The sequence below is a fragment of the Rahnella bruchi genome (genome assembly GCF_003614975.1).
Taxonomy (GTDB): Bacteria; Pseudomonadota; Gammaproteobacteria; order Enterobacterales; family Enterobacteriaceae; genus Rahnella; species Rahnella bruchi.
This window is the reverse complement of sequence record NZ_QZWI01000001.1, coordinates 1,093,086-1,134,684: the sequence shown is the minus strand read 5'-3', so window position 1 is coordinate 1,134,684 and position 41,599 is coordinate 1,093,086. Positions and strand designations below refer to the sequence as shown.

Below are 41,599 nucleotides of genomic sequence, written 5' to 3'. Positions count from 1 at the left end.
CGCCGGGTGTTGCTGGCTGACAGCAGTAAATACGGCGCGTACTCGCTGTTTTGTGTCACGCCGCTGGCGGAGATGACCGATATTATTACCGACAAAGGCCTGCACTCTGAGATTCAGCAGGCGCTCGGCGAACAGCCGTTCATGCTGACGCTGGCCTGATCTGTTTCTCCCTAAAACCAAAAAGGCCGGACATTTAAACCTGTCCGGCCTTTTCTTATTTCTTCAACGCAGATCAGACCGACGGCAGATTGCGGCCGTAATAGATTTCCTGCATTTCCTTGTACAGCAAATCGGTGATTTCTTTACGCTCCTGCGCGCTCAGTTCATCTGGTTTGGCATTAAACAGGTAATGCTTCAGGTCGAATTCTTTCAGTAACATCTTAGTATGGAAGATGTTTTCCTGATACACGTTGACGTCCATCATGTCGTACAGCGCTTTCATATCCTGCGATAAGAAGTTCTGAATCGAGTTAATGGAATGGTCGATGTAGTGTTTCACGCCGTTCACGTCGCGGGTAAAACCGCGAACACGGTAATCGATAGTGACGATATCGGATTCGAGCTGGTGGATCAGATAGTTCAGCGCTTTCAGCGGTGAAATCACGCCACAGGTCGAAACTTCAATGTCAGCGCGGAAGGTGCATAAACCGCCTTCGGGATGGCTTTCCGGATAGGTGTGAACGCAGATATGGCTTTTATCCAGATGGGCGACCACGGAATTTGGCAACGGGCCGGGATGCTCGGTGTTATCGACATCGCGCGGATCCATCGGTTCTTCGCTGACCAGAATCGTGACGCTGGCACCCTGTGGTTCGTAATCCTGTCGCGCCACGTTGAGGATATTGGCACCGATGATCGAGCAGGTTTCGGTGAGGATCTCCGTTAACCGGTTGGCGTTGTATTCTTTGTCAATGTAGGCAATGTAGCCATCACGATCGTCTGCGGTTTTGGCGTAGCAGATATCGTAGATACAAAAACTCAGGCTTTTGGTCAGGTTATTGAAGCCATGCAGTTTCAGCTTTTGCAATTTAGTTCACCCCCTTATGGATGCAGTATCAGCGCGCGGCTGACAGGGCATTCAGTAAATATTGCGGCAGGGCAAAGCTGCCGTGATGAATAGCCGGATTGTAATAGCGGCAGGTGATGTCTGCGGCGTCAAAGCGCGCCTGTAAGGTTTGGCCGTCAATCTGGCGATATTCCGGACTGTTGGTCGCCCAGGCAAAGGTCATGATGCCGCCGTAATAGGTCGGGATCGCGGCCTGATAGAAACTGACATCGCTGAAGTAGTGGCTCAGTTTGGTGTGGCTGTTGACCGCTTCATCCTGCTGGAGGAAACAGACGCCATTTTGAGCCACGAAAATGCCGCCCGGTTTGAGACAACGGGCACAGCCTTCGTAGAACGCTGACGTAAACAGGCTTTCTCCGGGACCGATCGGATCGGTGCAGTCGGAGATGATCACATCAAAGGTTTCAGCGGTCTGATTAACGAAATTTACGCCATCGTCGATCACCAGTTTGAAACGCGGATCGTCATAGGCTCCGGCATTATGGTTGGGCAGATACTGGCGGCAAAATTCCACCACGCCAGCATCAATTTCCACCATCGTCACCGATTCCACGCCTTTGTGACGGCATACTTCGCGCAGCATTCCGCCGTCGCCGCCGCCAATGATCAGCACCTTTTTGGCGTTACCGTGGGCGAACAATGGCACGTGGGTCAGCATTTCGTGGTAGATGAATTCATCACGTTCGGTGGTTTGCACCACGCCGTCAAGCGCCATCACGCGACCCAGCGCAGCGTTCTCGAAAATCACCAGATCCTGATGCTCGGTTTTGTCACGGTATAACTCTTTATCGACGCTGAAGTACTGGCCAAAATGGGCGTGCAGCGTCTCATACCATATTTCTTTGGATGACGAGCTCTGGGACATGTTGTTGTTTCTCCTGATCAATCGCAGCCATAAAAATGGGCGCACATGATAGCTAACTCTGCCGGTCCATGCACGGTTGAATTTCAGACAAATCAATTTAGATTAAGTGTAGCCGAGGCAGGCGGGACGCGGATAACAGAGAGGAAGGGAAGCAGCTCCGGCAACAAAATGACGGAGCACAGAGCCTGTAGACAGGCTGAGATGTTTAGTTGGTGTAGGCCAGCAGACTCAGGGAATCACGCGCCAGAGATTTGCATTTGGTCGGTTTAGGCACCGCGATACCGCTCAGATCGCGGTAACTGTCTTCGCCCATCGACTGCATATTGAAGCTGTTGTAGTTGCTCAGATCCCAGCGGTTTTGCTGGGCGAAAAATACGATAGCCCGTTTGATTTGGGTATTCGGCAGCTGTTCGTAGCCGCAGTTATTTTTCAGATAAACAAAGACCGCGGTCAGATCCGCCAGATCTTCCGCTTCTGATTCACTCAGCGCCTGACTGGCGGAGGAAAAGCCAAGCAGCGACAGTAATAGCAAACACAATGTTGTTTTTTTCATCGGCGTGTTCTTGTTCTTTTAGATAGAAAGTCAGAAAGACTTGGCTCACAAACAGTTAAAAGGACGTTACCATATTTGCACTGAGCGGCACCAAATTTCTTTTCCCGCTGAGCCACTTGACCTTCCCCTTAGGGGAAGGGGTAGGCTGTCGTACTATTATGGCACGCGTACGCCATCCGTCAGGCAATTGCCCCCTCATAAGGACTGAAAAATGAACCGTCGTGATTTCGTGAAGTGGACGACCCTGATGGGCGTCGCCACTACGCTGCCCGGCTGGAGCCGCCTCGCGCTCGCCGCTGACCGCCCGGCATTGCCCATTCCTGCGCTGCTTGAGCCGGATATCCGCAATGCCATTATGCTGACGTTACAGCGCGGACAGAGCCAGTTTTTGCCCGGAATGAACACCGATACCTGGGGCGTGAACGGTAATCTTCTCGGCCCGGCGCTGCGCATCCGCCGTGGTAAGCCGGTCGATGTCACCGTCAACAACCGACTGGATGTCGCCAGCACCGTTCACTGGCACGGGCTCGAGATCCCCGGTGAAGTGGATGGGGGGCCTCAGGCACTGATCGCACCCGGTGAGAAACGCAAAGTCAGTTTCACGCTGGATCAGCCCGCATCAACCTGCTGGTTCCATCCGCATCCGCACCAGACCAGCGGTTATCAGGTGGCGATGGGGCTGGCTGGCATGGTGCTGATTGAAGATGAAGCCAGCGATATGTTGCAGATCCCCAAACGCTGGGGCGTGGATGATATTCCGGTCATTTTGCAGGATAAACGCCTGAACGACGCCGGGCAGATTGATTACCAGATGGACGTCATGACCGCCGCCGTCGGCTGGTTCGGACAGCATATGCTGACCAACGGCGCGGTTTATCCGCAGCACGGCATTTCCCGCGGCTGGGTGCGTTTTCGTTTGCTCAACGGCTGTAATGCGCGCTCGCTGCACATTGCCACCAGTGACCAGCGGCCGATGTATGTCATTGCCAGCGACGGCGGTTTTCTGCCTGAGCCGGTGAAAGTCAGCGATTTACCTTTGCTGATGGGCGAGCGTTTTGAAGTGCTGATCGATTGCAGCGACGGCAAAGCGTTTGATCTGGTGACGTTGCCGGTGAAGCAAATGGGCATGACGCTGGCACCTTTCGACAAACCGTTACCGGTGCTGCGCATTCAGCCGACGCTGACCCAAAGCGGCAGTTCGCTGCCGGATACGCTGGTGCCGCTTCCGGCGCTGGTGTCCGTCGATAATCTGCCGACCCGCTGGCTGCAACTGATGATGGATCCGCAACTGGATCAGCAGGGTATGGCCGCGTTGATGAAACGTTATGGTCACAATGCGATGGCCGGAATGAGTATGGATCATGGCGGAAGTGATATGGCGGGAATGTCCGGTTCAGAACATGATAGTCACGGCGGTATGGCGGGCATGGATATGAGCAAATCTTCCGGCGGCTACGACTTCATGCAGGGCAACAAAATCAACGGTAAAGCCTATGACATGAATGTGCCTGCGTTCGATGTGAAACAGGGCCAGTATGAAAAATGGACCATTTCAGGCGAAGGCGACATGATGCTGCACCCGTTCCATATCCACGGCACGCAGTTCCGTATTCTTTCTGAAAATGGTCAGCCGGTTCCACCACATCGTCAGGGCTGGAAGGACATTGTGCGCGTTGAAGGTGCTCGCAGCGAAGTGCTTGTGCGCTTCAATCATCTGGCGGATAAGCAACATGCCTACATGGCGCACTGCCATCTGCTGGAACACGAAGACACCGGCATGATGCTCGGGTTTACGGTATCCGCGTGATAATCCTGCCTGTAAAAGCCCCGGCGCGTGACCCGTTGCCGGGTTCTTTGATATAATCCTTTCCACTATATGGTCGCCATTTTGTTTAAAAGTGGCGATAAATATTCTTAAATCAGGTGGTTAGTCTTTATATGAAACATCGCGTTGACGTCATGATTTCCGAACAGGAAGTCAAAACCCGAATTGCCGAGTTGGGTCGTGAAATCACCGAACACTACCGTGACAGCGGCAGTGAGATGGTGCTGGTTGGGCTGCTGCGCGGTTCCTTCATGTTTATGGCTGATCTGTGCCGCGCCGTAGATGTGCCGCACGAAGTCGACTTCATGACCGCCTCCAGCTACGGCAATGGCATGTCCACCACCCGCGACGTCAAGATCCTCAAAGACCTCGACGAAGACATTCGTGGTAAAGACGTTCTCATCGTTGAAGACATCATCGACTCCGGCAACACGCTGAGCAAAGTCCGCGAACTCCTGCAACTGCGCGGCCCGAAATCTCTTGCCATCTGCACCCTGCTGGATAAACCAGAACGCCGCGAAGTCGACGTAAAAGTCGAATACGTCGGTTTCCCGATCCCCGACGAATTCGTTGTCGGCTACGGCATCGACTACGCCCAGCGCTATCGGCATCTGCCCTATGTCGGCAAGGTCGTAATGCTGGAGGAGTAATATTGTTTGCTCCCTCCCCTGCGAAGGGGAGGATCGAAGTAATCCACAGAAAAAAGGCACTAAAAAAGGCACATTTTTGTGCCTTTGGAAACGATGTTAACTATATGAATTAAATGGATTTATTCATTTCAGTGTCCACGCATTGACCACATCGACAAAAGAAGCCCCGTTTATTCGGGGCTTTTTCTTTAGTGCATCTGTAGGGATTGCTGGCTGTGTTTGTCTGGATGCAACTGCACAGCATGCACAGTTCCTGGCTCAACAATGATGTCAGCGATCGACTCATGAGTTTTAAATGTGCAGCTGCAATTGATATTCTGACACTGGTGATAACGCTCTTTGGTATTGATGCTGAGGTAACGGCTTGAACGGGCGTGGGCGGCGTGCTGGCATTTCGGGCAGTGCATCATGACAATCACCATGTAATCATTTTTAATCAGATGTAGTCATTGTATATTATGGAGAGAAACATACATGTGGAATTACAGTGTTTTACATTGCAACAAAATAATAACAATCCTATAAATAATAACTCTGCTTATTGAACTGGATGTTTTATGACTGTTCTGATTAAAAAATTACTTCCCTCTGAGTGGGAAAGCGCCTTCCCGATCATTGCTCAACTCAGAAACATCACCAAAGACGAATTTTTAAAAAGCGTAAGAGTTCAGACTCTGAATGGGTATGAGCTTGTTGCTGCTGTTCTCGAAGAAAGAATTATCGGTGTGATGGGTATCAGGCCAGTACACACACTGGCACGAGGTTCTCATCTACATATTGATGATCTGGTCGTTGACGAGAATGAGCGCAATTCGGGAACGGGTAGGTTACTTCTCGATTTCGCTGTCAGTGAGGCTAAAAGCAGGGAGATGAATTTTGTTTTTCTTGATGCAAGAAAAGAGGCAATCCCCTTCTATGAAAGGAATGCTTTTATTTTCCACACTTCCCCTTCAATGAAAAAGATCCTTTAATTTTCCCTATCCGCAGGCATGTTCACTTTCATAGTCGTCCAATAAAAATGAACATGCCTTATTGCTGTATTCCCAAAGTTGTTTAGGAGCCATCATCCTCCGTCGCCTGATAACTCACATCCAACAACAATACCTCCAGATTCAACGTGGTCACAAATCCACTGCTGCCGAGGCTGTGTGTCACCTTGCTGATAATCCACGGCTGCGCGTCGATCACGGATTTAAAACCAGATAACGTTGTTAAAAGGGCAGCTATCATCCATGACTTTTATGTCTGCTGATGAAATCGAGAAGTTGCTGTCTGTTTTGGAAGGGGACAATAAGAGGATTGCGATCCTGAGTCTGAGTACAGGAGGCCGATGGGGAGAAATAAGCAGTTTGAAGGCTGAGAATGTCATTAATAACCGAGTGACTTTTCTCAATACCAAAAACGGCAAACCCAGAACAGTCCCGATCTCAGACGAGGTATGTAAGGCAGTCAAAAATCAGAAGTCTGGATTACTTTTTCCTGATGCCGATTATTTGACCTTCCGGCTGCTATTGAAATCGGTGAAGCCAGACTTACCGAAGGGGCAATCATTGCATGTGCTGCGACATACGTTTGCTACACATTTCATGATGAACGGCGGGAACATAATCACCCTACAAAGAATTCTCGGACACGCGAATATCAACCAGACAATGGTCTATGCTCACTTCGCTCCGGACTTCCTGCAGGACGCAATTTCCTTCAATCCATTGAGGGGGAAAGCGGGGCTGGAGTGTCCACATAGTGTCCACACCTAAGCATCTTTATAGGGCTTACTGCTGCTTACAGCATTTATAACTCATTGATTTATAGTGATCGCGTTGTAAGTGCAGGAAAAATAAATGGTAAAAAAGGCACATTTTTGTGCCTTTTGTTTTTTTAAATTCTGTAAAGTAGGGCGGCTTGTTACTGCGGGTCACCGTTTAGCAGGGCGGAAACACCCTGACGGTAGCGCTGTTCCAGCGTTTCACGGCTGGTGGCGTCAACTTCGAGGTTACGCAGACGACCATCCTGAATGCCGTAAACCCAGCCGTGCAGCGTGACTTTCTGGCCGCGTTTCCAGGCCGATTGCATCACGGTGGAATGGCCAAGGTTGTAGACTTGTTCAACCACATTCAGTTCGCACAATTTATCGAGACGTTTTTCTGGCGACAGTTCACCTAAGAGGGAGCTGTGTTTGTACCAGATGTCACGGATATGCAACAACCAGTTATTAATCAAACCCAGTTCAGGATTTTCAACCGCCGCCTGCACACCGCCACAGCCGTAGTGACCGCAGATAATCACGTGTTCGACTTCCAGCACGTCGATAGCATATTGCACAACGGACAGGCAGTTAAGGTCGGTGTGGATCACCTGATTGGCGACGTTACGGTGAACGAAAAGCTCGCCCGGCTCCAGGCCTGTCAGGCGCTCGGCAGGGACACGGCTATCGGAACAGCCAATCCACAGGAAACGGGGTTTTTGAGATTCGGAGAGGCGCTCAAAGAAACCAGGATCTTCGTCAATCATGGTTTTAGACCAGGCTGCATTGTTACTGATGAGTCTTTCTATGTCATTCATGGAGGTTAATAGCCTGTAACGAGCTGACTGCGATGGGGTAATATAGGGCAATGTCCCGACTTTTCAAACTGATTCGGCATCTCCACTTACTCATTCCTACAACAGGGTTTTCACAAGAAGGTACGCTCCCTTTATGAATTATGCATTGGAACTGGAAAAGTTAACCAAAACTTACGCCGGTGGTGTACAGGCTTTGCGTGGAATCGATCTGCGCGTCGAAGCTGGCGATTTTTATGCCCTGCTTGGGCCAAACGGTGCGGGTAAATCCACCACCATTGGTATCATCAGTTCACTGGTCAACAAAACTGCCGGCAAGGTGCGGGTGTTCGGTTACGACATCGATAAAGATATCGTTAACGCTAAACGCCAGTTAGGTCTGGTGCCGCAGGAATTCAACTTCAACCCGTTTGAAACCGTCATGCAGGTAGTGGTGAATCAGGCCGGTTATTACGGCGTGCCGCGTCCGCTGGCGCTGCAACGTGCGGAAAAATATCTGACGCAGCTGGACTTGTGGGGCAAACGCAACGAGCGTTCCCGCATGCTGTCCGGCGGGATGAAGCGCCGTCTGATGATCGCCCGTGCGTTGATGCATGAGCCAAAACTGCTGATCCTTGATGAGCCAACCGCAGGCGTGGATATTGAATTACGCCGCTCTATGTGGGGCTTCCTGAAAGAGCTGAACGCGCAGGGCACCACTATTATTCTGACCACGCACTATCTGGAAGAAGCGGAAATGCTGTGCCGTAACATCGGCATTATTCAGGGCGGCCAGCTGGTGGAAAACACCAGCATGAAAGAGCTGCTGTCGAAGCTGAAATCCGAAACCTTCATTCTGGATTTAGGTGCTAAAAGCCCGCTGCCGGTGCTGGAAGGCTACCGCAGTCATCTGACTGATACTTCAACGCTGGAAGTAGAAGTGATGCGTGAGCAGGGGCTGAATTCCCTGTTCAGTCAGTTGAGCAAGCAGGGTGTGCAGGTATTGAGTATGCGTAACAAAGCGAACCGTCTGGAAGAGCTGTTTGTCACGCTGGTGAACGGCAGTGAGGAAAAGAAATAATGTCGCAATTGTACTGGGTGGCACTCAAAAGTATCTGGCTGAAAGAGATCAACCGTTTTGGCCGGATCTGGATCCAAACGCTGGTTCCGCCGGTCATCACCATGACCTTGTATTTCATCATTTTCGGTAACCTCATCGGTTCGCAAATCGGCAGCATGCATGGCTTTACTTACATGCAGTTTATCGTGCCGGGCCTGATCATGATGGCGGTGATCACGAACTCCTACGCCAACGTGGCGTCGTCGTTCTTCAGCGCTAAATTCCAGCGCAACATCGAAGAACTGCTGGTCGCGCCGGTGCCAACGCATGTAGTGATCGCCGGTTATGTCGGCGGCGGCGTGGCACGCGGGATCTGCGTGGGGATCCTGGTCACGGCGATCTCACTGTTCTTCGTGCCGCTGGTGATCCATTCGTGGCTGATCATTGCGCTGACCTTGTTGCTGACGGCGATCCTGTTCTCGCTGGGCGGCCTGCTGAATGCGGTGTTTGCCACAACCTTCGATGACATCAGCCTGATCCCGACCTTCGTTCTGACTCCGCTGACCTATCTCGGCGGCGTGTTCTACTCGCTGTCGCTGCTGCCGCCAATCTGGCAGGCTGTCTCCAAGCTGAACCCGATCGTCTACATGATCAGCGGTTTCCGCTACGGCTTCCTGGGGATTTCTGACGTGCCGTTGGTGTTTACGATGAGCGTGCTGGTGGCATTTATTGCGGTGTTTTACTTGCTGGCGTGGTACTTAATTGAACGCGGTCGCGGCCTGAGAAGTTGATTTTTCTGTGCTCCCTCCCCTGCGAAGGGGAGGGTTGGGGTGGGGTATGAGTGACCGCATCTGAATCTGAAGTTATCTGCTAAACTCCCTCCCAGCCTCCCCCTTTTCGGGGGAGGCTTTTATCAGGCCACCTGAACCGGCACGGCTTTCGCGGTGCGTTTCAGCTGGTTTTCACCTTCGAAATAGGCCACTTTCGGTTTATGCTGGCGGGCCTGTTCATCTGACATCTGCACGTAAGAACAGATGATCAGCAGATCGCCGACACAGGCACAGCGCGCAGCCGCACCGTTGACCGAAATAATCCGCGAACCGCGTTCTGCCGCGATGGCGTAAGTCGAGAAACGCTGACCGTTATCAACGTTATAAATATCAATCGCTTCGTATTCAAGAATACCTGAGGCATCGAGAAAATCCTGATCGATGGCGCAGGAACCTTCGTAGTGCAAATCTGCCTGAGTGACGTGAACCCGGTGCAGTTTGCCTTGCAGCATTGTACGTACCATTGCGTGTGACCCTTCGTGCGTAAAAAGTCTGGGGGCTCGCCGGTCGGAATGACTAAAAATCCTGGATTTCCGGCGGCCAACATAGTTGCCCATTTGACCTGCGCTGTCTACTGCGTCAGATCAACCTCCTGATTATCAATCAGTCGCGCTTTACCCAGCCATGCCGCCATCAGGATCACCGCTGACGTGCTGTCGACGGACAATTCCTGCAAGGTTTTTGCATCGCGAATAAACAGTTCGTCCGGTGTGAATCCCGCTTCGCGAAGCTGCTGCGCGGTTTCCTGTAACATCTCATCGGTATGGCGCTCGCCCTGACTCAGACGCTCCGCCAGCGCGTTCATGATTTTGTTCAGCTGAGGCGCAAGTTTACGTTCATCAGCAGTCAGATATCCGTTTCGGGAACTGAGCGCCAGACCGTCTTTGGCACGCACAATCGGCACGCCGACAATCTCAATGTCATACCCCATGTCTTCCACCATCGTGCGCAGCAGCGCCAGTTGCTGGAAGTCTTTTTGCCCGAAACACGCAACCTGTGGCTGAACCAGATTGAACAGTTTGCTGACGATGGTGGAGACGCCACGAAAATGCCCAGGACGGCTCGCGCCTTCCAGAATGGTGGAAATCACCGGCACATCGACCTGCGTCTGCGTCGCCAAACCTTTCGGATATACTTCAGCCGGTGACGGAGCGAAGACCAGATCCACGCCCCGTTTGTTCAGCTTTTCGCAGTCTTCCTGCAACGTGCGCGGGTAACGCTCGAGGTCATCCGAACGCTCAAACTGCATCGGGTTGACGAAAATACTCACCACGACCACATCGCCACGCGCTTTGGCTTCTTCCACCAGCGTCATATGGCCTTCGTGCAGGTTGCCCATAGTAGGTACCAGCGCGATACGTTGGTTATTCTTGCGAAAATCACGGATTTCGCGACGCAGCAGCGCCACGCTGTCAATTATCAACACCAGCCTTCTCCCGCTTATTTAAAGGAATGTTCTTCGCCCGGATACACGCCTTGCGCGACCTGATCGACATACAAACGCACTGCGGCACGAATATCACCCGCTTCGCTGAGGAAGTCTTTGGCGAATTTTGGTGTATGGCCGCCGGTGATGCCGAAGGCGTCGTGCATCACCAGAATCTGACCGTCGGTGACATTTCCTGCGCCAATGCCGATAACCGGAATGCTCAGTTCTTCTGTCACGCGGCGGGCGAGATCGACCGGCACACATTCCAGCACCAGCAGTTGCGCACCGGCTTCTTCGAGCATCATCGCATCTTTGATCAGCTGATTGGCAGCGACTTCATCGCGGCCCTGAACTTTATAACCGCCGAAAATATTCACCGACTGCGGCGTCAGCCCCAGATGGCCGCAAACCGGCACGGCGCGCTCGGTCAGCATTCTGACCGTATCACACAGCCAGCTTCCGCCTTCGAGTTTGACCATGTTGCCGCCTGCACGCATCAGCACGGCGGCGCTTTCAAACGCTTGCTCAGGCGTGGCGTAACTCATAAACGGCAGGTCAGCCAGCAATAACGCGTGAGGCGCGCCACGGCGAACGCAGCGGGTGTGGTAAGCAATCTCGTCGACCGTCACCGGCAGCGTGGAATCCTGGCCCTGAACGACCATGCCCAGTGAGTCGCCGATCAGCATCACGCTGATACCCTGCTCAGCAAACAGCTGCGCGAAACTGGCGTCATACGCGGTAATGGTCGCAAATTTATGTTTTTCCTGCTTCCATTGGCGAAGCTGGCTCAGCGTTGTTGGTTTCATGAACACGTTCCTTTGAATAATTCATCGGATGAATATGATGCCGGTATTCTACTGTATGAGTGGAAAGTCAGACAGCACGATCAATCTCAGAGACGTTGATCCCGCTCTTAAGAAGTGATTAAGAAGCGTCGGCTATAATGGCAAAAACGGAGGGAACCATGCGAATTCTATTAGTTGAAGACGACAAGATGATTGGCGACGGCATCAAAGCCGGGCTGACAAAATTAGGCTTTACGCTCGACTGGTTTACCGACGGCGTGACCGGCAAAGCGGCGCTCGACAGCGCGCCTTATGATGCGGTGATCCTCGACTTGAGCCTGCCGGGCATGGACGGGATGGATCTGTTGCGCGAATGGCGCAAGGCCGGACGCGACACGCCGGTGTTGATCCTCACCGCCCGTGATGCGCTCGAGCAGCGGGTCGGCGGGCTTCAGGCCGGCGCCGATGATTATCTGTGTAAGCCTTTTGCGCTGGTGGAAGTCGCAGCGCGTTTGCAGGCGCTGATCCGCCGCCGTCATGGCGTGGTAACGCCCAAAGTGATGCATGGTGCGGTCGAGTTTGATCCCGCAGCCCGCAGCGTCACTCTCAACGGGGAAGCGGTAACGCTCACCCCGCGTGAAGTGGCGGTGCTGGAGTTACTCCTCAACAACAAAGGCCGTGTACTGGCGAGAACGCTTATTCAGGAAAAACTCTACAGCTGGGACGACGACGTCAGCAGCAATGCAGTGGAAGTGCATATTCACCATCTGCGCAGCAAACTCGGCAAAGGTTTTATCCGAACGGTGCATGGCGTGGGATATACGCTGGGGGACGCACCTTCAGGAGAGCCAGGGTGAAGAAACTGAAAAACCTCAGTCTGCGCCTGCGCCTGATCCTGCTTTTCTCGGTACTGGCGCTGCTGACCTGGCTGATTGCCAGCGGCGTGGCGTGGCATCAGACCCGCAAACATATCAATGAAGTTTTCGATACCCAGCAAATGCTTTTCGCTAAGCGCCTTGCCGCGACAGGGTTGGGCGATCGCCTGAATCTCTCAAAGGATGCCGAGCTGCCGGACACCAAAAAAATGGTGCGCAAAGGGTCGCGTGGTCATACCGATGACGATGCGCTGACGTTTGCCATTTTTAATGTTCACGGGCAGATGCTGCTTAATGATGGCGAGAACGGCAAGCGCATCCGCTTTGATGGTGACACGCAGGGCTTTAACGACGTGGAGCTGAAAGGGGACAGTGATACCTGGCGGATGGTCTGGCTGACGTCGCCGGACGGACAATATCGCGTAGCGGTCGGGCAGGAATATGATTACCGCAATGACATGGCGTGGAGTCTGGTCAGCGGACAGCTGACGCCGTGGCTGGCCTCGCTGCCGGTGTTATTGCTGGCGCTGATTGTGATGGTCACGCTGGAACTGCGCCCACTGCGGCGCGTAGCACAAGGGCTGCGTCAGCGTTCGCCGGAAGATGCTACGCCGATTGTGACGGACTCGCTGCCCGGCGAAGTGCTGCCGCTGGCCAATGCGCTCAATTCCCTGTTTGCCCGTACCGGTGAGATGCTGATACGCGAACGCCGGTTTACCTCTGACGCGGCACATGAACTGCGCAGTCCGCTGGCGGCGCTGCGGGTGCAAACCGAAGTGGTGCAGCTTTCCGGCGATGACAGCGAGATGCGTGAACATGCGCTGGAAAATCTGACCACCAGTATCGATCGCGCCACGCGCCTGGTAGATCAGTTACTGACGCTTTCGAGGCTGGAGAGCTTTTCCGCGCCGGAAGAGCTGGAACGCATCGACTGGACTTCGCTGGTCGCTCAATGTCTGGCTGAACAGGATTATCGCGCACACGGTAAAGGTATCGAATTACGTTTCGAGGCGCAGGGCAAGCCGCCTGAAATGCGCGGTCAGTCGCTGTTGCTTTCACTGATGGTGCGAAATCTGCTCGATAATGCCATCCGCTATTCACCCGCCGGAACCTGCGTGACGGTGCGACTGGAACCATGGGGTATTACGGTTGAAGATCAGGGGCCGGGGATCAGCGATGAACATCTGACAAGGCTCGGCGAGCGCTTTTACCGGCCACCGGGACAGGAGCAAACCGGCAGCGGTCTGGGGATTTCGATCGTGCAGAGGATCGCGCAGTTACATCAGCTGAGAGTGGTTTACAGGAACAGAGCAGAGGGTGGGCTGGAAGTGCGGGTAAGTCGCTGAGCGGCTTACCATTTCGTCAGGCCGTTAAGCGGAACGCGTGCGAGCAGGCTTTGCAGCGTTTCGCCATCCGGGAACACCAGATCCGGCGCCAGATCGGCCAGCGGATACAGCATAAACTCACGGTTTTTCATGTCGTAGTGCGGCACGGTCAGACGCTCGGTGTTGATCACCTGATCGCCATAAATCAGCATATCGAGATCTAACGTCCGCGGTCCCCAGCGTTCGGCTTTGCGAACGCGTCCCTGATTCTGCTCGATCCCTTGGGTGCAATCGAGCAACTCTTCCGGCGGCAGCAGCGTGTCTAACGCCACCACAGCATTCAGATAATCAGGTTGATCCTGCGGCCCCAGCGGTTTACTGCGGTAAAACGGGGATGCGGCCACAAAGCGGGTGCGCGGCAGATGTGCCAGCGCCTCCAGCGCGCAATTTACCTGGTCAAGAGGACGGGCAAGATTACTGCCCAGAGCCAGGTAAACGCGGATCATTGACCGCCATCCTTACGCGGAGCCCGTTTACGCGGACGGCGCGGACGCGCGCGGCGTGCCGGTGTGGCATCATCCCCCAGCGTACCCAGCATGGTTTTCTGCGAAGCCGGTGTGGCTTCCTGGAACTCACCCCACCACTGCGCCAGACTCTGCAGTTCACGGTGTTGCTCGACTTCAGCACGCAGTACCAGCAAATCGTAAGCAGCACGGAACTTAGGATGCTCCATCAGCTTGTGCGCGCGTTTACCCTGACGGCGTGACAGACGCAGTTGCAGCGCCCAGATATCACGAACCAGCGTAGTAATACGTTTCGGAATGGCCAGGGTGCGGCATTGTTCATCAAGCACGTCGTTCATGGCCAGCGCAAAGGCGTCGTAATACGTCAGACCGCCTTCCTGGGCCAGTTTCTGAGCATGCTCAATCACCGGATACCACAACATTGCTGCAAACAGGAACGCCGGATTGACACGCTGATCGTTATGCAGACGGTGATCGGTGTTTTTCAGCACCTGCACCAGAATGTGTTCCATCGGGCTGTCACCTTGCTCAGTAAACTGGCGGGCAATCAGCGGGAACAACGGCTGGAACAGCTGGTATTCGCAAAGCTTTTTGTAAGTTTCGTAGCCGTAACCGGCCTGCAAAAGCTTCAGGGATTCTTCGAACAGACGCGCTGGCGGAATTTCCTGCAACAGCGTGGCCAGACGTGGGATCGGCTCGGCAGTTTCCGGGCTGATCTTCATGTCCAGTTTGGCCGCGAAACGTACGGCGCGCAGCATACGGACAGGGTCTTCGCGGTAACGGGTTTCCGGATCACCAATCAGACGAATGATGCCGTTTTCCAGATCACGCAGACCGCCGGCGTAGTCGCGAACGGTAAAGTCAGCGACCCCGTAATACAGGCTGTTGATGGTGAAGTCGCGGCGCTGGGCGTCGTCTTCAATAGTGCCGAAGATATTGTCGCGCAGCAGCATGCCATTCACGGCCTGCTGGGAAACGTTTTTATCTTCAGTTTCTTCGTGCTGTTCGTGGTGACCACGGAAGGTGGCGACTTCGATGATTTCCGGGCCAAACATAACGTGCGCCAGACGGAAACGGCGACCGACCAGACGGCAGTTGCGGAACAGTTTACGAACCTGTTCAGGCGTGGCGTTGGTGGTGATATCGAAATCTTTCGGTTTTTTATCCAGCAGCAAATCGCGCACGCCGCCGCCGACCAGGAAGGCTTCAAAGCCAGACTTGTTCAGACGGTAAAGCACTTTGAGGGCATTTTCGCTGATATCACGACGAGAAATATTGTGCTCATCGCGTGGAATAATGGTTATCGCACGGGTTTCACCGGCGTAATCAAATGACGGACGCGGTTTCTGTACGTGTTCAACAGAAGGGCGCGGAGCGCGCTGCTCATTGCGGTCGCTGCGCTGATCGTTATTACGATCGCCACGCGAATCGCTGCGTTCGCCACGAGGGGGATAAGGGGAAGAGGAGCGGCGGTTGTTATTATTGCGGCGGTCGCCCCGGTTCGCGTTGTCATCCCGACGGCCGCGGTTATCGCGGCGTTGCTCGTAGTCACGACGTTCAGGATTTTTTGCCTTCACATTGCCTTCGGCCACAGGAGACGGATCACGACGGGAATTTTCCTCGCGATTAGGTTCTCCTTGAAGCGCGGCTTCGTCATGAACAGCCTTTTCTTCACGAACGACTTTATCTTCACGAACTAGCACCTTACGGCAAAAATTGGCTACTCGGGTAAAAATGGTACACCTCGATAGTGACTGAAAAAATTGGCGTGACGCAAAAACAGCGGCTAATCATAGCTCACAGTAGCCGCTTTGAGAATGCCGATGTCACATCTGCGCAGCATTAGCGCCCTGATGCGGGATATCAGCCGTCGTCCAATGTGTTGTCGCCCAGCGTAATAATAAAGGCAAAGTGTAATCCTGCCAGTTTTCCGGCAGCCTTTGGCCTAAAAATTTTAGTGCGCTAATGATAACCGGACGGGGATCGCCTTCCGGCAGCGCGGGCGCGTGATTTTGCTTGGAAAGCTTATCGCCATTTTCATTGAGCGCCAGCGGTAAATGCAGATATCCGGGCTGCGCGTAACCCAAATGCCGGTAAAGGGAAATCTGCCGCACGGTCGGTTCAATCAGATCCGCGCCACGCACGATGTGATTTACTCCCTGAAAATGGTCATCCACCACCACCGCCAGATTATAGGCAAACAGGCCATCACGGCGGCGGATAATAAAATCCTCTTCGGCCAGTTTCGCGCTGGCCTGCAAATGCCCCTGAAAATCGTCATCAAAACCGTACACCGGTAATGTCTGGCGCAGGCGGATAGCGGCGTTTTCTGCACCTAAATTTAAATCACGGCAGTGGCCGTCATAGGTGCCGCCAGTTTGCGAAATCCGCTGGCGGGTACAGGTGCAGTAATAACTTTTTTGTTGCTGATACAACCAGTCCAGCGCGGCGCGATAGGCTTCGTGACGTTTCGACTGCCAGACCACCTCATCATCCCATTCCAGCCCGTAACGCTCGAGCGTGGCTAAAATGCGATCAGCGGAACCGGGGATTTCACGCGGCGGGTCGATATCGTCGATGCGGACTAACCATTGTCCGTTTTGCGAACGGGCATGCAAATAGCTGCCAAGCGCGGCAATCAGCGAACCAAAATGAAGGTCACCGGAAGGTGAGGGGGCGAAACGGCCTGTGTAGTGTTGTTCTTGCGGCATAAAAATGGGGTACTGCGCTTAAAGGGAACGCGGTGCATGACGCACCGCGTGGGACCCGAAACTTAGCCAGCCATCTGCTTTTCGCGGATTTCTGCCAGAGTCTTACAGTCGATACACAAATCAGCGGTAGGACGTGCTTCAAGACGGCGGATGCCAATCTCAACGCCACAGGAATCGCAGTATCCGAAATCCTCGTCTTCCACTTTTTTCAGTGTTTTTTCAATCTTTTTGATCAGCTTACGTTCACGGTCACGGTTACGCAGTTCGAGGCTGAACTCTTCTTCCTGAGCGGCACGGTCTACCGGATCAGGGAAGTTTGCAGCTTCATCTTGCATGTGTGTCACGGTACGATCTACTTCATCCCTGAGCTGATTGCGCCATGCTTCAAGAATCTTTTTGAAGTGAGCCAGCTGAGCGTCGTTCATGTACTCTTCGCCCGGCTTCTCTTGATACGGCTGCACCCCAGCGATAGCGAGAATGCTCAAGGACGACGTCTTACGGGTTTGGCCTTCTTGCATGATGCTTCTCCTACATAACACGCACTATGTTCATCCGCTTTTTGCGTCACAGCAAAACTGCAACGTGCCGGCTTCGAACATTTCGATCCCCAACGGGGGAAAAATCAGGCCGCTATAAATAACAGAAGGCAACGAAGTTGGCAATTATTCCTCGCAGGTGCTTGACAAGGCTGTGAGGAAAAGCGTATTCGCGACCTGTTTTTTATGCCGCCGAGGGCTAATAACAGGGTTATCCGAACTGGGTTTATCCGTTTAGTGATTTCGTAACCAGCGGTAATCGTTCTGTGAGGCGGATACCCTCAGCAGAAAGTGCGGCACCGTAGCACATCACTTCTACACCGTTTTTCTGAACCTGCGTTAGCAATTGGGTGTAACGGGGATCAATATGGTGTGCAGCGGACACGCTTTCAATGCCTGAATGTAAAACAGCGAAGAAAAGTACGGCTCGCTGCCCCTGTTCTGCCATCCACTGTAACTCGCGCAAATGTTTTTGCCCGCGCAGTGTAACTGCATCAGGGAAGTATCCCTGTCCTTCTTGCAACAGCGTGACAGATTTCACTTCAATATAGCAGTCAGGTTGATTTTCTGCCTGTAACATCAAGTCTATACGGCTATTTTCGGTGCCGTATTTTACTTCTGAAGTGAGTTTACTGTAACCGGATAATTCCGGTATTCGCTGTTGTGTAATGGCTTCGCGTACCAGCTGATTGGCTCGCAACGTATTGACGCAAATCCAGTGGTTTTGCCGCGTTTCGGTCAGTTCCCAGCTGTTGGCGTACTTGCGCTTGAGATTGTCCGACGTGGAATACCAGACGGTATCGCCCGGCGTGGCGCAGCCTGTCATTGCGCCGGTATTGGCACAATGCAGAGTCAGTTCCGTGCCTTGCGGCGTAATCACGTCCGCGAGAAAACGTTTGTAACGTTTGATCAAAGTGGCGGGTTGAAGCGCAGGCTCGAAGTGCATGACAGTTTCCGTGTGATGTAGAGTTTTATGTGAGCAGTAAAGTTAAGTTGCCGGTGCGTCAGCCAGTGGCCAGGTTTGCAGACAGCGATAACGGGTGCGCCCTTTTTCATACAAGGATTCGTACAAACTGAATTCTGTGGCTTCCAGCATCCATTCCGGGGTGGCGGGCGGGATCGCCACAGGGCGCGTGGCGCTGCGGTAGAGTGAAACGTGCGGATGAAATGGCAGCGTGCTCTGATGGCAGCCATTGCGTGCGGCGTGGGAGCGCAATACTGAAGCCAGTTGCAACAGCGCATTCGGTGCGCGCTTTGTGCCAATCCACACCACACCCGAGCCCGGCCAGTGACCGATATCATCCAGTGTCAGGCTGAACTTTTTGGCCTGAATACGCCCGGCCACAAGGGTTAGCGCCTCTGCCTTGAGCTCGCTGATTTCCCCGAGAAACGCCAAAGTGATATGCAGATTTGCCGCAGCAACGGGACGGCCTGTTTCGGCCAGAAAATTGTCCGCACGCCACTTAATCACCTGCTTCTGCAATTTTGCAGGCAGGGTTAAGGCGAAAAACAGGCGGCGTTCGGCAGACATAGTGATTCCTGAGCAGACAAATCACGGCAACATGCCGGATGTGGGGCTAAATGCTACAATGCCCGCCGTTTAAAGTTAACTCTCATGGTGAATTCATTGCCTTCTTTGCCGGTCAGCGCCGTACTTGAACCGCTTTTAGCCGCACTGCAACAGGCTCCGCAGGTGCTTTTGCTCGCCCCGACCGGTGCGGGTAAATCGACCTGGCTGCCGTTGCAGCTGCTCAAACAGGCTAATTTCCCGGGCAAAATTCTGCTGCTGGAACCGCGTCGTCTGGCCGCAAAAAATGTGGCTTTCCGTCTGGCGCAACAGCTGGGTGAGACGCCGGGGCAGACCGTGGGTTACCGCATGCGCGCCGAAAGTAAAACAAGCGCAGCGACCCGTCTCGAAGTGGTTACCGAAGGCATTCTGACCCGCATGGTGCAGGCTGATCCTGAACTGACCGGTGTGTCGATGGTCATTCTTGATGAATTCCATGAACGTAGTTTGCAGGCCGATCTCGCGCTGGCGCTGTTGCTTGATGTGCAGAATGCGCTGCGCGATGACTTAAAAATCCTGATTATGTCGGCCACACTCGACAATCTGCGTCTGTCCACTTTATTGCCGGATGCGCCGGTCATTGAATCCGCAGGCCGCAGTTTCCCTGTCGACAGGCAGTATCTTTCCCTCGCCACCCACGAAAGGCTGGATGAAGGCGTGGCACGTGTTGTCAGCCGTCTGATGAGCGAAAATCACGGCTCGTTACTGCTGTTTTTGCCGGGCGTTTCTGAAATTACCCGTGTGCAAAATCTGCTGACCGGCAGGGTAGCGGCCGATGTCGATCTCTGCCCGCTATACGGCGCGTTATCGCTTGAACAACAGCAAAAAGCCATACAGCCTTCGCCCGCCGGACGCCGCAAAGTCGTGCTGGCGACCAATATTGCCGAGACCAGTCTGACCATCGAAGGGATCCGTCTGGTGGTGGACAGCGGTCTGGAGCGCAGCGCGCAGTTTGATCCGCGCAGTGGTCTGACGCGGCTGATAACGCAGCGCATCAGTCAGGCCTCGATGACCCAGCGCGCAGGGCGTGCGGGACGTCTGGAGCCGGGTTTATGCTGGCATCTGTTCAGCAAAGAGCAGGCCGAACGCGCCAGTGCGCAGGCAGAAGCGGAAATTCTGCAAAGCGATCTGAGCAGTTTCTGGCTGGAACTGTTGCAGTGGGGTTGTCAGGACCCGTCGCAACTTCAGTGGCTGGATACGCCGCCTGCTGCCGCATTATCTGCCGCTAAACACCTGTTACAACAGCTCGGTGCCACCGATGCGCTGGGCAAACTCACCGCCGCCGGGCAGCGTATGGCCCGGCTGGGCTGCGAGCCCCGGCTGGCGGCGATGCTGATTACTGCTGCTGCACAAAGTCCGGATGCGCTGGCGACGGCGACATTGCTGGCCGCGATGCTTGAAGAGCCACCTCGCGGCGGATTGCCCGATATCGATTACTGGTTCAGCCGCCCGCAGGGCAACTGGCAGCGGCGGGCAAAACAGCTGGCGCAGCGGGCAGGGGCGAAAAACGGTGAGCCGGATGCTTCCCTTGCACCGTGGCTGCTGGCCCGCGCCTTCAGCGACCGTATTGCGCAGCGTCGTGGCGAAGATGGCCGCTATCTGCTGGCGAACGGGCTTGGCGCGTCTTTGCCGCAGGACGATGGTTTAACCCGTGCGCCATGGCTGGTCGCACCGCAGTTATTGCAGGGCAACAACAGCCCGGACGCCCGCATTTTGCTGGCTGTCTCGCTGGACATTACGCAACTGCCTGCGCGTCTGCCCGACGTAGTAAAAGAACAAACCGCCGTGGAGTGGGATGAAGAAAAAGGCACGCTGCGCGCGTGGCGACGCTGGCAGATTGGCCGGCTGGTGCTCAAAGCCAATCCGCTGGCTAAGCCAGACGATGAAGAGCTGCAACAGGCGCTGATCGACTGGATCCGCATGCAGGGTTTGCAGGCGCTGAACTGGTCGGTGGCGGCAGAACAACTGCGCACGCGGCTTCTCTGTGCGGCTAAATGGCTGCCGGAAGCCGACTGGCCTGCGGTGGATGACCAGGCATTACTCGACGGTCTGGAGCGCTGGTTGCAACCCTCTTTACAGGGTGTCCGCTCGTTAAAATCACTGCAACAGGTTGATTTGCATGACGCCTTATTAAGGCTGCTGGACTGGCAACAACGTCAGCGCCTTGACAGTGCCTTACCGACACATTACACCGTGCCGACTGGCAGTCGTCTGCCAATCCGTTATCATGCAGACCAGCCACCGGCACTTTCGGTGCGGATGCAGGAGATGTTTGGCGAGCAGCGCAGCCCGCAACTGGCGGAAGGCCGCGTTGGCGTGGTGCTGGAATTACTTTCACCGGCACAGCGTCCGTTGCAGATAACCGCCGATCTGGCGGCTTTCTGGCAGGGATCGTACCGCGAAGTGCAGAAAGAAATGAAAGGGCGATACCCCAAACATCCGTGGCCGGACAATCCGGCAGAGGCGCTGCCTACGCGACGGACGAAAAAACACGCGCCGTGATGCCTGTCTGAGCCTTTAAAAATTGTGCATGAAAGGGCCGATTTTTCAGACATTTCCTGTGGGCGAAAACTTAAGCGAGGCACAGAGTAAGCGCCTTGCGGCCTGTACTTCAGGCCATTGACGGTATCTTTTTGAAATACAGTGTTTTTTGAAATCAAAAATGAAAATGACTCAGCTAAGCAGAATCATTATGACGAACACAGCAGCACGTTGGGAGATTGACTGATGTCTGGCGATGATCGCGAGCCGATTGGCCGTAAAGGTAAACCTGCCGGGCGTAAGCCTGCGCGGGCTCGTCCCGTTCGCCGTAGCCGCCGGGACGACGACTACGATGATTACGAAGAAGAAATCGATGACGAGTATGAGGATGACGATGAGTACGAAGAAGAACAGGGATCTCGCATGAGCCGTAAAGCACCGCCGCGTAAAGCCAAAAAAGGCGGGAAAAAGAGCCTGAAGCGCCGTATTTTCTGGCTGTTAGTCAAACTGTTCATCGTTTTTCTTATTCTGCTCGGAATTTATGCGTTTTACCTTAACAGGCAAATCCATGACCGCATTGACGGCGGTAAAGTCTGGCAGTTGCCTGCGGCGGTGTATGGTCGTCAGGTGAATCTTGAGCCGGACATGCAGTTTAGCAAAGCTGAAATGGTCGGATTGCTGGAAGGCACGCAATATCGTGAAGTGACACGTATCACCCGTCCGGGCGAGTTTACGGTGCATGCGAATTACATCGATTTGCTGCGCCGTCCGTTTGATTTCCCGGAAGGTAAAGAAGGGCAGGTGAACGCCCGTCTGATGTTTGACGGCAGCAGCCTGACAGAAATTAAGAATCTGGATAATCAGCATGACTTCGGGCTGTTCCGCCTCGATCCGCGTCTGATCACGATGTTGCAGGCGTCTAACGCCAACGGTGAACAGCGTCTGTTCGTGCCGCGTGCCGGTTTCCCGGATTTGCTGGTCGATACCTTGCTGGCGACAGAAGACCGCCATTTCTATGAGCACGACGGTATCAACTTCTATTCCATTGGTCGTGCGGTGCTGGCTAACCTGACTGCCGGTCATGCGGTGCAGGGCGGTTCAACGCTGACTCAGCAGCTGGTGAAAAACCTGTTCCTGACCAACGAGCGCTCCCTGAGCCGTAAAGCGCGTGAAGCGGTGATGGCTATCCTGCTCGACGCGGATTACAGCAAAGACCGCATTCTTGAGCTTTATCTGAACGAAGTGTATCTCGGCCAGAGCGGTTCAGATCAGATCCGCGGTTTCCCGCTGGCGAGCCTGTATTACTTTGGCCGTCCGGTAAATGAACTGAGTCTGGATCAGCAGGCATTGCTGGTCGGCATGGTGAAAGGCGCGTCGCTGTATAACCCGTGGCGCAACCCGCAAATGGCGTTGCAGCGTCGTAATCTGGTGCTGCGTTTACTGGTTGATCAGAAAGTTATCGATCAGGAACTGTATGACATGCTCAGCGCGCGTCCGCTTGGCGTGCAGCCGAAAGGCGGTGTGATTTCGCCTCAGCCTGCATTTATGCAGATGGTGCGTCAGGAGCTCCAGGCGAAACTGGGCGATAAAGTTCAGGACATGTCCGGGGTGAAAATCTTCACCACGCTGGATCCGATTTCTCAGGATGCGGCGGAAAAAGCAGTCGAAGAAGGCATTCCGTTACTGCGCAAGAAAAGCGGCCTGAATGACATCGAAACCGCGATGGTCATTGTTGACCGTTATACCGGCGAAGTGCGGGCGATGGTCGGCGGCGCGGAAACGCAGTTCGCAGGCTTTAACCGTGCGATGCAGGCACGCCGTCAGGTGGGGTCTCTGGCTAAACCGGCTACCTATCTGACTGCGCTTTCACAGCCGGATAAATACCGCCTGAACACCATTCTGGCCGACCAGCCGCTGACGCTGAAACTGGCGAACGGACAGACATGGTCGCCTAAGAACGATGACCATCAGTTCCGTGGCCAGGTTCTGCTGGTGGATGCGCTGGCGCGTTCTATGAACGTTCCGACAGTGAATCTGGGTATGGCGGTGGGGCTGGATAACATCACCAGTACGCTGATAAACCTGGGGATCCCGAAAGAATCTCTGAACCAGACGCCGTCGATGCTGCTCGGTGCGATTGCACTGACGCCGATGGAAGTGGCGCAGGAATATCAGACTATTGCCAGCGGCGGTAACAAAGCGCCACTGTCAGCGGTACGTTCGGTGATTGCGGAAGACGGCACGGTGCTTTATCAGAGCTTCCCGCAGGCGGTTCGTGTGATCCCTTCACAGGCGGCATATCTGACGCTGTATGCGATGCAACAGGTTGTGCAGGAAGGGACATCACGCGCACTGGCGAACAAGTTCCCGAAACTGCATCTGGCAGCGAAAACCGGTACATCGAACGAGCTGCGTGACAGCTGGTTTGCAGGTATCGACGGCAATCAGGTGGCGATTACCTGGGTTGGCCGCGATAACAATGGCCCGTCTAAACTGTGGGGTTCAACCGGTGCGCTGGTACTGTACGGACGCTATCTGGAGAACGGCACGCCACAGCCGCTGGATCTGCAAATGCCGGAAGGCATCAGTACGATGAATATTGATGGCAGCGGTAACTTTGTCTGCGGCAACAACAGCGGCGGGATGCTTGGCGGCGGTGGCGCAACGCGTTCCATCCCTGTCTGGACTGATTCACCGGATGCGATGTGTCAGGCTTCTGTGACGGCAGTTCAGCAACAGCAGCAACAGATTCAGCAGCAGCAACAACAGCAGCAGCAATCCGGGCAACAGCAACAGCCACAATCTCAGAATGAGAAGAAAGACAGCAACGGCGTTGCGGGCTGGATTAAGGATATGTTCGGCTCAGGCAATTAAATATCCGTCATCCTTCAAACTGGTTCGTGAAGACGGCCTTGAGCCGACTTGAATGATTTAGGATATTGCATCGACAGTAAAAAAGGGCGCGATGAAAATCGTGCCCTTTTTATTTGTTATTCTTAACTCAAATTAACCCGTGCTGGTTCACATTCTCCGCAAGCCTGTCACATTCGTCGCCGTTTAATTTATAGGCGTTTTTACCCATATTTAACATAGGGGTATTTTTTATTCATTCAGCCAATCTATGTGTTAATTAGTGTTGCAGACGGGCAAGCATTGCGCATAATATGCGACGGTCATAATAATAATTATCGTTTACATTCCCATTACCACTCCAGAGATAATGCAATGGCTTCTCAACGCTCGCTTTCAATTTCTGTCCCAAAAGGCGCATTTAAGCGTCGGACGTTAGCTTTAACCATTACCGCAGCACTGGGTTCTGCCGCATTTTATGCCGGTGCCGCAACTACCGCGCCTGCGACAGAAGACACGATTAATGTAACTGCTTCATCTGCAAGTGATGCACCACAGGAATCTGCGTGGGGCCCGGCGGCGACTATCGCGGCAAAGCATAGCGCAACCGGTACGAAAACCGACACGCCACTCGTGAAGACACCACAATCTGTTTCTGTGGTTACCCGCGAAGAAATGGACATGAAGCAGCCTGTGACCGTGAAAGAAGCTCTGGGTTATACTCCGGGTGTCTTCGCCAGCCGTGGCAGCTCTAACACTATCGACGCCATGGCAATCCGTGGTTTCACTTCTGTTAACACCAACCAGTATCTGGACGGCATCAAACTTCAGGGCGACAACTATTCTGAAGTGTCGATGGATCCGTACATGCTTGAGCGCGTTGAAGTGCTGCGCGGGCCGTCATCCGTTCTGTACGGTAAGAGCAACCCCGGCGGCGTGGTCAGCATGGTCAGCAAGCGCCCGACCACTGAACCGCTGAAAGAAGTACAGTTCAAAATGGGTACAGACAATCTGTATCAGACCGGTTTTGATTTCAGCGATGCTATCGACGATGCAGGCGTGTATTCCTACCGTCTGACCGGCGTGGCACGCAGTCAGGATGCGCAGCAGGAAATGGCGAAAGAGAAACGCTATTCGATTGCGCCGTCATTCTCATGGCGTCCTGATGATAAAACAGACTTTACCTTCCTGAGCAATTTCCAGAACGATCCGGACGCAGGTTACTACGGCTGGTTACCTCGTGAAGGTACCGTGGTGCCGTATTACGACGCCAACGGTAAAGCGCATAAATTGCCGACAGATTTCAACGAGGGTGAAGCGGGCAACCGCATGTCCCGCAACCAGAAAATGGTCGGTTACAGCTTCGCGCATCAATTTGATGATACCTGGACGGTGCGCCAGAACCTGCGTTACACCAAACTCGATACCGAATATAAATCTGTTTACGGCTTCGGTTATCTCGGTAACGGCAATATCACCCGCAGCTACGTTCAGTCCAAAGAGAAGCTGGCGAACTTTGATGTTGATACGCAGGCTCAGGCCAAATTTGGTACCGGCGATGTCGATCACACCGTACTGGCAGGTGTCGATTACATGCGTATGCGTAACGACATTGACGCGGACTACGGCAGCGCAAGCAATCTGAATCTGGCCAATCCGCAATACGGTAACGGCAACGTTTCACTGTACTTCCCGTATAAGATCCTCAATCGGCAGGAACAAACGGGTCTGTACGTGCAGGATCAGGCGGAATGGAATCAGTGGATCCTGACCCTTGGTGGCCGTTACGACTTTGCGAAAAGCTCAACCTTTACGCGTACCACCAACAGCGCATCGCAGATTAATGACGAGCAGTTCACCTGGCGTGGTGGTCTGAACTACCTGTTTGACAACGGTATTTCCCCGTACTTTAGCTACAGCGAATCCTTTGAACCGACCGCAGGTGCCAGCAAAGAAGGCAAACCGTTCGATCCTTCAATGGGTAAACAGTACGAAGCCGGGATCAAATACATCCCGAACGATCGTCCGATCAGCGTGACGGCAGCGGTATACCAGCTGACGAAAGATAAAAACCTGACGGCCAACCCTTCTGATGCCAACTTCAGCGTTCAGTCTGGTGAAATCCGTTCACGCGGTGTCGAACTCGAAGCTAAAGCCGCAGTTAACGCCAACATCAACATTACGGCGTCTTACACCTACACTGATGCGAAATACACGCATGACACCAATTTCGAAGGCAAGCGTCCTGTTGAAGTGCCGGCAAACATGGCGTCCCTGTGGGCTGATTACACCTTCCACGAAACGGCACTTAGCGGCCTGACCATTGGTTCCGGTGTGCGTTATGTCGGTGCCAGTTCCAGCTTCTACACGGCGAACGGCGTGAATGCAGACAAAGCGAATGAAGCTTTCAATGTCTCCTCATACACGCTGGTTGATGCTACGGTTAAATACGATCTTGGCCGCTTCGGCCTGCCGGGTTCTTCCGTGGGTGTGAACATCAACAACTTGTTGGATCGCGAATATGTCGCCAGTTGCTACCGCGATTACGCCTGTTACTGGGGTTCAGATCGTCAGGTGGTAGCAACAGCCACGTTCCGTTTCTGATATCCGTTATAAGCACTAAATTCCGGGCACGCTGGTCGTGCCCGTTTCCTGTTCTCAACCAGATGTCGACGTAGAAAATCTTATGCCTGATAACAACGTACATCCTTCTTCCCCGCTGCCGGACAGTGTATTCCGCCTGCAAGAGGTCAGTTTTACGGTTCCGGGGCGAACGCTGCTGGCACCCTTGTCGCTGACTTTCCCGCAAGGGAAAGTGTGCGGGCTGATTGGTCACAATGGCTCAGGGAAGTCGACGTTGTTAAAAATGCTGGGACGCCATCAGGCGGCGACATCAGGAACCATTTATCTCAATGAAACGCCACTGGCGCAGTGGGACAGCAAAGCCTTTGCGCGGCAGGTGGCCTATCTGCCGCAGCAACTTCCCGCCGCTGAAGGCATGACCGTGCAGGAGCTGGTGGCGATTGGCCGCTATCCGTGGCACGGCGCACTGGGACGTTTCAAACATCACGATAAAGAAAAAGTCGAAGAAGCGATTTCGCTGGTGGGCCTCAGGCCTTTCGCACATCGTCTGGTCGACAGCCTGTCCGGTGGCGAGCGCCAGCGTGCCTGGCTGGCGATGATGGTGGCGCAGGACAGCCGCTGTCTGCTGCTCGACGAACCGACCTCTGCGCTGGATATTGCGCATCAGAAAGACGTACTGGCCCTGATCCAGCGTCTTAGCCGTGAAAAAGGCTTAACCGTGATTGCGGTTCTGCATGATCTGAATATGGCAGCCCGCTATTGCGACCAGCTGATGGCGCTGCGTGGTGGCGAGATGATCGCACAAGGTACACCCGAAGAGATGATGCGCGGTGACGTGCTCGAACAAATTTATGGCATTCCGATGGGCATTTTGCCGCATCCTGCGGGTGGCGCACCGGTGAGCTTCGTATACTGATATGTCTGATATTTCAAATTTTTCCGGAATAACCCGCCGTCGCATTTTGCAGATGATGGCGCTCTCCCCGTTACTGACCTCCTTGCCTGCGCTGTCAGCGAACCGTCCCGATCTCAGCCGCATTATTGCCCTCGAATGGCTTCCCGCTGAACTTCTGATTGCCCTCGGCGTAATGCCTCTGGCAGTTGCGGATATCCGTAACTACAACATTTGGGTAGGAGAACCGCCGCTGGTGCCGGGCGTGATTGACGTAGGTCAGCGTACCGAACCCAATATGGAACTTATCCAGCAACTCAAACCTTCTCTGGTATTGGTGACTAAAGGGTACGGCCCGGCGACCAGTCAGCTGGAGTCCATCGCGCCGGTGCTGAGTGTCAAAGCCAATGACGGTTCTGCGAAGCCCTTAGATCTGGCGATCAGCTCTTTGCATAAACTGGCGGATACGCTGGGTTTACAGGTTCGCGCAGAACAGCATTTGCAGCTTTATCGGGACACCTTAGCCAAAACCCGCGAACAGCTGAAGCCGGTCGCACAGCAGCCGTTGTTGCTGATTACTTTTATCGATCCGCGCCATGTTCTGGTCTTTGGTCAGGGCAGTATGCTGCATGAAGTCATGAATAATGTCGGGCTTACCAATGCCTGGCAGGGCGAGGGCAGTTTCTGGGGCAGCGTTTCCGTCGGTGTTGAAAGACTGGCAGCGATCAAAAATGCCCGCGTGCTGTGTTTCGACCATGACAGCGCCAGCATCATGAAAGTCGTTGAAAAAACGCCTCTGTGGAAATCGATGCCTTTCGTGCGTGCGGATCAGTTCACCGTCATTCCTGCTGTCTGGTACTACGGCGCAACGTTCAGCGCGATGCACTTTTGCAATATTTTAACCAGCACACTGAGGAAACCGGTATGAACCGCCGTTCGCTCAGCGTTTCGCTGACGCTTCTGATTATTCTGGCACTGGCTGCGGGCGCGCTCAGTATTTACAACCTGCACCAGCAATTGCCTTACGCACAATGGCGCGGCGCACTGTGGCAGCCGGATATCGACAATGTGCAGCAGATGCTTTTCCATTACAGCTCGCTGCCGCGCATCGCCGTGGCATTGCTGGCCGGTGCCGGGCTGGGGCTGGTCGGTTTGCTGTTCCAGCAGGTATTACGTAACCCACTGGCTGAACCTGCGACGCTCGGCGTTTCGGCTGGCGCGCAACTCGGGTTGACGGTCGCGACGTTGTGGGCACTGCCTGGCGGGATGATCACCCAGCAGTTTGCTGCGATGACTGGCGCGGTAGTGATTGGCGCACTGGTATTCGGTATCGCCTGGGGAAAACGCATGTCACCGGTCACGCTGATCCTGGCCGGTCTGGTGCTCGGTTTGTATTGCGGTGCGGTCAACGGTCTGATTGGCATCTTCAATTATCAGAGCCTGCAAAGCCTGTATATGTGGAGCAGCGGCTCACTGACGCAGCAGGATTGGGATGTTGCCAGCTTCCTGTTGCCGCGCGTGATTATTGTCTGGCTGCTGGCGTTTCTGTTGCAGCGTCCGATGACGCTTCTGGGGCTGGACGACGGCGTTGCCAAAAACCTTGGCCTCGGGCTTTCCGCTGCGCGTCTGGCGGTGCTGACGCTCGCTATTCTGATGAGTGCGCAGCTGGTTAACGCGGTCGGTATCGTTGGCTTTATCGGTCTATTCGCCCCATTGCTGGCGAAAATACTCGGCGCGCGACGTTTGCCTGCGCGGCTTCTCATGGCACCGCTGATTGGTGCTTTGTTGCTGTGGTTCACCGATCAGGTGATGCAGTACATCACCACGTTCTGGATGGAAATTCCGACCGGGGCCGCCACCGCGCTGGTCGGTGCTCCGCTGCTGTTGTGGCTGTTGCCGCGTCTTCGCAACAACATGACGCCGCCGCCGATGGATCAGGGGGATAACGTACCGGCTGAGCGTCACCATCTGGTGCGCTGGGTCGCGCTGGCGCTGGCGGTACTGTTTGTTGGCCTGGTTATCGCGCTGATGGCCGGACGTAACGCGACAGGCTGGAGCTGGTCAACAGGCGCTGATTTACAGGCGCTGCTGCCGTGGCGTTTGCCGCGCGTGCTGGCGGCGCTGGCGGCGGGCATTATGCTGGCGTCTTCCGGCGTGCTTATCCAGAAGCTCACCGGTAACGCGATGGCGAGTCCCGAAGTGCTGGGGATTAGCTCGGGCGCGGCAACCGGCGTGGTGGTGATGATGTTTATCGTACCGGGCGATGCCTTTGCCTGGCTGTTACCGGCGGGGAGCCTCGGCGCGGCGCTGACGTTGCTGGTGATTATGATGGCATCGGGTCTGCGCAGTTTTTCCGCTGAACGTATGTTGCTAACGGGTATCGCGCTGAGTACCGCATTCACCACGCTGATGGCATTGCTGCTGGCGAGCGGTGATCCGCGTATGGGTGGTTTGCTGACCTGGCTTTCCGGGTCTACTTACTCTGTTTCCGCCGATGCGGCATGGCGTACGTTGATTATTGCGGCTGTCCTGATGGTGATTGTGCCGTTCTGCCGTCGCTGGATTAATATTTTACCGCTGGGCAGCGTGACGGCGAAATCGGTAGGTATTGCGCTGACGCCAACCCGAATGGCGATTTTAATGCTGGCGGCGGTGATGACGGCTGCTGCGACACTGACCATCGGGCCGCTGAGCTTTGTCGGACTCATGGCACCGCATATGGCGCGGATGATGGGCTTTCGTCGCGCGGTTCCGCAGTGGATGGTCGCCAGTATTCTCGGCGGTTTACTGATGGTATTTGCCGACTGGTGTGGCCGGATGATTATCTTCCCGAACCAGATCCCGGCGGGCTTACTCGCCACATTTATCGGGGCACCGTACTTTATCTATCTGTTGAGAAAACAGGCGAAATAGACAATTTCAGGTAAAAAAGGGAGATGTTGAGAAGGGATCTTTCTTTGGCCGGGGGCTTTGCTCCTCCCCTGCGCAGGGGGAGGAGGCAGATAGGATTAAAGCTTAGCGAAACAGCGGCGAGCGGCGTCGATGGTGCGCTGGATGTCTTCCTGCGTATGGGCCAGAGACATAAAGCCGGCTTCAAAGGCGGAAGGTGCCAGGTAAACGCCTTCTTCCAGCATCAGGTGGAAGAACTTCTTAAAGCGTTCAACGTCGCACTTCATCACGTCCTGATAACAGGTCACAGTTTCAGCATCGGTGAAGAACAGACCAAACATCCCGCCGACATGATTCACGACGAACGGGATATTTTCTTCCTGCGCCGCATCCAGCAAACCTTCAGCCAGCTGCGTGGTGCGCTCTGTCAGAGTCTGATGCACGCCCGGTTGTGCAACTTGCGTCAGACAGGCGATACCGGCTGCCATCGCAATCGGATTACCGGATAGGGTACCGGCCTGATAGACCGGACCGGTCGGTGCCAGCGCTTCCATCACGTCGCGACGACCGCCAAACGCGCCCACCGGCATACCGCCGCCGATGATTTTGCCCAGACAGGTCAGGTCAGGCACCACATCGTAATACTCCTGAGCACCGCCCAGCGCGACGCGGAAACCGGTCATCACTTCGTCGATAATCAGCAGCGCGCCAAACTCGTCACAAATCTTGCGCAGACCTGGCAGGAATTCCGGCAGTGGCGGCACACAGTTCATGTTGCCCGCGACCGGCTCAACGATGATACAGGCGATATGGTCAGGGAATTGTTCGAATGCGGCACGCACTGAATCCAGATCGTTATACGTACAGGTCAGCGTGTGTTTGGCGAAATCAGCCGGAACACCCGGAGAGTTTGGCTGGCCGAGGGTCAGCGCACCGGAACCGGCTTTCACCAGCAGGCAGTCGGCGTGACCGTGATAGCAGCCTTCGAATTTGACAATTTTATCGCGATGCGTGAAGCCACGAGCCAGACGAATGGCGCTCATTGTCGCTTCGGTACCGGAGTTCACCATGCGAACCATGTCCATACTTGGCACCAGACCGGTGACCAGTTCGGCCATTTTGACTTCCATTTCAGTCGGCGCGCCGAAGCTCAGACCACGCTCGGCGGCTTCAATCACCGCACTGCGGATTTCGGCGTTGTTGTGGCCAAGCACCATCGGGCCCCATGAACCGACATAGTCGATATAGGCTTTGCCATCGGCATCAAAAAGGAAAGCGCCGTCAGCGCGCGCGATGAATAATGGCACGCCGCCAACGCCGGAGAAGGCACGTACCGGCGAGTTAACACCGCCCGGGATTAGCGCTTGCGCCTGCGTGAACAGACTTTCAGACTTACTCATTATTCAACTCCTGAAATTACTGGGTTCTGGGTAAAGAAATTTTGATGCGCCCATTCTAGTGAACTGAGCGGCGATATAAAACCGTAAACCGTGCTGCATTTTGTTGTAGATCCTGTCAGGCAGGCAATTTGTATGATTAAATCTATCAATCTTCTACTACCATGCCTGTATTTCCCTTTCCGTTATGAATGAACCTGAGACTGAGAATTTAGAGAGCGTGCACGTCCGCGGCCCCCGCAAACGCAGCGAGGCGCTGCGCCTTTTGCTGCGCCGGGATAAAACACCGGTCACGATTTTGATCATGGCCGCGCTGGTGGGGACTATCGCCGGTTTGCTCGGCGTTGCATTTGAGAAAACAGTGAATCTGGTGATGGCACTGCGTCTTTCGAGCATTGGGGTTTTCAGTGACTACTGGATCCTGCTGTGGCCGCTGACCTTTGTTATCTCGGCGGTCATGGCGATGTTCGGTTATTACCTGGTACGTAAATTCGCGCCGGAAGCGGGCGGTTCGGGGATCCCGGAAATCGAAGGGGCGCTGGAAGAGATGCGTCCTGTCCGCTGGTGGCGGGTGATCCCGGTGAAATTTTTTGGCGGTCTGGGCACGCTCGGCGCGGGCATGGTGCTGGGCAGGGAAGGGCCGACTGTACAGATGGGCGCCAATGTCGGGAAGATGATGTACGATATTTTCCGACTGCGCAGTGCAGAAGCGCGCCATTCGCTGCTGGCGACCGGTGCGGCTGCCGGCCTTTCTGCGGCCTTCAACGCCCCGCTGGCGGGTATTCTGTTTATCCTTGAAGAGATGCGTCTGCAATTTCGTTACAGCCTGATTTCGATAAAAGCGGTATTTATCGGTGTGATTATGTCGAGCATCGTTTTCCGTATTTTTAACGGTGACGGTGCAGTGATTGAAGTGGGCAAGCTGGCCAGCGCACCGCTTAATACGCTGTGGTTGTATCTGGTGTTGGGGATGGTTTTTGGCGTGGTCGGCGTAACGTTCAACGCCCTGATTTTCCGCACGCAGGACATGTTTGCCCGCGTTCATGGCGGTAATCTGCGTAACATTCTGATTATCGGCGGGATGCTGGGGGGCTTTTGTGGCCTGCTCGGGTTGATTCACCAGGAAGCGACGGGTGGCGGCTTTGCGCTGATCCCGCTGGCGGCGGCAGGAAAATACAGCCTGCTGATGTTGCTGGCGATTTTCCTTGTCCGCGTAGTGACCACGCTTTTGTGCTTTGCTTCCGGCGCGCCGGGTGGGATTTTCGCCCCGATGCTGGCGCTGGGCACGCTGCTGGGCACGGCATTTGGTACCGCTGCGCTGACGTGGTTCCCGCAGTATGGGATCCAGCCTGCTACTTTTGCGATAGCCGGAATGGGGGCGCTGTTTGCCGCCAGCGTCCGCGCGCCGCTCACCGGTATTGTGCTGGTTCTCGAAATGACCGATAACTATCAGCTTATTTTACCGATGATCATCACCTGCCTTGGCGCCACCTTACTGGCACAGTTTTTAGGCGGTAAGCCCTTGTATTCCGCGATCCTCACCCGCACCTTGCAGAGGCAGGAACGTGAAAATGCAGAGAAAGCCCAGGCAGAACCCGACGCAGAAGGCACCATTAAGCAGGACAGCGCAACAAAAAATCCCCATACTTGAACCATACTTTCAGGTATTAGATAATGAGTACATTATTCAGACAGTCAATCCGGCGGCCTGAACAAATGCGGATTGGGAGTGAGAGATTATGAGCGAAGCATTGATGAATGACACAGCCGCGTTGCCGTTACAGTTTACTGAGGCCGCGGCACGTAAGGTACAGAACCTTATTTCGGATGAAGAAAATCCAAACCTGAAGCTGCGTGTTTATATCACCGGTGGTGGTTGCAGCGGATTCCAGTACGGTTTTACCTTCGATGATAAAATTAACGACGGTGACATGACCATCGAGAAAGCCGGTGTGGCGCTGGTCGTTGACCCGATGAGCCTGCAATATCTGGTCGGTGGTTCCGTGGATTACACTGAAGGTCTGGAAGGTTCGCGCTTTGTCGTGACTAACCCTAACGCAAAAACTACGTGTGGCTGCGGTTCTTCATTTAGTATTTAATCACCCGTCTTAAAGAAAAAGCCCGTTTGCTGATGCAGACGGGCTTTTTTTATGCGTAAAAAGTGTAGAGAACAGGGCGGTCAGGTAAGTAAGCGTTCACAAGGGGATTACCACTCCACTGTTACCAGCTTTGAATCCATGCTGATCCCCGGCACCGCAGTGAGCATCATTTCACTGATGTGGGGTTGCATCATCGTCCGGCTGGCGCAGGTGACGGACGTTCCGCTGTGCGCCGCATCAATTTTGCAGCTGGGCAAAATAGTCAGGCTGACATGAATCTCGCCACTTGTTATGCCGGCGACAGCAACCAGCGGGCTCAAGGCGAGCAACGCGCTGAGTAATAAAGCTTTCATTAAATTTTATCCTGCTGGTGTTGTAAAAATTCAGCCCAAGCTGAAAAAGTTATCGGTAAAGTTTTCGAAGCCTTTAATTCGGATTACTTATGATCCGGATGAAAATCACGCCTTTCTCTGACGTTTCTTATTACCCACGCGCCAGACTTTTTATATTTCGATGTATAACAAAGAGATAATAATAAAGCGGGGAAGTGCGTTGCAGCGAAGATTTTACGCCAGGGATATTACCAGATGACAGCATTCAATTATTGATTTTGGTTAATAAAAGAACAATTCAGAAAAGTGCGACAGGGAGGGAAAGAGACCCACAGTAGTTTATGTTAGTAAGTATTCACCTCTGAGGCAGCGCTGCCAGCTGAGGACAGAGCTGTTGTGCTGCCAGCAAGATACGCGGCCCTGCACGGCTGAACCAGTCCGGATCCAGCGCGATGACCTGCGCTGTGAGCAGAGAATGCCAATAATCTTCAATGACCTGTTTTTGCGATTTTCCGCCAGAGATAACAATAACCTGGGGATGACGGGTCAAAACCTGCTCCCGGCTGACCTGAGGCCACGGGACACGGCTGTCGGCAAAAATGTTTTTTGCGCCGCAGGCTTCCAGCACTTCATTTTGTATCGTGGCGGCGGCGGCAGTAAATAATGGCTGTGTGCCGAACTGGATAAACGCCGGAACCGGAGTCTGACGGTGATATTTCAGCTTAAGTGCCTGCCATTGCTGGCGAAATGCGTTTGCGGCGTTTTGCGCGGTAGCGGGCGAAGGGCTGTAAGGGGCGAGTTGTTCCAGCGCTTGTGCTATCTGATCTGCGTTTTGCGGATCAAGATAAATCACTTTGATGCCAAGGGACGTCAGCTGATCCAGAGGACGCTGAGGATTTCCGCCACGCCACGCGAGCACCAGATCGGGTTTCAGCGTCACGATGCGTTCGACGTTGATCCCCTGCCAGTTTGCTACCTGTTCCAGCTTGCTGGCCTGTGGCGGATAGTCGGAGTAAGCACTAACTCCGACTAAACGTTCGCCAAGACCGGCAGCATACGCCAGTTCTGTCAGATTAGGCGCCAGACTGACCACCCGTTGCGCCGGTGCTGCTGTGGCCGTCAGAGGCAACCACAGGCAACTGAGCATGAGACAAAACCGGCGGACTATCACTCTTCTGAGACTGCCAGTGCTTTCAGCATCGCATCTACCATCAGGGTGGATTGTTGTGCGGCGACGACCAGGAATTCTTCAAAGCTCAGGTGAGATTCCCCGTCAGCCACGTCCGAAATGGCGCGAACGACAACGAATGGCGTTTCAAAAAGGTGACAGACGTGACCGATGGCTGCCGCTTCCATTTCCACAGCGGCAACGGCGGGGAAAGTTGCGCGGATACGAGCCAGAGGCGCGGCACCATTAATAAAGGCATCGCCGCTGCACACCAGACCGCGGACGGCATTTAAATTCAGTTCACGAATGCAGTTTTCTGCCAGAGTAATCAGTTCCGGATCGGCAGTGAAAGCGGCAGGGCAACCAGCCATCTGGCCTGGTTCATAGCCAAAAGCGGTGACGTCAGCATCGTGATAACGCACTTCATCAGAAACGACGATATCGCCCACTTTCAGCGTTTTCGCCAGACCACCCGCGGAGCCGGTGTTGATCACCACATCAGGACTACAATGTTCCAGCAACAGCGTGGTGCCCATCGCTGCGGACACTTTACCGATACCTGATTTCAGCAGCGCCACGTCTACGCCGTGCAGCTGACCGGTATAGATTTCGCAGCCTGCGCGTTCGATAGTTTGACGGTTGATGATTTTGTCGCGCAGCAGGGTCACTTCCTGCTCCATTGCACCGATAATGCCTACTTTCATATGAATACTCGCAGATGTGGTTGGAATGAACCGCAGCTTGTGCGGAATTGACGGTTTAATCACGAAAACAATGTGCGATAGTCTATCATGGCTAAAGGTAAGAGATAATGCGTTTGGGATGCAGGATTATCAGGCTGCAAGCGTATCGGTTTGATGCGTGAGTCACTGAAAAGGCGGGAAATCATGTCCGGGATCGATTTTAAAGCGAAATTCAATTTTCAGCGTCCTTTCAGCGGCCCGATTGAGGTGCGTGATGCGTACGACGTGGTTCGCCAGTTTGAAAGCGACCGGGGGCGCATTATTAACTCCGCCGCCATCCGCCGTTTGCAGCAAAAAACGCAGGTTTTTCCGCTGGAGAAAAATGCCGCTGTCCGCAGTCGTCTGACACATTCCCTAGAAGTTCAGCAGGTTGGCCGTCATATCGCCAAAGAAATTCTGCACCGTCTGCGTCGTCAGGGGAAACTCGAAGCGTATGGTCTTGACGATGTTACCGATCCCTTCGAAAGCGTGGTCGAAATGGCCTGCCTGATGCACGATATCGGCAATCCGCCGTTCGGGCATTTTGGTGAATCGGCTATTAATAACTGGTTTGCCAAAAGGTTGGATACCGCCAGCTGTGGCGAAACACCGCAGGAAACCGATTCCTGTCTGGTGGCAAGTTTGCGCCTGGCCGCAGGTGAGGTTGAGCTGAACCGTCTGCGCAGCAAAATCCGCTATGACCTGTGCAATTTTGAAGGCAATGCGCAGGCCATCCGGCTGGTATTTACTTTGCTGAAACTCAATCTGACCTACAGCCAGACCGCCTGCATTTTGAAATACACCCGCCCGGCCTATTCGATGACAAAACTGCCTTCACATGACTACCTGATGAAAAAACCGGGTTTTTATCTGGCAGAAGAGCCTTTTATTAAAGATCTGCGCAGCGAACTGAGTTTGGGCGAGTTCAATCGTTTCCCGCTGACCTACATTATGGAAGCGGCGGATGATATTTCTTACTGTATTGCGGATCTGGAGGATGCGGTCGAGAAGAATATTTTCAGCGTTGACCAGCTCTATAATTACCTGTGTCGCGAATGGGGCGAGATAGAGAAAAATGACTTCTTCGATAAAGTGGTTCGCACCGCTTACGAAAAGATGGATAAAGCCAAAACATTCCGTAATCCGGTCGATTACTTCTTTATGGAATTGCGCGTTCAGACCGTTAAGCAGCTGGTTCCGCACGCCGCCCGCCGCTTCATTGATAATATAGAAGATATTTATCAGGGCACTTTTAATCATGCCCTGCTCGAAGATGAAAGCCAGGCTAACCGTTTGTTGGAAATTTATAAAAGTGTAGCCTTTAAACAGGTATTCAATCATCACGAAGTAGAAGAGCTGGAATTACAGGGCTACCGGGTTATCAGCGGATTGCTGGATATCTACAGCCCGCTGCTGGATATGCCGATTTCCGATTTTTCTCTGCTGGTTCAGGAGGATACGCACCGGAATTATCCGATTGAAACCCGCCTGTTGCATAAGATTTCTGCCAAGCATCGGCTGGCCTACAACAATGCGATCACGGCTCTCGAAGGATTACCGTCAGGGGAACATGCGGCGCAGGAGTTTTATTACCGGGCGAGAATGATTCAGGACTATATCAGCGGGATGACTGACCTTTATGCCTATGACGAATACAGAAGGCTGATGGCGGCTGAGTAATTTGTTTTAAAAAGACAAATTGAACTCTCTTTAATTTTCTTTACGGAACTGTCTGAAAAAACGCCATTTGTAAATACTGACAATATTTTTTTACCATTGTCAGATCGACCATGATGAACTTCACGCTATTAATAACATCTCAGTATCACGACTACCAAGCAATGCGACTATTTTGGTTGCCACAATAATTTTAAGAGATCCTGAAAAATGAAAAAATCGAGTTTATTCCTCAGCGCATTAGCGTTAAGCATCGGGATGGCAATGGCCCCGGTTTCTTCTGCACTGGCTGCTGAAACAGCGTCTTCATCTGCAAGCACCACACAGCTGCCAAGCCTTGCGCCGATGCTTGAAAAAGTCATGCCATCCGTGGTGAGTGTGAACGTTGAAGGCAGCGCGCCGGTGAAAACACCGCGCATGGGCCAGCAGTTCCAGCAATTCTTTGGCCAGAACTCGCCGCTGTGCCAGGACGGTTCTCCGTTCCAGGGTTCACCTGTTTGCCAGGGTGGCGGTCAGGGACCGGACGGTCAGCCTGCGCCTGAACAGAAAGAAGATTTCCGCGCGCTGGGTTCCGGCGTCATCATTGATGCTGACAAAGGTTATGTTGTTACCAATAATCATGTCGTTGATAATGCCACAAAAATCAGCGTTCAGCTGAACGATGGCCGTAAATTCGACGCGAAAGTGATCGGTAAAGATCCACGTTCAGACATCGCGGTTATCCAGCTGCAAAACGCGAAAAACCTGACTGCGATTAAAATGGCAGATTCCGAACAGCTGCGCGTTGGTGATTACACCGTGGCAATCGGTAACCCGTATGGTCTGGGCGAAACAGTGACTTCTGGTATCGTTTCTGCGCTGGGGCGTTCGGGCCTGAATATCGAAAACTACGAAAACTTCATCCAGACCGATGCGGCAATCAACCGGGGTAACTCCGGTGGTGCGCTGGTGAACCTGAATGGCGAGCTGATTGGTCTGAATACAGCGATCCTGGCACCGGACGGTGGCAACATCGGTATCGGTTTTGCGATCCCAAGTAACATGGTGAAAAACCTGTCCAAACAGATGATCGAGTTCGGTCAGGTGAAACGCGGCGAGCTGGGTATCATGGGCACCGAGCTGAATTCTGAACTGGCGAAAGCCATGAAAGTGGATGCACAGCGCGGCGCATTCATCAGCCAGGTTATGCCGAAATCTGCGGCAGAGAAAGCGGGTATCAAAGCCGGTGACGTGATCCTGAGCATGAACGGCAAGCCAATCAGCAGCTTCGCCTCGTTCCGTGCTGATATCGGCACTATGCCAATCGGCACTAAAGTGACGCTGGGTCTGCTGCGTGAAGGTAAACCGGTGAACGTTGATGTCACCATTGAACAAAGCACTCAGACGCCTAAAGTCGAATCCGGCAACATTTACACCGGCATCGAAGGCGCTGAGCTGAGCAATGGCGCTGCAGGCGATCAGAAAGGCGTGAAAGTTGATGAAGTGAAAGCCGGTTCTACCGCGGCTCGCATCGGCCTGAAAAAAGGCGATGTGATCCTGGGTGTGAACCAGCAGAAAGTCGCCAATCTGGGTGAGTTGCGTAAAATTCTCGACACCAAACCAAACGTTCTGGCGCTGGACATTCAGCGTGGCGACACCTCGATTTATCTGCTGGCTCAGTAACCCGTCAGTAGTCGTCCTCTGTAAGGCACGCTTCGGCGTGCCTTTTTTGTGCCCCTCTTTATGACAATGTCTTATGCCAGTTGGGCATTTGCTTAAAAATGTGACTTTACCCGCAACTTCAATAGGTGCTTCCGCTCTTTGGGCATTTGCATAATGTATGGCAGCTGGCTGCTGGGTATGCTCTTCAGACAATAAAACTATAAGCCAAGGCAGGGGATCCATGTCGGCGTATCATCTCGATGCAAAGCTGGCGCAACAGATTGTTGCCCGTACCATGCAAATTATTGATAGTAATGTGAATGTCATGGATGGACGCGGAAGAATTATCGGCAGTGGCGACGATCAGCGTCTTGGTGAATTGCACGAAGGTGCTTTGCTGGCAATTTCACAGGAACGTATTGTCGATATCGACGAAGGCGTAGCAAGGCATTTGCACGGTGTGCGTCCGGGGATCAACCTGCCGCTGCGCATTGACGGGCTGATCGTCGGCGTAATTGGCCTGACGGGTAATCCGGCTCAGTTACGACAATACGGCGAGCTGGTGTGTATGACCGCCGAAATGATGCTTGAACAGGCGCGTTTGCTGCATATGCTGGCGCAGGACAGCCGTCTTCGTGAAGAACTGGTGCTTAATCTTATTCGTGTGGACGAGCTTTCCCCGGCGCTGATGGAATGGGCGCAGCGTCTGGGCATAGACCTGAATCGTCCGCGTGTGGCGGCGGTGGTCGAAGTCGACAGCGGCCAGCTCGGCGTTGATTCTGCAATGGCCGAGTTGCAACAGCTGCAAACGTTGCTAACCACGCCCGAGCGCGACAATCTGATTGCTATTGTTTCCCTTACCGAAATGGTGGTGCTGAAACCGGCACTGAACAGCTACGATCGCTGGGACGCGGACAGTCACCGTCAGCGTATCGACCATCTGCTTTCCCGCATGACTGAAACCGGCCGTCTGCGTGTGCGCATTTCGCTGGGCAACTTTTTCACCGGCCCCGGCAGCATTGCCCGTTCCTACCGGACCGCGCGTACTACCATGACCGTCGGTAAGCAGCGGATGCCGGAACAGCGCTGTTACTTCTATCAGGATCTGATCCTGCCCGTCCTTCTCGACAGTCTGCGCGGTGGCTGGCAGGCCGACGAACTGGTTCGCCCGCTGGCGCGGCTTAAAGCCACCGACGGCAATGGATTACTGCGCCGTACGCTGGCTTCCTGGTTTCATAATAATGTGCAACCGACGGCAACCTCAAAAGCGCTATATATTCACCGCAATACTCTGGAATATCGCCTGAACCGTATCTCGGAATTAACGGGTCTGGATCTGGGTAATTTCGACGACCGCTTATTACTTTATGTGGCATTGCAGCTGGATAATGATCAGCTGTAATTTGGCTGTCTGAAAGTATTATTTCTATTATTTTCAGGCAGGGTAGATTCCATCTTTTTTTACGGCGTGACACCGGTCACAGCTGTTTTACTTTTTGTGAAACAACTCCCACCGGGCTGGGCATTTGCAACAAGATAAATGCAAACTGCTGTATATGCTTGTCGCTTTGCCTAATGAGTTGGTCAATGGATTGTCCTTATACTGGCTGCGCTCCATCCTCTCTGAACCCTACAGTTCTGTGAATGGATTGACTTTTATCTCTGTTTAGAGGCGTTGTCATTAATTGTGGAGAACACCATGGAAACTACCGTTTCAGCAGCCAGTGCC

Annotated in this window: 37 protein-coding genes and 3 pseudogenes (1 of these 40 running past the window's edge); 21 read left to right on the top strand and 19 right to left on the bottom strand. The window is 53.8% G+C overall.

What is annotated here, in order from left to right; genetic code table 11:
- Nucleotides 1–159 (top strand): annotated as a pseudogene (locus D5398_RS25595) (DeoR/GlpR transcriptional regulator); the annotation flags it as partial.
- Nucleotides 160–232: 73 nt separating this feature from the next.
- Here the strand turns inward: D5398_RS25595 and speD are convergent.
- From speD to D5398_RS05380, 3 genes are all read right to left on the bottom strand, one after another.
- Nucleotides 233–1,027: an adenosylmethionine decarboxylase gene (gene speD / locus D5398_RS05390; RefSeq protein ID WP_120506637.1), complete on the bottom strand. Its 795-nt coding sequence runs from the start codon at nucleotides 1,025–1,027 to the stop codon at nucleotides 233–235.
- 28 nt (nucleotides 1,028–1,055) lie between these two features.
- On the bottom strand, nucleotides 1,056–1,931 hold the full coding sequence (gene speE / locus D5398_RS05385; protein ID WP_120506636.1) for a polyamine aminopropyltransferase: 876 nt from the start codon (nucleotides 1,929–1,931) through the stop codon (nucleotides 1,056–1,058).
- 205 nt (nucleotides 1,932–2,136) lie between these two features.
- The gene (locus D5398_RS05380) at nucleotides 2,137–2,484 is read right to left on the bottom strand and encodes a YacC family pilotin-like protein (RefSeq protein ID WP_095924682.1); all 348 of its coding nucleotides are present in this window, start codon (nucleotides 2,482–2,484) and stop codon (nucleotides 2,137–2,139) included.
- 211 nt (nucleotides 2,485–2,695) lie between these two features.
- Between D5398_RS05380 and cueO the strand changes: the two genes are divergently transcribed.
- Nucleotides 2,696–4,291 carry a multicopper oxidase CueO gene (cueO, locus tag D5398_RS05375; protein WP_120506635.1) on the top strand — a complete coding sequence of 532 codons (1,596 nt, stop codon included), beginning with the start codon at nucleotides 2,696–2,698 and terminating at the stop codon, nucleotides 4,289–4,291.
- 131 nt (nucleotides 4,292–4,422) lie between these two features.
- The gene (gene hpt / locus D5398_RS05370; RefSeq protein ID WP_120506634.1) at nucleotides 4,423–4,959 is read left to right on the top strand and encodes a hypoxanthine phosphoribosyltransferase; all 537 of its coding nucleotides are present in this window, start codon (nucleotides 4,423–4,425) and stop codon (nucleotides 4,957–4,959) included.
- A gap of 188 nt (nucleotides 4,960–5,147) precedes the next feature.
- Here the strand turns inward: hpt and D5398_RS05365 are convergent, their stop codons facing one another.
- The gene (locus D5398_RS05365) at nucleotides 5,148–5,369 is read right to left on the bottom strand and encodes a DNA-binding transcriptional regulator (RefSeq protein WP_112151099.1); all 222 of its coding nucleotides are present in this window, start codon (nucleotides 5,367–5,369) and stop codon (nucleotides 5,148–5,150) included.
- A gap of 147 nt (nucleotides 5,370–5,516) precedes the next feature.
- Here D5398_RS05365 and D5398_RS05360 point away from each other — a divergent pair, with 147 nt between their 5' ends.
- Nucleotides 5,517–5,930 carry a GNAT family N-acetyltransferase gene (locus D5398_RS05360; protein ID WP_120506633.1) on the top strand — a complete coding sequence of 138 codons (414 nt, stop codon included), beginning with the start codon at nucleotides 5,517–5,519 and terminating at the stop codon, nucleotides 5,928–5,930.
- A gap of 82 nt (nucleotides 5,931–6,012) precedes the next feature.
- On the opposite strand, the pseudogene D5398_RS05355 reads toward D5398_RS05360, so the two are convergent.
- A pseudogene (locus D5398_RS05355) lies at nucleotides 6,013–6,165 on the bottom strand (phage late control D family protein); the annotation flags it as partial.
- A gap of 5 nt (nucleotides 6,166–6,170) precedes the next feature.
- On the opposite strand from D5398_RS05355, the pseudogene D5398_RS05350 reads away from it, so the two are divergent.
- Nucleotides 6,171–6,716 (top strand): annotated as a pseudogene (locus D5398_RS05350) (tyrosine-type recombinase/integrase); the annotation flags it as partial.
- Nucleotides 6,717–6,864: 148 nt separating this feature from the next.
- On the opposite strand, the gene can reads toward D5398_RS05350, so the two are convergent.
- Entirely contained in the window at nucleotides 6,865–7,521 is a 657-nt protein-coding gene (gene can / locus D5398_RS05345) for a carbonate dehydratase (RefSeq protein ID WP_120506632.1), read from the bottom strand.
- A 133-nt stretch (nucleotides 7,522–7,654) separates the two neighbouring features.
- On the opposite strand from can, the gene D5398_RS05340 reads away from it, so the two are divergent.
- Both D5398_RS05340 and D5398_RS05335 read left to right on the top strand, forming a co-directional pair.
- The gene (locus D5398_RS05340) at nucleotides 7,655–8,578 is read left to right on the top strand and encodes an ABC transporter ATP-binding protein (RefSeq protein WP_120134966.1); all 924 of its coding nucleotides are present in this window, start codon (nucleotides 7,655–7,657) and stop codon (nucleotides 8,576–8,578) included.
- A complete protein-coding gene (locus tag D5398_RS05335; RefSeq protein ID WP_120134965.1) occupies nucleotides 8,578–9,348 on the top strand; it encodes an ABC transporter permease in 771 nt (256 codons plus the stop codon). Before D5398_RS05340 ends, D5398_RS05335 begins: the two co-directional genes overlap by 1 nt.
- 122 nt (nucleotides 9,349–9,470) lie before the next feature.
- Here D5398_RS05335 and panD read toward each other — a convergent pair whose 3' ends face one another.
- From panD to panB, 3 genes are all read right to left on the bottom strand, one after another.
- Nucleotides 9,471–9,851, bottom strand: coding sequence for an aspartate 1-decarboxylase (panD, locus tag D5398_RS05330; RefSeq protein WP_013576951.1), 381 nt, complete (start codon nucleotides 9,849–9,851; stop codon nucleotides 9,471–9,473).
- Nucleotides 9,852–9,958: 107 nt separating this feature from the next.
- Nucleotides 9,959–10,813, bottom strand: coding sequence for a pantoate--beta-alanine ligase (gene panC / locus D5398_RS05325; RefSeq protein ID WP_120506631.1), 855 nt, complete (start codon nucleotides 10,811–10,813; stop codon nucleotides 9,959–9,961).
- A 14-nt stretch (nucleotides 10,814–10,827) separates the two neighbouring features.
- Nucleotides 10,828–11,622: a 3-methyl-2-oxobutanoate hydroxymethyltransferase gene (gene panB, locus D5398_RS05320; protein ID WP_120506630.1), complete on the bottom strand. Its 795-nt coding sequence runs from the start codon at nucleotides 11,620–11,622 to the stop codon at nucleotides 10,828–10,830.
- Nucleotides 11,623–11,780: 158 nt separating this feature from the next.
- On the opposite strand from panB, the gene qseB reads away from it, so the two are divergent.
- A complete protein-coding gene (gene qseB / locus D5398_RS05315; RefSeq protein ID WP_120506629.1) occupies nucleotides 11,781–12,458 on the top strand; it encodes a quorum sensing response regulator transcription factor QseB in 678 nt (225 codons plus the stop codon).
- A gap of 5 nt (nucleotides 12,459–12,463) precedes the next feature.
- The gene (qseC, locus tag D5398_RS05310) at nucleotides 12,464–13,822 is read left to right on the top strand and encodes a quorum sensing histidine kinase QseC (RefSeq protein WP_120506698.1); all 1,359 of its coding nucleotides are present in this window, start codon (nucleotides 12,464–12,466) and stop codon (nucleotides 13,820–13,822) included.
- Between the two features lie 5 nt (nucleotides 13,823–13,827).
- Here qseC and folK read toward each other — a convergent pair whose 3' ends face one another.
- The 6 genes from folK to thpR form a co-directional block, all read right to left on the bottom strand.
- Nucleotides 13,828–14,307: a 2-amino-4-hydroxy-6-hydroxymethyldihydropteridine diphosphokinase gene (gene folK / locus D5398_RS05305; protein WP_120161133.1), complete on the bottom strand. Its 480-nt coding sequence runs from the start codon at nucleotides 14,305–14,307 to the stop codon at nucleotides 13,828–13,830.
- On the bottom strand, nucleotides 14,304–15,629 hold the full coding sequence (gene pcnB, locus D5398_RS05300) for a polynucleotide adenylyltransferase PcnB (protein ID WP_208645898.1): 1,326 nt from the start codon (nucleotides 15,627–15,629) through the stop codon (nucleotides 14,304–14,306). Before pcnB ends, folK begins: the two co-directional genes overlap by 4 nt.
- 522 nt (nucleotides 15,630–16,151) lie before the next feature.
- A complete protein-coding gene (gluQRS, locus tag D5398_RS05295) occupies nucleotides 16,152–17,036 on the bottom strand; it encodes a tRNA glutamyl-Q(34) synthetase GluQRS (RefSeq protein WP_120506627.1) in 885 nt (294 codons plus the stop codon).
- 62 nt (nucleotides 17,037–17,098) lie between these two features.
- The gene (gene dksA, locus D5398_RS05290) at nucleotides 17,099–17,554 is read right to left on the bottom strand and encodes an RNA polymerase-binding protein DksA (protein ID WP_095924702.1); all 456 of its coding nucleotides are present in this window, start codon (nucleotides 17,552–17,554) and stop codon (nucleotides 17,099–17,101) included.
- Nucleotides 17,555–17,798: 244 nt separating this feature from the next.
- Nucleotides 17,799–18,518, bottom strand: coding sequence for a DNA/RNA nuclease SfsA (sfsA, locus tag D5398_RS05280; protein WP_120506626.1), 720 nt, complete (start codon nucleotides 18,516–18,518; stop codon nucleotides 17,799–17,801).
- Nucleotides 18,519–18,560: 42 nt separating this feature from the next.
- Nucleotides 18,561–19,103, bottom strand: a complete 543-nt coding sequence (gene thpR, locus D5398_RS05275) for an RNA 2',3'-cyclic phosphodiesterase (protein WP_120506625.1) — start codon at nucleotides 19,101–19,103, stop codon at nucleotides 18,561–18,563.
- 96 nt (nucleotides 19,104–19,199) lie between these two features.
- Between thpR and hrpB the strand changes: the two genes are divergently transcribed.
- The 6 genes from hrpB (at nucleotide 19,200) to fhuB (ending at nucleotide 30,858) form a co-directional block, all read left to right on the top strand.
- Nucleotides 19,200–21,641 (top strand): ATP-dependent helicase HrpB, encoded by a 2,442-nt coding sequence (hrpB, locus tag D5398_RS05270; RefSeq protein ID WP_120506697.1) that lies wholly within the window; start codon nucleotides 19,200–19,202, stop codon nucleotides 21,639–21,641.
- 225 nt (nucleotides 21,642–21,866) lie between these two features.
- Nucleotides 21,867–24,494: a bifunctional glycosyl transferase/transpeptidase gene (gene mrcB / locus D5398_RS05265; RefSeq protein ID WP_120506624.1), complete on the top strand. Its 2,628-nt coding sequence runs from the start codon at nucleotides 21,867–21,869 to the stop codon at nucleotides 24,492–24,494.
- Between the two features lie 351 nt (nucleotides 24,495–24,845).
- Nucleotides 24,846–27,074, top strand: a complete 2,229-nt coding sequence (gene fhuA / locus D5398_RS05260; protein WP_120506623.1) for a ferrichrome porin FhuA — start codon at nucleotides 24,846–24,848, stop codon at nucleotides 27,072–27,074.
- Between the two features lie 82 nt (nucleotides 27,075–27,156).
- Nucleotides 27,157–27,969 (top strand): Fe3+-hydroxamate ABC transporter ATP-binding protein FhuC, encoded by an 813-nt coding sequence (gene fhuC, locus D5398_RS05255; protein WP_120506622.1) that lies wholly within the window; start codon nucleotides 27,157–27,159, stop codon nucleotides 27,967–27,969.
- 1 nt (nucleotide 27,970) lies between these two features.
- Nucleotides 27,971–28,873, top strand: coding sequence for a Fe(3+)-hydroxamate ABC transporter substrate-binding protein FhuD (gene fhuD / locus D5398_RS05250; RefSeq protein WP_120506621.1), 903 nt, complete (start codon nucleotides 27,971–27,973; stop codon nucleotides 28,871–28,873).
- Nucleotides 28,870–30,858 (top strand): Fe(3+)-hydroxamate ABC transporter permease FhuB, encoded by a 1,989-nt coding sequence (fhuB, locus tag D5398_RS05245; RefSeq protein ID WP_120506620.1) that lies wholly within the window; start codon nucleotides 28,870–28,872, stop codon nucleotides 30,856–30,858. Before fhuD ends, fhuB begins: the two co-directional genes overlap by 4 nt.
- 95 nt (nucleotides 30,859–30,953) lie before the next feature.
- On the opposite strand, the gene hemL is transcribed toward fhuB, so the two are convergent.
- Nucleotides 30,954–32,234 carry a glutamate-1-semialdehyde 2,1-aminomutase gene (hemL, locus tag D5398_RS05240; protein ID WP_120506619.1) on the bottom strand — a complete coding sequence of 427 codons (1,281 nt, stop codon included), beginning with the start codon at nucleotides 32,232–32,234 and terminating at the stop codon, nucleotides 30,954–30,956.
- 184 nt (nucleotides 32,235–32,418) lie between these two features.
- Between hemL and clcA the strand changes: the two genes are divergently transcribed.
- The gene (clcA, locus tag D5398_RS05235; protein ID WP_120506618.1) at nucleotides 32,419–33,882 is read left to right on the top strand and encodes a H(+)/Cl(-) exchange transporter ClcA; all 1,464 of its coding nucleotides are present in this window, start codon (nucleotides 32,419–32,421) and stop codon (nucleotides 33,880–33,882) included.
- A gap of 103 nt (nucleotides 33,883–33,985) precedes the next feature.
- Nucleotides 33,986–34,330, top strand: coding sequence for an iron-sulfur cluster insertion protein ErpA (gene erpA / locus D5398_RS05230; protein ID WP_147243261.1), 345 nt, complete (start codon nucleotides 33,986–33,988; stop codon nucleotides 34,328–34,330).
- A gap of 107 nt (nucleotides 34,331–34,437) precedes the next feature.
- Here erpA and D5398_RS05225 read toward each other — a convergent pair whose 3' ends face one another.
- The 3 genes from D5398_RS05225 to mtnN all read right to left on the bottom strand — a co-directional run bounded on the left by D5398_RS05225 (nucleotide 34,438) and on the right by mtnN (nucleotide 36,534).
- Nucleotides 34,438–34,683, bottom strand: coding sequence for a hypothetical protein (locus tag D5398_RS05225; RefSeq protein ID WP_120506617.1), 246 nt, complete (start codon nucleotides 34,681–34,683; stop codon nucleotides 34,438–34,440).
- 334 nt (nucleotides 34,684–35,017) lie between these two features.
- On the bottom strand, nucleotides 35,018–35,809 hold the full coding sequence (btuF, locus tag D5398_RS05220; protein ID WP_162940716.1) for a vitamin B12 ABC transporter substrate-binding protein BtuF: 792 nt from the start codon (nucleotides 35,807–35,809) through the stop codon (nucleotides 35,018–35,020).
- A 20-nt stretch (nucleotides 35,810–35,829) separates the two neighbouring features.
- The gene (mtnN, locus tag D5398_RS05215) at nucleotides 35,830–36,534 is read right to left on the bottom strand and encodes a 5'-methylthioadenosine/S-adenosylhomocysteine nucleosidase (RefSeq protein ID WP_120506616.1); all 705 of its coding nucleotides are present in this window, start codon (nucleotides 36,532–36,534) and stop codon (nucleotides 35,830–35,832) included.
- Nucleotides 36,535–36,717: 183 nt separating this feature from the next.
- On the opposite strand from mtnN, the gene dgt reads away from it, so the two are divergent.
- The 4 genes from dgt to D5398_RS05195 all read left to right on the top strand — a co-directional run.
- Nucleotides 36,718–38,232, top strand: a complete 1,515-nt coding sequence (gene dgt, locus D5398_RS05210) for a dGTPase (RefSeq protein WP_120506615.1) — start codon at nucleotides 36,718–36,720, stop codon at nucleotides 38,230–38,232.
- 207 nt (nucleotides 38,233–38,439) lie between these two features.
- Complete coding sequence (degP, locus tag D5398_RS05205) at nucleotides 38,440–39,891, top strand: serine endoprotease DegP (RefSeq protein WP_120506614.1); 1,452 nt, start codon at nucleotides 38,440–38,442, stop codon at nucleotides 39,889–39,891.
- A 220-nt stretch (nucleotides 39,892–40,111) separates the two neighbouring features.
- A complete protein-coding gene (locus D5398_RS05200; RefSeq protein WP_120506613.1) occupies nucleotides 40,112–41,272 on the top strand; it encodes a CdaR family transcriptional regulator in 1,161 nt (386 codons plus the stop codon).
- 297 nt (nucleotides 41,273–41,569) lie between these two features.
- Nucleotides 41,570–41,599, top strand: partial view of an MFS transporter gene (locus D5398_RS05195; RefSeq protein WP_120506612.1) — the 5' portion only. 1,314 nt of this gene lie beyond the right edge of the window; the window shows 30 of its 1,344 coding nt (coding positions 1–30); the start codon lies at nucleotides 41,570–41,572; its stop codon lies beyond the right edge, outside the window.

What these genes read in the sequence shown, in the direction of transcription:
- qseB (WP_120506629.1), top strand. Translation starts at nt 11,781, where the DNA reads ATGCGAATTCTATTAGTTGAAGACGACAAGATGATTGGCGACGGCATC.
- sfsA (WP_120506626.1), bottom strand. Translation starts at nt 18,518, where the DNA reads ATGCACTTCGAGCCTGCGCTTCAACCCGCCACTTTGATCAAACGTTAC.
- thpR (WP_120506625.1), bottom strand. Translation starts at nt 19,103, where the DNA reads ATGTCTGCCGAACGCCGCCTGTTTTTCGCCTTAACCCTGCCTGCAAAA.
- mtnN (WP_120506616.1), bottom strand. Translation starts at nt 36,534, where the DNA reads ATGAAAGTAGGCATTATCGGTGCAATGGAGCAGGAAGTGACCCTGCTG.
- fhuB (WP_120506620.1), top strand. Translation starts at nt 28,870, where the DNA reads ATGAACCGCCGTTCGCTCAGCGTTTCGCTGACGCTTCTGATTATTCTG.
- folK (WP_120161133.1), bottom strand. Translation starts at nt 14,307, where the DNA reads ATGATCCGCGTTTACCTGGCTCTGGGCAGTAATCTTGCCCGTCCTCTT.
- fhuC (WP_120506622.1), top strand. Translation starts at nt 27,157, where the DNA reads ATGCCTGATAACAACGTACATCCTTCTTCCCCGCTGCCGGACAGTGTA.
- fhuA (WP_120506623.1), top strand. Translation starts at nt 24,846, where the DNA reads ATGGCTTCTCAACGCTCGCTTTCAATTTCTGTCCCAAAAGGCGCATTT.
- hpt (WP_120506634.1), top strand. Translation starts at nt 4,423, where the DNA reads ATGAAACATCGCGTTGACGTCATGATTTCCGAACAGGAAGTCAAAACC.
- D5398_RS05365 (WP_112151099.1), bottom strand. Translation starts at nt 5,369, where the DNA reads ATGATGCACTGCCCGAAATGCCAGCACGCCGCCCACGCCCGTTCAAGC.
- D5398_RS05200 (WP_120506613.1), top strand. Translation starts at nt 40,112, where the DNA reads ATGTCGGCGTATCATCTCGATGCAAAGCTGGCGCAACAGATTGTTGCC.
- speE (WP_120506636.1), bottom strand. Translation starts at nt 1,931, where the DNA reads ATGTCCCAGAGCTCGTCATCCAAAGAAATATGGTATGAGACGCTGCAC.
- can (WP_120506632.1), bottom strand. Translation starts at nt 7,521, where the DNA reads ATGAATGACATAGAAAGACTCATCAGTAACAATGCAGCCTGGTCTAAA.
- clcA (WP_120506618.1), top strand. Translation starts at nt 32,419, where the DNA reads ATGAATGAACCTGAGACTGAGAATTTAGAGAGCGTGCACGTCCGCGGC.
- D5398_RS05380 (WP_095924682.1), bottom strand. Translation starts at nt 2,484, where the DNA reads ATGAAAAAAACAACATTGTGTTTGCTATTACTGTCGCTGCTTGGCTTT.
- dksA (WP_095924702.1), bottom strand. Translation starts at nt 17,554, where the DNA reads ATGCAAGAAGGCCAAACCCGTAAGACGTCGTCCTTGAGCATTCTCGCT.
- D5398_RS05225 (WP_120506617.1), bottom strand. Translation starts at nt 34,683, where the DNA reads ATGAAAGCTTTATTACTCAGCGCGTTGCTCGCCTTGAGCCCGCTGGTT.
- erpA (WP_147243261.1), top strand. Translation starts at nt 33,986, where the DNA reads ATGAATGACACAGCCGCGTTGCCGTTACAGTTTACTGAGGCCGCGGCA.
- D5398_RS05335 (WP_120134965.1), top strand. Translation starts at nt 8,578, where the DNA reads ATGTCGCAATTGTACTGGGTGGCACTCAAAAGTATCTGGCTGAAAGAG.
- btuF (WP_162940716.1), bottom strand. Translation starts at nt 35,809, where the DNA reads ATGCTCAGTTGCCTGTGGTTGCCTCTGACGGCCACAGCAGCACCGGCG.
- D5398_RS05360 (WP_120506633.1), top strand. Translation starts at nt 5,517, where the DNA reads ATGACTGTTCTGATTAAAAAATTACTTCCCTCTGAGTGGGAAAGCGCC.
- panD (WP_013576951.1), bottom strand. Translation starts at nt 9,851, where the DNA reads ATGGTACGTACAATGCTGCAAGGCAAACTGCACCGGGTTCACGTCACT.
- gluQRS (WP_120506627.1), bottom strand. Translation starts at nt 17,036, where the DNA reads ATGCCGCAAGAACAACACTACACAGGCCGTTTCGCCCCCTCACCTTCC.
- degP (WP_120506614.1), top strand. Translation starts at nt 38,440, where the DNA reads ATGAAAAAATCGAGTTTATTCCTCAGCGCATTAGCGTTAAGCATCGGG.
- cueO (WP_120506635.1), top strand. Translation starts at nt 2,696, where the DNA reads ATGAACCGTCGTGATTTCGTGAAGTGGACGACCCTGATGGGCGTCGCC.
- dgt (WP_120506615.1), top strand. Translation starts at nt 36,718, where the DNA reads ATGTCCGGGATCGATTTTAAAGCGAAATTCAATTTTCAGCGTCCTTTC.
- fhuD (WP_120506621.1), top strand. Translation starts at nt 27,971, where the DNA reads ATGTCTGATATTTCAAATTTTTCCGGAATAACCCGCCGTCGCATTTTG.
- panB (WP_120506630.1), bottom strand. Translation starts at nt 11,622, where the DNA reads ATGAAACCAACAACGCTGAGCCAGCTTCGCCAATGGAAGCAGGAAAAA.
- D5398_RS05340 (WP_120134966.1), top strand. Translation starts at nt 7,655, where the DNA reads ATGAATTATGCATTGGAACTGGAAAAGTTAACCAAAACTTACGCCGGT.
- hemL (WP_120506619.1), bottom strand. Translation starts at nt 32,234, where the DNA reads ATGAGTAAGTCTGAAAGTCTGTTCACGCAGGCGCAAGCGCTAATCCCG.
- mrcB (WP_120506624.1), top strand. Translation starts at nt 21,867, where the DNA reads ATGTCTGGCGATGATCGCGAGCCGATTGGCCGTAAAGGTAAACCTGCC.